Here is a 51,902-nt window from a genome sequence, read left to right as displayed (position 1 = left end):
ATCCGCCTCTTTCCAGCGCAGAAGCAGGGGGAAGAACTTGCGCATCTGCTCCTTGGCCTGTTCCTCGGTCATATCGGGGTTGGATTGGGCCATCATGGGGGCGCAGAAGGCGATCATCTCCTCCATGGTCATCTCTCCGGTAAAGGCGCCGTCCTGGTAGCAGTATTTGCAGTAGTGGGGACTGGGGGTCCCGTCCTTCTCGGCACCTCTCTGGGTGGGATCAGTCAGGGGCATGCCGCAGGATTGGCAGAAGGTTTGGTCGGCGTTCATGAAAACGTCCTCCTTTGTTTGTGATGTCCCCATGGTAGCACCGAAACCCTGACACCCTGTGTCAGGGTTTTTGCAGTGGGCCGAAATTTTGTGCGCCAGAACGCCCAGCCCCAGGCGCACCCGCTCCGGCTCCAGCACCTCCACCCCCAGGCCGAAGGAGAGAAGGTAGCCGTAGACCCAGTTGTCCTCCGGGAAGGAGACGTAGACCTCCAAAGACCCGTCGGGCAGGGCCTTGACGCTGGATTCCCCGAATTCGTCGTAGACCCGGAAGGCCTGGGTGGGGGAGAACCGCAGCCGCAGGTCTACCGAGCAGGGGGCGGCGGCCTCCGGGTCGTCGATGGGGGGCGGCGACAGAGGGGTGGAGAAGGTCTGGCCGGTGACGGACAGCTCCAGCATCCGGGAAACCTTGAAGGTGCGGTAAGCTTGCTTGTCAAGGCAAAAACCTTGCAGGTACCAGGCCTGCCCCTTGAAGACCAGCCTGGCGGGGAGGGCTTGACGGGTGGTGGTCTGGCCGTAGGAGCTGACATAGGTAAAGGAAATGACCTTGCGGGTCAGGATGGCGTCTTTCAGGGCGGCAAACTTGGCTTTCCCGTCGGGGGAATTCCCCCAGCGGGACATGTCCACCTGGAGCCAGTCGGGCTGGTCCCGGCGGAAGAGGGCGGAGAGCTTGGAGAGGGTCTCCGACGAGCCCAGGGCGTCGTCCCCGGCCAGGGAGCGCAGGGCGGTGAGGAGCTGGGACTGCTCGTCGTCGGTGAGGGCGGCTTTGCTTAAAACGTAGTGGTCCATAAGGGCCACGCCGCCGTTCCGGCCGGGGGTGGCGTACACCGGCACCCCGGCGGCGGAGAGGGCGTCCACGTCCCGGTAGATGGTGCGGATGGACACCTCGAACCGCTCCGAGAGCTCCTTGGCGGTCATTTGCCCACGCTCCAGCAGGAGGTAGACCAGCTCGAACAGTCTGCCCTGGGACATAGGTTTTTCCCCCTTCCTTTGACAAGCGGGCGGATGCTATCCGCCCCTACGAATCGGACACTGCGTCCCATGTAGGGGCGGATAATATCCGCCCGCGTTCCTTGATTCACTTACATTTCCCGGCGGCCTTCCAGAGCCCGGCCCAGGGTGGCGTCGTCGGCAAATTCCAGCTGCCCGCCCACGGGGACGCCGTAGGCCAGGCGGGTGACCTTGACCCCGAAGGGCTTCAGCAGCCGGGACAGGTACATGGCCGTGGCCTCCCCCTCGGTGGTGGGGTTGGTGGCCATGATGACCTCCCGGATATCTCCCCCGGCCACCCGGTCCAGCAGTTCCTTGATGTGCAGGTCGTCGGGCCCCACGTGGTTCATGGGGGAGATGACCCCGTGGAGCACGTGGTAGCGGCCGGCGTATTCCCGGGAGCGCTCCAGGGCCACCACGTCCTTGGGGTCGGCCACCACGCAGACGGTGGCCTCGTCCCGTTTGGAGCTGCGGCAGATGGGGCACAATCCTTCCCCCTCGGTGAAGTTGCGGCATACCGGACACAGGGCGATGGAGGATTTGGCGGCCACGATGGCGTCGGCAAAGGCCTGGGTCTCCTCGGTGGGGAGGCCCAGGACGAAGAAGGCCAACCGCTGGGCGGACTTTTTGCCCACGCCGGGGAGGCGGGCGAACTGTTCTACCAGGGCTTCCAGGGCGGGGGGAAAATATTCCATGGGAAGGACCTCCATTGTGAGATAGGGAGTGGTTATCCGCGCAGGGCGGCGATGGCGGCGGGGATATCAGTGGCGCCGTAGATGGCGGAGCCCGCCACCAGCACGTCGGCTCCGGCGGCGATGCAGTCCTTGGCGGTCTTGGCGTTGACCCCGCCGTCCACCTCCAGGCGGCAGCCGGGGCAGTACCGGTCGATGAGGGCCCGGATGGCGGAAATCTTGGGGAGCTGGTCGGCTAGGAAGGACTGGCCCCCGAAGCCGGGTTCCACCGTCATGACCAGAATGAGGTCAAGCCCCCGCTCCAGGTAGGGGACCACCGCCTCGGCGGCGGTGATGGGCCGCAGGACGATGCCCTTCTTGACCCCCAGGGCCTCCATCCGGTCCAGGGCGGCGTGAATGGCGGGGGGCATATCCGCCTCCAGGTGGATGGAGAGAAGGTCGGCCCCCGCCTTGGCGAAGGCATCCACGTACCGCCCCGGCTTTTCCACCATCAGGTGGGTGTCCAGGAACATGTCGGTGTGGGCGCGGATAGACTGGACCACCGGTACGCCGATGGAGATGTTGGGGACGAACATGCCGTCCATCACGTCCACATGGAGCCAGTCGGCGGTGGAAACCCTTTGGATGTCCCGCTCCAGGTTGCAGAAGTCGGCGGAGAGGATGGAGGGCGCGATCTTCACCATAGGGATCGTCCTTTCGAATCAAAATGGGGCCCCACAAAATGGAACCATTTTGTGGGGAGAGGAGGAAGGAGCCTGCGGATATAGAGCTTTCGGCGCACCCGCGCCGGAAGCAAAATGGAGCGGGCCCCTTCCGGCGAGAACCGGGGGCCTGGCCCGGTCATAGGATACACTAAGCGGATGCCCGACCTGCCCCCGCCGGTCTTCCCCAGACAGCCAGACCCACGGCTCCGGCCACGGCGGCCGCGGCTTGTCGGCGCCGCATCATATAGCCCCCGGCCGGCTTCGCCCGGCCGGGGGCAAATGCTGTCCGGGCTCAGTAGACCTCGGTGGTGCTGGTCTCCCGGGCGGTATAGCCCGCCTTCTTGAGGGCGGCCATGATCTGGGCCTTGTGCTCCTGACCGAAGGCCTCCAATGTGACCTTCAGCTCCACCCCCGCCTGGCGGTTCAGATTGACGAACTGGTTGTGCTCCAGCTTGATGATGTTGCCGTTCTCGCCGGCCACCACGCCGGCCACCCGCAGCAGCTCGCCGGGCCGGTCGGGGAGCATCACCGAGAAGGTGAAGATGCGGCCCCGGCCCATCAGCCCGTGCTGGACCAGAGAGGAGACGGTGATGACGTCCATGTTGCCGCCGGAGAGGACGGGGACCACGTTTTTGCCCTCGGCCTTCAGATGCTTGAGGGCGGCCACGGTGAGAAGCCCGGCGTTCTCCACGATCATCTTGTGCTTCTCCATCATGTCCAGGAAGGCGTCCACCAGCTCAGAGTCGTCGATGGTGATGATCTCGTCCACGTTCTCCTGGATGTAGGGGAAGACCAGGTCGCCGGGAGTCTTGACGGCCACGCCGTCGGCGATGGTGTCCACCTTGGGAAGGGTGACCACCTTGCCGGCCTTCCGGCTGGCCTTCATGCAGGCGGCGCCGGTGGGCTCCACGCCGATGACCTTCACCTTAGGGTTGAGGAGCTTGGCCAGGGTGGACACGCCGGCGGCCAGGCCGCCGCCCCCGATGGGGACCAGGATCATGTCCACGTCGGGCAGGTCGGAGAAGATCTCGTAGGAGATGGTACCCTGGCCGGTGGCCACGGTCAGGTCGTTGAAGGGGGGGATGTAGGTGTAGCCCTGCTTTTCCACCAGCTCCTGGGCCTTGGCGGCGGCGTCGTCGAAGGTTTCCCCGTGGAGGACCACTGCGGCGCCGTAGTCCTTGGTGTTGTTCACCTTCACCAGGGGGGTGGTGGTGGGCATGACGATAGTGGCGGCCACCCCCGCGCGCTGGGCGGCGTAGGCCACTCCCTGGGCGTGGTTGCCCGCGGAGGCGGTGATGAGGCCCTTGGCCTTCTGCTCGTCGGTGAGGGTGCTGATCTTGAAATAGGCTCCCCGGATCTTATAAGCGCCCGTGATCTGCATGTTCTCCGGTTTCAGGTATACGTGGTTGCCCGTGGCCTTGGAAAAGGCGGGGCTGGGGATCAGATGGGTGGGCGCGATCACGCCGTCCAGCACTTTCCGGGCGGCCTTGAAATCTTCCAGAGTCATCATGGGGAGACCATCTTCTTTCCGTAGGAATTTCTCATTATCATATAATTTTTCAGGGGGAAAGTCAACGCCTGGAAGGGAAAAAGGGAAGGGCGGCAGACCGGGGGAAGACATGAAGGAAATGTGAATTCCTATCACATTTCTTGACATGGGAGGGGTGAAAAGGTAGAATGACTTTAAATGGGGAAGTGTTTCCCCGCAATAGGAGGAGACGCCATGGCAAAAGTGGTCAAACGTTCTCCGGCGCCGCTCTACCTGGCGGCGGCGGTGTGGCTTATCTGGGGATTGTTTTTCCCCCTTTATAAGCTCACCCATTTTATCATCCTCATCTGCCTGTCCACAGCAGGGGGTCTGGTGGGGAAGAAGCTCTTCCCGGACAAGGTCTTTGAGGTCCCTGACCCGGTGGAGCCGGAGACCACGGGGGACGCCCAGCTGGACGCCCTCATCGCCGAGCGGGACCGGGCGGTGGCCGAGATGCGCCGCCTGAACGACAACATCCCCGGGGAGAAGATCTCCGCCCAGATCGACCACCTGGAGGAGGACACCAAGAAGATCATCTCCCATGTGGTGGCCCACCCGGAGAAGCTGCCCCAGATCCGCAAATTCATGAATTACTACCTGCCCACCACCCTGAAGCTCCTCAACGCCTACGACCGGATGGACGACGCCGGGGTGGCGGGGGCCAACATCGGCGGCGCCATGGGCAGGATCGAGACCATGATGGAGACCATTGTCTCCGCCTTTGATAAACAGCTGGACGCCCTATTCGCCGACGAGGCGCTGGACATCTCCACCGATATCACCGTCATGGAAAATCTGCTCAAGCAGGAGGGGCTGGCCGACGAGAAGCCCTTCGCCGCGGGCGGCTGACCGAAACAGAACAATGGATGCGGCCCCATAAGCGCCGCGGGAAAGGATGAGACAACATGGCCGACAATACTGATTTCACCCCGGAGCTGACTCTTACCCCCGATTTGAATACCGCCGCCGCCACCGCGGAGGCCAGGGCCCCCGAGGCCCCCAACCTGACGCTGGACCCCTCCACGGCCGACGCGGCCGTCAAGCAGGCCGACCAGGCCGCCCGGGACGCCAACGCCGTCCACCTGGACGAGTCCATGCTCTCCGAGCCGGAGCGGAAGATGGTGGCCGACTTCGCCGAGAAGATCGACATCAAAGATTCCAACGTGGTGCTCCAGTACGGCGCCGCGGCCCAGAAAAATATCGCCGGCTTCTCGGAGAGCGCCCTGGGCAAAGTGCGTACCAAGGACCTGGGCGAGGTGGGCGACGCCCTGGCCGGACTGGTGGGGGAGCTGCAGAACTTCGGCCAGCAGGAGGACAAGGGCGGGATTTTCGGCTTCTTCCAGAAGAAGAAAAACGATATCCAGGCTTTGAAAGCCCAGTACGCCAAGGCGGAGACCAACGTCAACAAGATCGTGGAGGTCCTGGAGGGCCATCAGGTCACCCTGATGAAGGACGTGGCCATGCTGGACCAGATGTATGAGCTCAATACCAAATACTATAAGGAGCTCACCATGTATATCCTGGCGGGCAAGAAGAAGCTGGCGGCCACCCGCTCCGGGGAGCTGGAGGAGCTGCGCAAGAAGGCCACTACCTCCGGCAGCCAGGAGGACGCCCAGGCGTACAACGACCTTGCCAACATGTGCAACCGCTTCGAGAAGAAGCTCCACGACCTGGAGCTGACCCGGATGGTGTCCATCCAGATGGGACCCCAGGTCCGGCTCATCCAGAATAACGACGCACTGATGCTGGAGAAGCTCCAGTCCTCCCTCGTCAACACCATTCCCCTCTGGAAGAGCCAGATGGTGTTGGCCCTGGGCCTGGAGAACTCCCGGCAGGCCACCGCCGCCCAGGCGGCGGTCACCAACATGACCAACGAGCTGCTGCAAAAGAACGCCGACATGCTCAAGATGGGCACCATCGAGACCGCCAAGGAGGCGGAGAAGAGCGTGGTGAGCATCGAGACCCTCCAGCACACCAACCAGCAGCTCATTTCCACCCTGGACGAGATGATGCGCATTCAGGACGAGGGCGCCCAGAAGCGCAAGGAGGCCGAGGTGGAGCTGGGCCGCATCGAGGGTGAACTGAAAAAGAAGCTGCTGGAGCTGAGAGGGTAAGCAAGGAGGTCTAAATGGGCTTTTTTCAAACGCGGAAGGCCGGGGCCGTCGTTTTGGCGGCCGCCGTCCTGTTTGGTGTCTTTTTTGGGTCCCATCGGTCCCTGGATGCGGTCCGAAGCGATGTTTGGACCATTTTCGAGGGTGAGGGCAATGGTTCCGGCCATGGCGTGAAGGGGGACCTGGAGACCCGCAGGGCGGTGGGGAGCAATCTCTACAATTTACTCAACGACTGGAATTATTTGAGTCCAGATGATCCGGCTATGGCGACGCTCCAAGACGCGGTAGGGGCCTGCCTGGTTGATTCAACGGACAAAGCCGCGCAAGAGGATTTGGTACAGGCAATCGACCAGGTTCTTTCCCTTACGGAGGGTCTGGATGGAATGAGGGAGGAGCACAGTAAGTATATATCCAATTTTCGGGCGCAGCTCAAGTCGATTGAAAATACGCTCTCCCGGGACCCCTACACCGCGGCGGCAAAGGAGTTCAACGAAACGACCCTGGGGAGCTTTCCCGCCAGTGTGTTGGGGCCCTTGACCGGCATCCGGGAGCTGCCCGTCTACCAGTGAGGAGAAAACCATGAAAAAATTGCTTTCCGGCCTGATGGCCCTGGCTATGACCGCCCTGCTGGCCGTGCCTGCCCTGGCCATTGTGGACGCCCCCGCCAACACCTACGTGGGGGACTACGCCAATGTGCTCTCCGACGAGACCGAGCAGCATATCATCGACCAGAACGATAAGCTCAGCCGGGCCACCGGGGCCGCCATCGTGGTGGTGACGGTGGACTTTATGGACGGCATGAGCTCCGCCGACTACGCCTACGAGTGCTTCAACGCCTGGGGCATCGGTGACGCGGAGCGCAACAATGGCCTCCTGCTGGTCTACGCCGTGGGGGAGAACAAGGTCCGGGCCCTCCAGGGCAGCGGTATCGAAAACTCCCTCACCTCCGGCACGCTGGAAAACATGCTGGAGAGCTATTTCTACGACGGCTACGACAACGGGGAATATGACAGCGCCACCAAGGCATTCTTTGACGCCGCCTACGACTGGTTCGACAGCTATTACGGCGGCATCGACGCCGCGCTGGAGGCGGGCACCCTGGCGGAGCCCGCCCCCGTGCCGGGGGGGAATTACGGGCCCCAGCCGGAGTACGGCGGCGGCTATTATAATCCCGGCATCGGCATGTTTGGGGTGCTCTTCGTCATCATCATGATCGTGGTCGTTCTGGTGGCCCTGGACGGGGCCCGGTACAGCCGCTACCGCCGGCGGTACATGGGGCCGGGGATGCCCCCTCCGCCCATCTATTACCCCATCTTCTTCGGGCGGCCCCATCACCATCATCACTATGACCACTGGGACGACCACCGGGGCGGCCCCCGTCCGCCCCGCGGCGGCGGCTTCGGCGGAGGCGGTTTCTCCGGCGGCGGCTTTGGGGGCGGCAGCTCCCGCGGCGGCGGCGCGGGCCGTGGCGGCGGCTCCTTCGGGGGCGGTTTCGGCGGCGGTGGCTTTGGCGGCGGCGGTTTCGGAGGGGGAGGCTTCTCCGGCGGCGGTTTCGGGGGCGGAGGCTCCCGGGGCGGCGGCGCGGGCCGTTGACGGGCCGGAGCCCGGAACAGAGAGAAAAGAGGAATTCAAATGGGTTTTAATCGTTTTGAGGCCAAGATGGCCGCCAAAAACAGCATGCGTCAGGCCCACCCACACCCCATGCTGGTGGCGCTGGTTTTCGTCCTGCTGACCGGGGTCCTCACCAATATCGTGCTGAATCTGGTGAACAATCCCTGGAGCGAGGCCATGGGTTACATTACGCGAGGCTATGATCCGGAAGAGGTGTTCCGCTACGTGTTCCTCCGGGGGACGGGCCGGATCGGGATCTTTTTTGTCCTGGAGCTGCTGCTGAATCTCTATACGACGGTGATGGGCTTCGGCTACACCTCCTATTCCCTCCGGCTGGCCCGGAACGAGCTGCCCGGCTACCGCAACCTCTTCGACGGGTTTGCCAGGGTGGGCCGGGTGCTGTGGATGAATATCCTGGCAGCCGTCTTTACCGGCCTTTGGATGATGATCGGCCTGGTGCCGGGAGGCATCGTCATGGTTATCGGGGCTGTGAACGAGAGCTCCGGCCTGCTGATACTGGGCTGGCTCCTCTACATGGCCGGTATGATCGTGGGCCTTGTGATGTCCTACCGTTACCGCCTGGCGGCTTACTTCCTTCTGGACGATCCGGCCTGTACGGCCCGGGAGTCCATCCGCCGCAGCAAGGCGGCCATGAGAGGATGGAAGGGTGAGCTCTTCGTGCTGGACATGTCCTTCCTGGGCTGGATCATTCTGGGGATGTTTACCCTGGGGATCCTGTACCTGTGGCTCAACCCTTACATGGGGGCTACGGAGGCCAATTTCTACGACTTCGTCACCAGCGCCAACCGTCCCAGCGGCGGCTATATCGGGCCGGTGTACGACTCCGATCCCGGCAGTGGCCCCCAGCCCTTCTGAGAAAATGAAAAACCCCTCCGGCGGAAACTTCCGCCGGAGGGGTTTTTATTTAGAGACAGTGGACCCACGCCAGGACAGTGTCCAGAGGATCGTCTTGGGGGAGGCCGTAATAGAGGAGCCGGACCTGGACACGGCCCTCCCGGATCAGATAGGTGGCCCAATGCCCGTCGGGGTCCGCCGACCACCAGACTCCCTCCCGGCCCTCCAGGGGCTCCATGCCCTCCGGGATCGGAGAAAAGGCCCGGCTGGCCAGCCAGGGGGAGGCCCAGGCCTCGGCCTGAACGCTGAGGCTGGAGGTAACGCCGGTGGTGTGGAGCTCCGGGCTGGAACCGGGCAGGAGCTCCGTCCACTCCGCCCGGCTGCCCAGAAAGGTGTCGTGGCGGGAGGGGGCATAGCTCAATGAGGTATCCAGAACCGCCTGGGCCTGGATGGGCGGGGTGGGGAACCGGCCGGGAAAGGCGGCCCGTGCGGGGCCGCGGAGGAGGACGCACAGGAGCAGGAGGCCCGTCACGCCGAGGAGCACCGGGGCGCTGGAGCGGGCGTTGGGCTGTTCGGATTCCCGGGCCGAGATCAGGGCGGTGCCGAAAAACAGCGCGACGCAGTAGGCGGCGGAAAACAGCTGATTGAGCAGGCCGTCCGCCAGGGTGCACAGGAGAAGGGGCGCGGAGAGGGCCCACCGGGCCAGGTTGAGGCGGCTCCAGACCCTTGCCCACCGGGGATCGGGACCCGGAAGCGGCTCCCCGGCCTGGGCCGCCCGCCGCCAGCGGAGAAGCCTCCGGGCCAGATAGACGAGGTAAGCCGCTCCCCCGGGCAGGTACAGCGGCGAGAGGAGAAACAGGAGGGCAAATAGATTGCTCTCGGACATCATCTCCCAGAGGAGGGCCCCCGGATCCCTGTGGGGGAGAAATAGGAAGGCCAGGACCAGGATGGCCATGAGCAGGAGGAGGGGAAAGCTCCCCCAGAACATCCGGTGCAGGACTTTTTTCCGGCAGCGCTGGAATTCCAGCGCCGGGTCGGTCTGGATGGGAAGGGGGTGGGTTCCGGGCTTGGAGGCGTAGAGGTTCAGGTAGCCCACCGTCTGCACCAGCTCCCACCCGGCGTCTGCGCAGAGCTGAAGATAGTCCGGGTCCTCATGGAACTTGGGATCGCTCCAGTCCAGAAAATAGGTCAGATCCTTCCGCTCCGTCCGCCGGAACTTGGCGAAGGGCCCCCGGACCTTGACCAGCTCCCAGCCCTGGGCCGCTCTCCGGTCCAAAAACGCCTGAGCTTCCTTGTGGTCGACGGTCAGGAAGGAGAAGGGGGCCCAGCAGGTTTTTTCATCCATCGTCATCCACCTCGCTGAATACCCGTCACTAGGTACAAGAGCTCGTCGGAAAAATCCTCCCGGGTGATGCTGGTCAATTCCATCTGGGAGGTCCCCTGACAGAAGAGGTAGCGGTCGTCCGCGATCCGCCAGAGCCCCGGATGGTCAGCCACCGGCTCCAGGCCGTCGGTGGAGTAGGGGGAAAACCGCTCCATCAGGGCGGGGGAGGCCCAGATATAGAGATTTGCCGTCCAGCGGAAGTGGTCCTCATCGGCGGGGTCGGAGTACCAGCTCCAACGGAGGCGGCTGCCGATAAGGCTGTCCCGCTGGCGGTAGCCCTCTTCCCCATGGGGGAGGGGAAAGGACGGGGCGCGGTGGGGGAGGATGGCCTGGAGGGGGAAGGAGAGGAAGGAGCAGATCAGTATGGGCAGGAGAAAGCTCAGGATGTGGGACTTTGCCTGCCGGTGCCTGGAGGGGTCGTCCTTCCTGCTGCCCAGGAAAACGATGCCCTGGAGGACCAGCAGGGTCAGGGCGAAGGAGATAGAAAAGACCTGATTGATCAGCACGTCCGCCAGGAAAAAGAGCGCGCACAGGAACAGATACCCCCGCCCCGCCACCCGCAGCAGGCCCCTTTTCCGGGCCTGGGCTTGTCCCACCACAGGGAGGGGCTCCCCCTGGCGGAGGGCCCGCCGGCACGCCAGGCTCCACCGGAGGACGAGGAACAGGTACAGGGCCAGGAACAGGGACACGGGAAGAGCGGTAAGCCCCAGAAAAACAAGGGTGCTGTATGAGGTCAGCAGGTCGGCCAGCAACTGGGAGGGGGTGGTCCTGGTCAGCATGATCCAAACGCATACGGCCAGCAGGACGGCCAGATAGGCCGCGCTGAACAGGACATTCCGGGCCGTTTTTTTCTGAAACCGCTGGTATTCCAGCTCCGGGTCGGTCTGGATGGGGAGGGGGCGGGCGCCCGGCTTGGCGGCGTAGAAATTGAGATAGCCCACGCTTTGCACAAAGTCCCACCCGGCGTCGGAACAGAGCTGGAGGTATTCCGCGTCCTCCAGAGCGGAGGTCCAATCCAAAAAGTAGGTCAGATCCCTCCGTTCCGTCCGGCGGAACCGGGCGAAGAGGCCCAGGTAGATATGCTCCAGCTCCCAGCCCTCCGCGGCCATTTCATTGAGCCAGTCCTGGGCGGCCTTGTGGTCGATGACCAGATAGCGGAAAAGTTTCCAGCAGGTGGTTTTCACGGCGTGTCACTCCTTTCAGCGCATGGCGTCCATCCCCAGAAGCCTGGCTTGGATGACCGCCAGCATTTCCGGTTCGGTGAGGTCCAGAGGGGCGGTGATTCGGGCGGCCACGGTCCCGGCCTGGAATACCAGGATTTGGTGTCCCCGCTCCGCCGGGGCGGTCCAGGCGGCGTCGAGGCCGGGGGCCGCGAGGGGGACGAAGCCGACCTGGGCGGTGTAGAGGCCGCTTCGGTGGCTGCGGTTGCGGGTAATGTCTTTCATAAGGTCTCGGGCGATGATTTCCGCCAGCCAGGGCCACCGGGCCTCATAACGCAGTGTGTCGATGTCCGGTCCGTCCTGGGCGAAGGTGAGGGCGGAGACCTTGAAGAGGAAGGGGGAGCGCTCCAGGGAGAGGGACTGGGCAGAGGAGGACACCAGCCCCAGATCCTCCGGCCGGAGGACGGGCTGGGCCGCCATCTGCTGGGCGGCGCCGGGATCCCCGTACTGCCAGGTGCGCTGTCCGCTGCCCAGGGACAGGCTCAAAAACAGAAAGAGCAGAATGAGGAGCCAGACCGCCGACCCGGCCACCCCCCGGAGCCTGACCGCCGCCGGGCTGGAGACCGGGAGCTCCTCTCCCTGCTCCACGCACTGGCGGAATTGCCGCCAGGTGTGGAAGAGGGAGAGGGAACGGAAGAGATTCAGGAGAAGGAAGAAGAGAAGGGTGACCGATAAGAGGATGGCGCCGGGGCTCGACAGGAACATCCACAGGTGCATCTGGTCCAGCCAGCCGATGACCAGGAGGGGGAGGAGCCGGGCGAAGGGGTCCCACAGGGAGGATATGGCCGTGGCCCGGAGCTGGCGGTCCCACTTGGACTCAAAGTAGAGGGCGTCGTCGGTCTGGAGCGGGGCGGGAGAGCGGCCCGGGATGGAGGTGAAGATACGGAAAAGGCGGGTGGTCAGGGCCGCCTCCCAGCCGGCGTCGGCGCAGAGCTGTATGTAGTCCCGGTCGGCCTGATCCCAGGCCGCCTGGTCCTGGTCGGAATAGCATATGGGCCGGGGTTCCACCGCGTAGCGCAGGTCCCGGCGGCCGGAGCGGCGGAAGCAGGCCAGGTCCAGCCGGAGCCACTTCAGCTTCCAGCCCTCCGCGGCCAAGCGGTTGAGCTCGGCCTCCATGGCCTTGGCGTCGGCCAGCTGATAGGGGAACCAGCGGATCTTCACAGCGTTTTCCCTCCTTCCAGGATGGCAGCCCCGTCGGAGACCTGGCGGCGGAGCCGGTCGTATTCTTCGGTCAGCACCCGTTTTCCCTCGGCGGTGAGCAGGTAGTATTTCCGTCCCTCCTCCATGTCGGTGAGGGCGATGAGCCCCTCGGCCTCAAATCGGGAGAGGAGGGCGTACAGGGTGCCCGCCCCGATGGTCACCCGCCCGTCGGTGAGGCCGGCCACATCCTGCATGATGCCGTAGCCGTGCCGGGGCTCCCTGGTGAGGGAGAGGAGGACGTAATACATCTGCTCGGTCAAAGTTTCCAGCTTTTTTCGGGCCAAGGTCTCACCTCCTTTGGACTATATCGATTATCGCTATCATTATAGTATATCAATATTCGATATGTGTCAATAGGAATTGTTTTCTTGACGAAATTTCATATGCGTAGTATATTGGAGCAAGTTACATAAAGAGAAGGAGAGCGACGTATATGAAACGATTTTGTTCCTTTTTCCTGGCGGTGGTTTTGGCGCTGACCGTGGCCTCGCCCGCGCTGGCGGCGGAGGAGGCCATACAGGCGAAGGGGGTCGCCATGTACTTCCGCATCGACGGAAAGATGCACAGCAGAAATCTGCCCTACGAGTACGAAAACAACATGTTCGCCAGCTATCTTATCGGAGACGAGCACTATGTCCAGCTCCGCCATGTGGCCCTGGCCATGAATTACAGCACGACCCCGTTTGACGTGCAGTACAACGCCGAGACCAATTCCGTGGAGGTTATCCCCGGTGTGGAGTATACCGCCGAGAAGGCGATCCCCAATTTCCTTGCCTCCCGGGACCTCTACGACTCCAAGGCCGTGCCTTCGGCAAACCCGATTTTCGTGGACGGCGTGGAGCGCCAAGTCAAGGCCTATGCCATCGAGGGCCACAATTATCTGCGCCTGCGGGACATCGCCGACCTGGCCGGCTTCACCGTCACCTGGGACCAGGAGACCGGTGTAGTGGGCCTTTGGTCCGGCGCGTCGATAGAGGGTGTCCACCGGGTCACCGTCAACGGCGGGGCCGAGGACGACTATCAAAAATACCAGAACGCCCGCCTCGGCAGCACACCCAACTATGAGTATCCCAAGACCTGCTCCCTCTACGACAGCGGCAACGGCACCGTCACGGTGGTGGACGCCAGCGCACGCCCGGGCTATGACAACGATTTTCTAAACTACGGCAGCGTGGAGGTCTCGGTCTACGACACCTCTGACTTCAGCCGCATCAGCACCAAGACCCTGCCGGAGGAGCTGCCCATGTTCGGCGCCTTCCTTCACGGCGAGACCTATAACTACATTTGCTACGGTCAGGAGAACCTGGGCGAGGACGACAGCCTGGAGGTCTTGCGCATCGTCAAGTACGACGCGGACTGGAACCGCCTGGGGGCTGTCTCCGTCCGGGGCGACGGCAGAAACGAGAACCAACTGCAAACGCCCTTCTACGGCGGCGGCGCGGCCATGGTGGAGCTGGGGGACACCGTCATCCTCCACTATTCCAAAACCTACTATGTGGACTACACCGGCGAGAGCCACCAGGGGAGCGCCACACTGGGATTCAATATGAAGAACTACACCCAGGAGAAGGGCACCCGCGGCTGGGGCACCAGCCACTCCCTGGGCACCGACATTGTGGCCGGTAAGGACAGTTTCGTCACCATCGACGTGGCGGACGCCGATATGCACCGGGCCCTCACCTTCTACCGGGCGGACACCGCCCCCTTCTCCTACCCCGACGAGAGCCAGGCCGGCTATATGTTCCCCCAGCCCGGCACCGGCATCCCCGGCCTCACCTACGGTGACGCCGCCGCCACCGCCACCCACTATGTCGCCACTGCGGGGGAGCGGGACCCGAAATACTGGATCGACGAGCCCGCCGAGTCCATGTTCCGTATCGTGGTCGCCGCAGTGCCCATGAACAATGTCTCCACCACCGGGGCCAAGGAGTACGTGGTGGGCGACTACTGGCACGACAGCGAGAAGTTCGGCTTCATGCCCACTGTCTGTTCCCTCCCCGACGGCCGCGCCATCGTCCTGTGGCAGGAGTACCAGAGATACGACCGCAACGGCTATGTCTACAGCGACAAGCCCCTGGACGTGAAGTACGTGGTGCTGAACAAGGATGGTTCCCCCTCTGATAAGACCGGGACCCTGGAGGGGTACAACATCTCCACCTGCCAGCCCCAGGTGGTGGGCGACCAGGTCATGTGGTACGCCAACCTGAATAACACCCGTTATTTCTACACAGTGCCGCTGGAGGACCTCTAATAATTAAAAAAACAGGCCGCGGGTCGAAAGGACCCGCCGTCCGTTTTCTTTGCGTTATATCAGTCACCTCCGCCAGCCGGGCCAATGTACCGGAGCTCCAGAGTGTTCCGGGCGATTGGACGCCGGATTTTCTGCCCCTCTGGGCCGAAGAGTAAAAAAGCGGCTCCTTCCATACGGAGGGAGCCGCTTTTTTGTTATTCCAGCACCGCCCCGCGGGCGGCGGAGGTGACCTGCTTGGCATATCTGGCCAGGTAGCCGGTGGTGATCTTGGGGGTGGGGCAGGCCCACTTGGCCTTCCGGGCGGCCAGGGTAGCCTCGTCCACTTTCAGCTCGATGGAGTGGTTGGGGATGTCAATAGAGATTGTGTCCCCCTCCTCCACGAAGGCGATGGGTCCGCCCAGGGCCGCCTCGGGGGAGACGTGGCCGATGGAGGCCCCCCGGGTGGCGCCGGAGAAGCGTCCGTCGGTGATGAGGGCCACCTCCTTGTCCAGGCCCATGCCCGCGATGGCGGAGGTGGGGTTGAGCATCTCCCGCATGCCGGGGCCGCCCTTAGGGCCCTCATAGCGGATGACCACCACGTCGCCGGAGACGATCTTCCCGGCGTAGATGGCCTCGATGGCCTCCTCCTCAGAGTCGAAGACCCGGGCGGGGCCGGTATGGGTCATCATCTCCTGGGCTACGGCGGACTGCTTCACCACGCAGCCGTCGGGGGCCAGGGAGCCCTTTAAAACGGCGATGCCGCCGTAGGGGGAGTAGGGGTTGTCGATGGGCCGGATGATGTCGGGGTTCAGGTTTTCCACCCCCTCCAGGTTTTCCGCCACGGTTTTTCCGGTAACGGTCATCCCGGAGGTGTCCAGCAGGTTTTTCTTGGTGAGCTCCTTCATGACGGCGTAGACGCCGCCGGCCCGGTCCAGGTCCTCGATATAGGTGTCCCCGGCGGGGGCCAGGTGGCAGAGGTTGGGGGTGCGCTGGGAGATTTGGTTGGCGTAGTCGAAGGAGAGCTCAATGCCGCACTCGTGGGCGATGGCGGGCAGGTGGAGCATGGAGTTGGTGGAGCAGCCCAGGGCCATGTCCAGGGTCTCGGCGTTGTGGAAGGCGGCCTCGGTCATGATATCCCGGGGTCGGATGTCCTTCTTGACCAGCTCCATGATCTGCATGCCGGTGTGCTTGGCCAGCCGCAGCCGGGCGGAGAGGACGGCGGGGATGGTGCCGTTGCCCCGCAGGGCCATGCCGATGCCCTCGGTGAGGCAGTTCATGGAGTTGGCGGTGTACATCCCCGAGCAGGAGCCGCAGGAGGGGCAGGCGTTGTTCTCGTACTCCTCCAGCCCGGCCTCATCCAGCTTGCCCGCCTTGTAGGCGCCCACCGCCTCGAACATGTGGGACAGGCAGGTGCGGCGGCCGTCGGTCATGGTGCCCGCCAGCATGGGCCCGCCGGAACAGAAGATGGCGGGGATGTTCAGCCGGGCGGCGGCCATCAGGAGGCCCGGGACGTTCTTGTCGCAGTTGGGGATCATGACGAGGCCGTCGAACTGGTGGGCCAGGGCCATGGCCTCGGTGGAGTCGGCAATGAGCTCCCGGGAGACCAGGGAGTATTTCATGCCCACGTGGCCCATGGCGATGCCGTCGCACACGGCGATGGCGGGGAACTCGATGGGGGTGCCTCCCGCCAGACGGATGCCGGCCTTCACCGCCTCGGCGATCTTATCCAGGTTCATGTGACCGGGGACGATTTCGTTCTGGGAGCAGACCACGCCGATGAGGGGGCGCTCCAGCTCCTCCTTGGTATAGCCCAGGGCATAGAAGAGGGAGCGGTTGGGGGCGCGCTCGGCGCCCTTGGTCACGTTGTCACTGCGCATGGGAGGTTCCTCCTTATGTAAAAAAGTTGTCTGACTACACTTGCGTTGTATGACAATATATTATATGATAGGGAAAAGGATGTCAAGGAAAACGAGGTGGCGGAGATGGAGAAAAAGAATCTGTCCCAGCAGACGGCGGAGCGGCTCTACGCCATGGTGGCGGTGGAGAGGCGGCTGGCGCCGGGGGAAAAGCTGCCCGGAGAGGTGGAGCTGTCCGCCGAGCTGGGGGTGAGCCGGGCCACTCTGCGGGAGGCCATCCGCACCCTGGCGGCCCAGGGGGTGCTGGAGGTCCGCCGGGGAAAGGGGACCTTCGTGGCCGAGGGGGCGGGGGAGCTGGACGACTTCGGCTTCGCCGCCCTGGACAGGGGGCGGGCGCAGCTCAAGGACCTGTTTGAGCTGCGCCTCCTCTTTGAGCCCCAGGTGGCCCGCCTGGCCTGCCGCCGGGCCACGGAGGGGGAAATGGAGGAGATCCTAGCTAGGGGCGGGGAAGTGGAGCGGTGCATCTGCTCCGGCCGGGACCGCACCCAGGCCGACCGAGATTTCCACGCCGCCATTGTCCGGGCCGCCCACAATGAGTTTATGGCCCGGCTCATGCCCATCATCGGCGAGGCGGTGACCGCCGCCATCGTCTCCGGCGGCCACGCCCAGGAGCTGGCGGAGGACACCAGCCGGGACCATGCCCTGCTGATGGACTTTTTTCAAAAGCGGGACGAGAGCGGCGCGGAACACGCTATGGCCATCCACATGCACCACGCCATGGACGTGATGGGGCTGGAGGAGCCCTCCCCGCGCTGAGGCGAAAGGTCCGGTTTTTACAATCCCGCGGGAAGAATGGATGGTAACATGGGGAAAATCGAAAAGGGAGATGTTTTTCATGAAGCGATCCATGTTCCAGGTCTATGTGCGGGGGAGCAACGGGGCCGTTCCCTTCTACCAGAAGGCTTTTGACGCCCCGCTTCTGGACAGCTATCTCAATTCTGACGGGACGTACTACCACTCCGAGCTGGACGTCTACGGCCAAATCCTGGCGGTATCCGAGGCTATGCCGGGGACGGCAGCCGAGACGGGGAGCGTGATGCAGTTCTGCCTCCACTTTGAGGAGAGGGACGAGGCCCTGGTGCGGAAGATCTACGATGCGCTGAAAGAGGGAGCCCAGGTCCACTTTCCGCTGGGGCCCTGCGATTACAGCCCCCTGATGGCGGACCTTACCGACCGCTTCGGCGTGCGCTGGTGCCTCTTCGCCTGCTGAAAGGACGAAAAAAGTGCCTGTCCCGTCCGGGACAGGCACTTTTATTACGGCTTAGGAGTCGAGGACGGTGACCGCCTGATAGAGGCGCAGAAAAGAGCACTGGGCCTCCTGATTGCTGTATGTGGCCAAGGGGGAAAAGCCGGAGCCGGTGCTTCCCATGACCGCCCGCCCCTCCGGGGTGGTAAGTCCGGAGACCAGATCGACGCTCTCCAGCGCCCAGGAGGCAACGTCCCCGCGGTCGGCAAAGTCTTGTTGGGCGCCTGCGCCGGCCGCGCCCAGGTATTGGGCCGTCCGGGCCAGCATCACCGCCGCCTCCTGGCGGATGATGGCCCCCTCCGGGTCGAAGCATCCGTCGCCCCGGCCGCTCACCAGGCCCAGCTTCGCGGCGGCGAAGGTGTAGATGTTGCTGACGTCGGAGAAGGGGGGCACGTCCCCCTTGTCGCTGTTCCAGATCTCCCGGACGGTCTGCATGGTGACCTTTTCCACCACCCGCATCATCAGCTGGGAGAAGTTTACTCTGGTGATGGGCTGGCTGTAGCTCTGCCGGTCGGCCGGCGCGGTCAGCTCGTAGGAGGCGGCCAGGGCCACCTCGTCCGCCGCCCAATCGGCCAGGGTGCCGTCGTCAAGCTCGCTCCGGGCAGGGAGGGGGGTGATCTGCCCCGGCAGCCCGCCCCAGTTCAGAGAGGGATGCTCCGCCAGCAGGGTCTCTACGCTCCCCCAGGTGGGGTCGTCCGCCGGATAGATGGCCGCGCCCCTGGAGCGGGCGAGGCTGTCGTCCTCTCCCGTGGCCATTTGGGGCTTGTGGCCGAGAAAACGCAGGGTTTGAAGCTTGAAATTCTGACCCAGCGCGTTCTTGCCCAGCGTGGTGACGCTGGCCGGGATGACCAGCTCGGGCAGGGCCGTATTGTTGATGGCCCAGTCTCCGATGCTCACCAGGCCGTGGGGGAGGATCAGCTCCTTCAGAGCGTAGTTGTTGCTCAGGCATCGGGGCGGCAGTTCCGTGATCCCGGAGGCGCCCATGTTCACCCGCCGCAGGGTTTGGTTGGCCGAGAAGACGCCGGCCCCCAGTTTGGTGACGGTGCTGGGCAGGGTGATCTCCTCCAGATTGCCGCAGCCTCGAAACACCCGGTCCTCCAGCTCGGTCACGCCCTCGGGCACCACCAGGCTGCGCACGGTATCGCAGCCCTCAAAGGCGGAGGGATCGATGGAAAGGACCCCGTCGGGGATCACCACGTCGCCCCCAACCCCCAGATACCGCAGCAGCCGGTTTTCCTGGTTGAGCACAAAGTCCCCGCTGGTTTGAGCCGTCCTGTTGAGGACCGCCTCGAAGGCCTCCATGGAGCGGACGCTGCTGACGGCCTCCCGGCCGTCGCCGTGATAGAGCAGGGCGACGGGGTATCCCCCGGAGATGGTGGTCCCGAATTCAATGCTGTTGTGTTCGGAAGTCTCCCCGGAGTACAGGGTGTCGTCCAGGCCGAACAGGGGAATTTGGTGGGCTTCGGCGTATTCCCTGAACTGGGGGATCCAGGTCTGGGAGTATGTGCAGTTGTGGGAGTAGAGAAAAAGGATGGCCGACGCGTTCGAGTCGGTTTTCAGCTGCTCCACGAGCGCGGCCCCCTCGTCCCAGGTCAGCTCCTTCCAATAGGCTCCGTCCGGAACCATTCCCTTGGCGAGGGCCGGGGACAACGCCCCCAGCGCCAGGATGAGGGCCAGCAGCGCCGGCAGGATACGCTTTTTCATGAGAATTCCTCCTGAACACAGAAAATAAAAAGGCGCGAAAGGTACCCTGATTGTACCGTTCGCGCCTTTTTCTGTCAAGGAAAACAGCCTTATTTGGAGGCGGTGTCCATATCCTGATCGTCGCCCCAGATCATGTTCTTCCGCAGCTCGCCGCCCACGACCTCCATCTGGTGCTTGGCCAGATTGGCCCGCATGGAGTTGAAGAAGGTGCGGCCGTTCTTGTTCTCGGCGATCCACTTGCCGGCAAAGGTGCCGTCCTGGATGTCGGAGAGGACGGCCCGCATGTTCTTCTTGATCTCCTCGTGGGGGAGGACCCGGGGGCCGGAGACATACTCGCCGTACTCGGCGGTGTCGGAGATGGAGAAGTTCATCATGCCCACGCCGCCCTTGTTGATGAGGTCGATGATGAGCTTCATCTCGTGGATGCACTCGAAGTAGGCGTTCTCAGGCTCGTAGCCGGCCTCCACCAGGGTCTCGAAGCCGCACTGCATCAGATCCACCACGCCGCCGCACAGGACGGTCTGCTCGCCGAAGAGGTCGGTCTCGGTCTCGTCGTGGAAGGTGGTCTCCATCACGCCGGCCCGGGCGCCGCCGATGCCGGCGATGTAGGCCAGGGCGATCTTATAGGCGTTGCCGGTGGCGTTCTGCTCCACGGCCACCAGGCAGGGCACGCCCTTGCCGGCGACGTAGGTGGAGCGGACGGTGTGGCCGGGGCCCTTGGGGGCGGCCATGAAGACGTCCACACCCGCGGGAGGGACGATCTGCTGGTAGCGGATGTTGAAACCATGGGCAAAGGCCAGGGCGTTGCCCTCCACCAGATTGGGGGCAATGTCCTTCTTGTAGACGTCGGCCTGGACCTCGTCGTTGATGAGCATCATCACGATGTCGCCCCATTTGGCGGCGTCGGCCACGGTCATGACCTTGAGCCCGTGGCTCTCAGCCTCGGCCCAGTTTTTGGAGCCCTGGCGCAGACCCACGCAAACGTCGCAGCCGGAGTCCTTCAGGTTGAGGGCGTGGGCGTGGCCCTGGGAGCCGTAGCCGATGATGGCGATTTTCTTGCCGTTCAGGTAACTCAGGTCGCAGTCCTTCTCGTAGTACATCTTTGCCATGATAAAACACTCCTTTTAATATAGGTGGTTACTTCCAGTATCGCACAGGTGGTGAGAAAAGAATGTAACATGTGATACAAATAGGGGGGCGGGGTCACAGCAGGTTTTTGCCCAGGCTGAACTCCGCCTTCTCCTTATTCTCGTCGCTGATGGTGTAGGCGCCCCGCTCCAGGGCCACCATGCCGGTGCGCACCAGCTCCAGGATGCCGAAGGTCTCCAGCAGCTTCTGCATGGCCTCGGCTTTGGACTCGTCGCCGATGAGGGCCAGGGTAAGGGACTTGATGGAGACGTCGATGATGGAAGCCCGGAAGATGTTGGCGATCTGGATGACCTCGTTGCGGGTGTCGGCGGTCTCGGCCGTCACCTTGAACATCACCAGCTCCCGGCGGATGGACCGCTCGGGCAGCAACTCCTGGACCGAGTAGACGGGGAAGAGCTTCCGAAGCTGGTTCATGATCTGTTCCGTCATGGAATCGTCGCTGATGACCTCAATGGTGATGCGGGAGACCTCCGGGTCATCCGTAGTGCCCACGGCCAGGGATTCGATGTTGTAGCCCTTCCGGGAAAAAAGGCGGGACACCTGGGAGAGGACGCCGGGAGCGTTCTCCACCAGGACGGACAAGGTCCGGCGCGAATTGAATTCTTTCATATCTGCCCCTCCGTCCTTTAATCCAGCAAGAAGTCGGTGGCGGGAGCGCCGCCGGATACCATGGGATGGACCATGGCGTCCTTGTCAATGGCACAGTCCACGACCCAGGGTTCATTGGAGGAGACGGCCTCTTGCAGGATAGCCGCCAGCTCCTGTTGGGTCTGGCACCGCGCGCCTTTGATGCCGTATGCCTGGGCCAGCTTCACGAAGTCGGGACCGCGGTCCAGGTCGGTCTGAGAATAGCGTTCGCCATAGATGAGGTGCTGCCACTGTCGGACCATGCCCAGGGTGCGGTTATCGAAAATCAGGATGATGACGGGGATGTGGTAATGCTCCAGCGTACAGAGCTCATGGCAGTTCATGCGGAAGCAGCCGTCGCCGGTGCAGAGGAAGACTCTCTGGTCGGGATTGCCGACCTGAGCGCCCATAGCGGCCCCCAGACCAAAGCCCATCGTGCCGAAGCCGCCGGAGGTGATAAGCTGGCCGGGGCGGTCAAAATGGTAATACTGGGCCGACCACATCTGGTGCTGCCCCACATCCGTCGCCACAATGGCGCCGGGGGAGACTGCCTGGATGGTTTCCAAGATTTCGTGGGGATGGAGGATGCCGTCCTTTTTGAGAGGGACCTCCTTGTGGGAGAAGACCCACTCCTTCCACTGGGGATAGTCGTGGGCGGGGAGCTCGGAGTTGAGAAGCTCCAGGACCCTGCGCGCGTCGCCGATGATGTGGTGGTCCGTCTTTACGTTTTTGTCGATCTCCGCCCGGTCGATGTCGATCTGTACGATTTTAGCCTGCGCCCCGAAGCTCTTGGGGTCGGTGGCGACCCGGTCGGAAAAGCGGCAGCCGATGACGAGGAGCAGGTCGCACGCTGACACCGCATGATTGGAGGCGTGGGAGCCGTGCATGCCGATCATGCCGGTAAAAAGGGGGTGGTTTCCGGGGCAGGCGCCGCCGCCCATGATGGTGGAGGCCACGGGGGCGTTCAACCGTTCGATGAATTTTCGGAATTCGGGCACGGCCCCCTTGGAGCGGATGACACCGCCGCCCACCAGGACCAAAGGCCGTTCCGCCTCCTCAATCATGGCCAGCAGCTTGGATATATCGCCGTGGTCTGGCTCCGGGGTCTTGAGATCGTGGGAGGCCCGACGGAGCATCGCCGCCAGACGGCCGTGCTTGCTGTGCTCCGAAACCGGTAAATACTCGTAGTCGGCGCTGTCGTAGGTCACATTCTTTAAAATATCGATGAGGACCGGCCCGGGGCGGCCCGAACGGGCAATGGCGAAGGCCTCCCGCATCACATCCGCCACGTCCTCTGCCCGGCGCACCAGATAGTTGCACTTGGTAATGGGCATGGTGATGCCGGTGATGTCCACCTCCTGGAAGGTATCCTTGCCCACCAGAGGCTCTGCCACGTTGACGGTGATGAATACCACGGGGGAGGAGTCGTAATAGGCGGTGGCGATGCCGGTGGTCAGGTTGGTGGCCCCCGGCCCCGACGTGGAGAAACACACCCCCACCTTGCCGGTGGAGCGGGCGTAGCCGTCGGCGGCGTGGGACGCCCCCTGCTCGTGGGCGGTGAGGATATGGCGGATCTTGTCCTTATAGCCGTGGAGCTCAAACTCGTCATAGACGTTGAGAATGGTGCCGCCGGGATAGCCGAACACCGTGTCGACACCCTGTTCCAGCAGGCACTCCATGATGATCTGCGCGCATGTCATCCGCATGTCAATGGCCTCCTTGTGGTCTGTTGGTCTGGATCGAAAAACAAACAGGCTTCGTCCCATCATAGGACGAAGCCTGTCAACTCCGTGGTACCACCTAAATTTGCAGGGTTGCCCCCGCACACTCTGGACCCGTAACGGGGGTATCCGTCTTCGCCTACTGGGCCGCGCCGTTCAACGAAGCCGCTCTCGGGTGATGTTCAGCTTACGCCCCTCACGGAAGCTTGCACCTGCCGCTTCCTCTCTGCGCTTGCGGGGCGGGCTTACTGGCCCGGTCAATGCGTTTTTACAATAATGGTTGCTGGGATGCCCCCATGTTGGGGGGACCGCAACTAAACTGACCGTCAGTTTTAGTTGTTAGGCATTATCATAATGCCGCCGGGCCGATTTGTCAATCGGAGAAATATACATTTGGTGAATTTTACTGATTTAAATAAGTAAAGCGGCAGGGCCAATGGACGGAAGGTCCAGGGAGGGAAGGGAAAACCTACCGCTGCTGGGTAAAAGAAAGTAAACTGAGGGTCTGAATTGCACTGATTTCACTGTTTTTTCCCGAGAGAGACTGGACTTTTGTGAAATTATGAACTATGATATAAGAGTTTGAAGCGCAAGACTTTTGGGGAACGAGAAAGCGAAAATTGAGGTGAGGCTATGTTGCATCAGTTTTTCGGCGGGGTCCATCCCGCTGAGCACAAGGACCTGACCGAGCACAAGGCCACAGCGCCCCTGGCGGAAGCACCGGCCCAGGTGGTGATCCCCATGTCCATGCATGTGGGAGCCCCCTGTAAGCCCGTGGTTGCCGTCGGGGACGAGGTGAAGGTGGGCCAGCTCATCGGCGAGACCGCCGGTTTGGGTGCGCCCATCCACGCCAGTGTCTCCGGTAAGGTCGTTGCCGTGGAGCCCCGGATCCACGGCGGCGGCGGGATGATGATGTCCGTGGTGATCGAGAACGATTTCCAGGACACCCCCGATCCCTCCATCCAGCGCCGGGCCAACGTGGAAGCGTTGACCGGAGCGGAGATCATCGAGATCGTCAAGAACGCCGGCATCACCGGTATGGGCGGCGCGGGCTTCCCCACCCACGTCAAGCTCTCCGGCGCGGTCGGCAAAGTTGACACCCTGATCCTCAACGGCGCGGAGTGTGAGCCCTACATCACTTCCGACCACCGGCTGATGCTGGAGCGGGGAGACGCCGTCATCGGCGGCGCCCGGCTCATGGCCAAGGCCGTCGGCCTCAAGGAGGCCACCATCGGCATCGAGCTCAACAAGCCCGACGCCATCGAGCACCTGAAGACCCTGGTGGGGTCCGCCGGCGACGTACATATCGAGGGGCTGAAGACCCGCTACCCCCAGGGCGCTGAGAAGCAGCTCATCCAGATGTGCACCGGCCGTCAGGTGCCTCCCGGCAAGCTGCCCGCCGACGTGAAGTGCTGCGTGTGCAACGTGGCCACCGCTGCCGCCGTCTACGACGCGGTGATGGAGGGCAAGCCCCTGACCCAGCGTGGCGTCACCCTCACCGGCGGCGCCCTGGCCGAGCCCATGAACGTCATGGCTCCCGTGGGCACCCCCGTCAGCCACCTGATCAAGCTGGCCGGCGGCTTCAAGACCGACCCCGACCGGGTGCTCTACGGTGGCCCCATGATGGGCAACCCCATCTTCAATCTGGACGTGCCCATGATGAAGTCCACCAACTGCATCCTGTGCATGACCACCGAGGAGGCCGCCGACCAGGACCCGGCCCAGACCTGCATCCGCTGCGGCAAGTGCGTGGAGGCCTGCCCCATGCACCTGACGCCCCTGTTCATGCGAATGAACACCAACAAGCGCCGCTGGTCTGAGGTGGAGGCCCTGCGGGTGATGGACTGCATCGAGTGCGGCTCCTGCAACTACATCTGCCCGGCCCGTCTGCCCCTGGTGCAGTCCTTCCGCACCGCGAAATTCGAGATCCGCGAGCTGGCCGCCAAGGAAAAGGCGGCCAGAGAGGCAAAGGAGGCGGCGAAAGCATGAATGAGAATAAGGAATTGAAGCTGACAGTCTCCTCCTCCCCCCACGTCAACTCCCCGGTGTCCACCCGCTCTCTGATGCTGGACGTGCTCATCGCCCTGATCCCCGCTTTGTGCATGGGCGTCTACTTCTTCGGGCCCCGGGCCCTGGTCCTCACCCTGGTCTCCGTGGCCGGGTGCGAGGCCTTTGAGATGCTCTACCGCAAGCTCCTGAAGAAACCCGGCACCGCGGGGGACCTGTCCGCCGCCGTCACCGGCGTGCTGCTGGCCTTTGTCTGCCCCGTGGCGCTGCCCTACTGGACCATCCTCATCGGTGACTTCTTCGCCATGATGGTGGTCAAGCAGCTCTTCGGCGGCCTGGGCAAGAACTTCCTGAACCCCGCCCTGGCGGGCCGCGCCTTCCTGATGCTCTCTTACCCGGTGTTCATGACCACCTGGGTGAAGCCGGGCATCAATAACTGGTTCGGCATCACCGCCGCTGTGGGTGACGCCGTCACCGCCGCCACCCCCATGGGCACCATGCACGGTTCCACCGTGGCCGCCGCCACCCTGCCCTGGCTGGGTGAGGCCGGTTCCACCCTCCAGGATTTGTTCATCGGCAACGTGGGCGGCTGTATCGGCGAGGTGTCCGCCCTGGCCCTTATCATCGGCGGCGCCTACCTGATCTTCCGGGGCGTCATCAACATCCGCATCCCCGGCGCCTACATCGGCACCGTGGCTGTCCTGACCCTGATCTTCGCCAAGGGCGACAACAACTTCATGTGGATGCTCTCCCAGCTCTTCGGCGGCGGCCTCATGCTGGGCGCCTTCTTCATGGCCACCGACTATGTCACCAGCCCGTGCACCCCCAAGGGCGAGATCATTTTCGGCGTGGGCTGCGGCCTGCTTACCGTCTTCATCCGCTACTTCGGCGGCTATCCCGAGGGCGTGAGTTATGCCATCCTGCTGATGAACGTCTGTACGCCCATCATCGAGAAGTACACTCATCCCAGCCGTTTCGGCGTTTCCAAGGAGGACCTGAAGGCCGCCAAGGAAGCTGCCAAGGCCGCTAAGAAAGGGGGCGCTGAGGCATGAGCGAGACCACCGCTGTGAAAAAGAACGATTCCGGCATGGCGAAGCTGACCATCACCTTGTTCGCCATCTGCGCCGCGTGCGCCCTGGTGCTGGGCCTGGCCAATATGCTGACCGGCCCCGCCATCGCCGCCAACCAGAAAGCCAAGACCGACGCCGCCATGGCCGCCGTGCTTCCCGCCGACAGCTATGACCCGGTGGAGTACACCGGGGACGACGCCACCATCAAGAGCATCAACAAGGCCGGCGACGCCGGCTACGTGGTGGAAGTGGCGCCTCCCGGCTCCTTCAGCGGCACCCTCACCATCATGGTGGGCGTGGCCAATGACGGCACCGTCACCGGCGTGGAAATCACCAAGACCGCCGAGACCTCCGGTCTGGGCGCCAACGCCGGCAAGCCCCAGTTCAAGGACCAGTTTGCCGGCTTGACCGGCACCGCAGCCGTGACCAAGGACGGCGGCACCATCAACGCCATCACCGGCGCTACCATCACCTCCCGCGCGGTCTGTGCCGGCGTCAACTCCGCCGTGGCCGCCGCCGCGAGCGTGGGTTAAGGAGGGGACGGAACATGAACGTAAAGAAGCAATTCATGGACGGCCTGATCCATCAGAATCCCGTCACGGTCCAGCTCCTGGGCATGTGCTCGGTGCTGGCCATCACCACCACGCTGTTCAACGGCATCGGCATGGGCCTGTCCGTGCTGGTGATCCTGACCCTGTCCAACATCTTCATCTCCGCGCTGCGCAAGGTCATTCCCAACAAGATCCGCATCGCCTGCTTCATCGTGGTCATCGCCACCTTCGTCACGGTGGTGGACCTGGCCCTTCAGGCCTATCTGCCGGACCTGGCTGAGAGCCTGGGCCTGTTCATCCCGCTGATCGTGGTCAACTGCATCATCCTGGGCCGGGCTGAGGGCTTCTGCTATAAGAACGGCGTGGCCGCCTCCGCGGTGGACGGCGTTTTCCAGGGCCTTGGCTACACGGTGGTGCTCATCGTCATGTGCGTCATCCGCGAGTTCCTGGGCGGCGGCACCTTCGGTACCGGCGTCCTGGGCCCCGACGGGGTGCGGATCCTGCCCAGCCACTTCGCGGCTCTGGGCATGGCGCTGCCCGTTGGCGGCTTTTTGACCCTGGCGGTGATCATCGCCGTCATGCAGTATTTCCTGAATAAGCCTAAGAAGGCGGAGAAGAAAGAGGAGGTGGCGAAATAATGGATTGGCAGACTTTAATCACGGTTGCCATGGGCGCTATCCTGATCAATAACTTTATCTTCGCCCAGTTCCTTGGCATCTGCCCCTTCATGGGCGTGTCCAAATCCACCGACACTGCCTCCGGCATGGGCATGGCCGTTATCTTCGTCATGGGCCTGGCCTCCGCCGTGTGCTGGCCCATCAACCACTTCATCCTGGAGCCCAACGGCCTGGTGTTCATGCAGACCATCGTCTACATCCTGGTCATCGCCTCCCTGGTGCAGTTCATCGAGATGTTCCTCCAGAAGGCCATGCCCTCCCTGTACAGCGCCCTGGGCGTGTACCTGCCCCTCATTACCACCAACTGCGCGGTGCTGGGCGTGGTGCTCCAGAACACCCAGAACAGCTACGGCTTCGTTCTGAGCGTGGTCTACGGCGTCACCGGCGGCGTGGGCTTCCTGCTGGCCATCTACCTCTTCGCCGCCGTGCGGGAGAAGCTGGAGTTCGCCGAGGTGCCCAAGTCCTTCGAGGGCTTCCCTGTGGCACTGGTCACCGCCGGTCTGCTGGCCCTGTGCTTCATGGGCTTCTCCGGCCTGAAGCTTTTCGGGTAAGGGGGAGAAGAAAATAATGGATAAAGTAATTTTCTGTGTGGCCATCCTGGCCATCATGGGCGCCATCTTCGGCGCCATCCTGGCCTTCGCGGCCAAGGTTTTCGCCGTGGAGAAAGACCCCCGTGAGGAGGCCATCTCCGAGTGCCTGCCCGGCGCCAACTGCGGCGGCTGCGGCTTCCCCGGCTGTGCCGGTTACGCCGCTGCCGTGGTGGCCGGCACCGCGCCCGTCAACGCCTGCGCCGCCGGCGGCGAGGCCGTGGCGGCCCAGATCGGCGAGATCATGGGCGTGGCCGCCGGTGAGACGGTGAAGCAGATCGCCGCCGTGCGCTGCACCGGCTGCGGCGCGGACCATACCAAGTACAACTACCAGGGCGTCAACGACTGCCTGGCCGCCTCCCGGCTGCCCGGCGGCGGCCCCCTGGGCTGTGACTTCGGCTGCCTGGGCATGGGCACCTGTGAGAAGGTCTGCCCCTTCGACGCCATCCATGTCAGTAACGGCGTGGCCGTGGTGGACGAGGAGAAGTGCAAGGCCTGCTCCAAGTGCGTGGACGCCTGTCCCCGCCACCTCATTGCCCTGGAGCCCTACAAGACCAAGAAGCATGTGGCCATCCCTTGCTCCTCCAAGGCCAAGGGCCCCGTGGTCACCAAGGTGTGCTCCAACGGCTGTATCGGCTGTTCTCTGTGCGCCAAGGCCTGCCCCAAGGAGGCCATCGTCATCGAGAACTTCCTGGCCAAGATCGACTACGACAAGTGCATCGGCTGCGGGATCTGCGCCCAGAAGTGCCCCCGCCATCTGATCACTGTGGACGGCGTGGTGCCCGAGATCAAGCCCGCCGCCCCCAAGGCGGCCCCCGCGGCTGCCGCTCCTAAGGCGGCGCCCGCCGCCGAGGCTCCCAAAGCCGAGCCCGCCCCCGTGGCGGCGGAGGCCCCCAAGGCCGAGCCTGCCGCCGCTTCGGCGGAGGAGGCTCCCAAGGCGGAGTAACATCTCCAAAGGAAAAGTCCCGGCATCCATTTGGATGCCGGGACTTTTTTGTATCAATCGGTTTTTCAGAAGGCCACCACCACGCCGCCGTCGTTGGCGTATACCGTGGTGACGCCCCGGGCGTCGGAGATGAGGATGTCCTTGAACTGGCAGGATTTCAGCACCAGCTCCTTGACGTAGAAGGCCCGGTCCGGGTTGTTGCAGTGGACGATGGAGAGGGTCTTGCCCACGTGGCTGATGTCGGCGGCCATGAGGGAGACCATCTTGGACAAGGCCTGCTTGATGGATAGGGCCTGGCTCACCTTTTTGATCTCCCCCTCGTGGGTGGCCCCCATCAGAAGCTTGATGCGCAGGGCCTCGGTGACCAGGGAGAGGGCGCCGGTGAGCCGCCCGTTCTTCCGCAGGTGATCCAGGTCCTCCAGCACGAAGTAGGTGGTCATGGAGGTGAGAAAGCGGGAGGTCTCGCTCACCACCGTGTTGAAGTCCCGGCCCGCCCCCGCCAGCTCCAAAATCTTCAGTGCCACGCACACCTCGCCCGCGGCGGCGGAGCAGGAGTTGAAGATATGGACGTGGGCGGCGGGGTGCTCTTCCAGCCACAGGGCCCTGGCCTGGGCGGCCGAGTTGTGGGAGCCGGACAGCAGGGCGGAGAGGGTGACCACGTAGAGATCGTCGGCCCCGGCCTCCGCAAAGGCGTCCAGATATTGGGCGGGGGAGGGGCAGGCCGTCTTGGGCGGCTCACTGTTCTCCCGCATGAGCCACAGCAGGTGGGTCTGATCGAAGGTCTCGTCGTCCACGATATCCTCGCCGCCCAGCGAGATGGTCAGGGGCGCACGCAGGAAAGGACCCTGATGGAATTGGGCGGCCGTCAGGTCGCAGCAGCTGTCTACAATGATTTTAAAACTCATAGGGCATATCTCCAAATGTCATTTTAAAGATTACTTTGCTCATCCATTGTAGCATGGGCGGTGGAAAAAGTAAAGAGAAAGCGGAAAAGGGATCTCAAGGGAAAAAATATAACCAATGGTTTATATCATAAATGAAAAGTTAACGGCTGTTCCATTGCGGGGGAAAGATCCCCTTGATACAATATGTGTTGAGAAACGCGTTTCATCCAATTTGAAGTCTGGAGATGACAAACATGCCGATGAACGAGATCATCCGTCAGCGGCGGAAGGAGCTGGGCTTGACCCAGGAGAAGGTGGCCGCCGCCCTGGGTGTGACGGCCCCCGCCGTCAATAAGTGGGAGAAGGGGACCACCTGGCCGGACCTGTCTCTGATCGCCCCGCTGGCCCGGTTGCTGGGGGTGGACCCCAACACGCTGTTTTGCTTTCAAAAGGAGCTGACGCCCCAGGAGGTGGGCCTCTTTGTGAAAGAGGTGCTGGCCGCTGTCAAGGGATCCGGCTTTCCGGCGGGCTTTGAAATGGCGATGGAAAAGACCAGGGAATACCCCGGATGCCCGGTGCTTTTCCACACGCTGGCCCTGACGCTGGACGGCTCCCTGCGCATGTCGGGGCTGAGCGCCGAGGAACGAAAGCCATACGAAGAGCAGATCGTCACCCTTTTGGAGCGGGTGGCGGAAGGGGAGGAGGAACAGCCCAGGGACCACGCCGTTTTTCTGTTGGCCTCCAAATACATCGTCCGGGAGGAGTATGAGAAGGCCAGAGGATATTTGGCCCGGCTTCCGGACCGCCCCGCCCTGGACAAAAAGCAGCTCCAGGCCAACTTGCTCATTCAGGAGGGGAAGCTGGAGGAGGCGGGGGAACTGTTGGAGCGCAAGTTCCTTCTGGCGGCCAACGAGGTCCAAACCATTCTGTACAGCCTGGTCAGCCTGGCCTGTAAAGAGGGGGATACGTCCCGGGCGGACCAGTTGGCGGAGGTGACCCGGGAGGCGGTAGCGCTCTTTGGAATGTGGGATTACGGCAGCTTTGTGGCGCCCTTTCAGGCGGCGGTGGCCCGGAAGGACGGCCCCGGGACTCTGGCGGTGCTCCGGCCCATGCTGGCGGCCCTTCTGACACCCTGGGAGCAGGAAAAGAGCCCTCTGTACCACCATATATCCAGGAAAAAGGGAGAGGGGCTGCCGCCGAACTTCGGCCTTCAGGTGTTGCCCGGTCTCCTGAGGGAGCTGGACGACGGGCAGTATGATTTCCTCCAGGGTGAGCCGGGCTTTCGGGAACTGCTGAGAGACTACTGGGCCAAGTGTGAGAAGGAAAAGGCCTAAAAGTCCTGGGGGTACTCCTCTTTCAGCTCCGCCATCAGCTTGCTGTCTGCCTTGGTGGAGAATAGGTCCAGCTTTTCGTACATATCCGGTCTTCTCCGCTTGGTGCGCAGGATGGCCTGCTTGCGCCGCCACCGGGCGATCAGGGCGTGATTGCCCGACAAGAGGATGGGGGGGACCTTTTTCCCGTGCCACTCCTCGGGGCGGGAGTACTGGGGGTATTCCAGCAGGCCGTTCCAGTGGCTCTCGTTTTCGAAGCACTCCGGGTCGGGCAGGACGCCGGGGACCAGACGGCTCACCGCGTCGGCCACAGCCATGGCGGGGATCTCGCCGCCGGTGAGGACAAAGTCCCCCAGGGAGATCTCCTCGTCCACGCACTCCTCGATGAACCGTTCGTCGATGCCCTCGTAGTGGCCGCAGACCAAAATAAGGTGGTCGTAGTCAGCGGCCAGCCGCTTGGCGTCGGCCTGCCGGAAGGTGGCGCCGGCAGGGGAGAAGTAGATGGTGCGGCCGGGACCGTAGGTGTCCACCACGTGCTTCCAGCACTGGTAGAGGGGGTCGGCCTGCATCACCGCCCCCCGGCCGCCGCCGTAGGGGTAGTCGTCCACCTGCTTTTGCTTGTTGAGGGTGTAGTCCCGGATCTGATGGGTCTCGATCCGGAGGAAGTCCCGCTCCTGGGCCCGGCCCAGGATGGATTCGGAGAGGACGTCGCCCACCGTCTCGTCAAACAGCGTGAGAATGTCGATGCGGTACATCAGCTTTCCATCCCTTCGATAAGGTTGACCCTGACATAGCCCTCCTCCACGTTGGTCTCGGCCAGGAAGGCGTCCACAGCGGGGATCATGTACTCCTTCCCCTTGCCGCCCACCACGTAGACCTCATGGGCGGGAGGGGTGAGGATGTCCTGGATGACGCCCAGCGCCTCGCCGGTGGAGGCGTCCAGCACGGTGAGGCCCATCAGGTCGGCCAGGAAGTGCCGTCCCTCAGGCAGAACCACCCCGGTGCGGTCAATGGAGAGGACCTTACCCTTGAGCCGCATGGCGGCCTCTACGGTGTCCACCCCCTCCAGGGAGGCCAGCACTAAGGTCTTGTTGGTCCGGACGGAGCGGAGCCTGACGGGCTTGCCGTCCAGATAGAGGGTGTCGAACTGGCAGAGGAACTCGGGAGAGTCCGCCCAGGGCATGATCTTTACCTCGCCCTTTACCCCGTGGGTGTTGACGATCTCGCCAACTTCCAAAAATCGGTCTTTCATCAGTGCTTCTCCTTATAACGAAGAAAAAACGGCGGGCCAAGACCCGCCGCTTTTCAGTCGGTGATTTCCACAGAGACCCGGTTGCCCTTCCGCTGTCCCACGGAGCGCATGAGGACACGGATCCACTTGGCGATGCGGCCCTGACGGCCGATCACCTTGCCCATGTCCTCGGATGCCACCCGCAGTTCCAGCGTGGTCTCTCCATCCCCCGCGTGCTCGGTGACCTCCACCTGTTCGGGGTGGTCGACGAGATTTTGGGCGATGTAAGTGAGGAGCTCTTTCATTCGGCTGTCCTCCCTTAGATGGCGCCGGCTTTTTTCAGCAGGGCCTTCACCGTCTCGGTGGGCTGGGCGCCGGTCTTGATCCAGGCCTGGGCGCGCTCGGCGTCCACCTTCAGGGCCACGGGCTCGGCGGTGGGATCGTAAGTGCCGATCTCCTCGATGAAACGGCCATCCCGGGGATAGCGGGAATCAGCCACCACGATGCGGTAGAAGGGGGCCTTCTTAGCGCCCATACGGCGCAGACGGATTTTAACCATGTTATTTTCACCTCCACAAGAAATGTCATTGGTATATCTGGAAACGTCGAAAGACGCTTGCCAACAAAATCAGAAGGGGAAGCCTCTCCCCATGCCCATGCCGCCGCCCATACCGCCGAAGCGGCCCTTCTTGGCCAGCTTTTTCATTCGGGGGCTGGTCATCTGTTTGGTCATCTGGCGCATGGCGTCGAACTGTTTCAAAAGGCGGTTCACATCCACGACCTGGACCCCGGCGCCGGCGGCGATGCGCTTTTTCCGGCTGTTGTTGAGGATGGAGGGCTCCTCCCGCTCCGCGGGGGTCATGGAGAGGATGATGGCCTCGGTGCGGCCCAGGGCCGACTCGTCCACGCTTGCCCCCTCCAGGGCCTTGGCGTCCACCCCCGGGAGCATCCCGGCGATGTCGCTGAGGGATCCCATATTTTTCACCTGGGTCAACTGATCGTAAAAGTCGGTCAGGGTGAACTTGTTTTTGCGGAGCCTCTGCTCCAATTCCTGGGCCTTTTTAAGGTCGAAGCTCTCCTGGGCCTTCTCGATGAGGGAGAGCACGTCGCCCATGCCCAGGATGCGGGAGGCCATGCGGTCGGGGTGAAAGACCTCCACCTGGTCCAGCTTTTCTCCCATGCCCACAAATTTGATGGGCTTGCCGGTGACCGCCCGGATGGAGAGGGCCGCGCCGCCCCGGGCGTCGCCGTCCAGCTTGGTGAGCATCACGCCGGTGAGGTCCAGCGCGTCGTCGAAGGCCTTGGCGGCGTTTACGGCGTCCTGGCCAATCATGGCGTCCACCACCAGGAGGATCTCGTCGGGCTCCACGGCGTTCTTGATGTCCTGGAGCTCCATCATCAGTTCCTCGTCCACGTGGAGCCGTCCGGCGGTGTCCAGGAACACCATGTCGCTGCCGTGCTTCTGGGCGTGCTCCACGGCGGCCCTGGCGATGTCCACGGGGCTGATCTGGCCCATCTGGAACACGGGGATGTCAAGCTGGGAACCCACCACCTCCAGCTGCTCGATGGCGGCGGGGCGGTAGATGTCGCAGGCGGCCAGCAAGGGCCGCTTGCCCTGCTTTTTCATCAGCCCCGCCAGCTTGGCGCCGTTGGTGGTCTTGCCGGCGCCCTGGAGGCCCACCAGCATGACCACCGTGGGGGGCTTGGAGGAGATGGTCAGCTTGGCGTCCTCGCCGCCCATGAGGGCGGTGAGTTCCTCGTTGACGATCTTGACGATCATCTGGGCGGGGGTGAGGCTCTCCAGCACGTCGCTGCCCACGGCCCGCTCCGAGACCTTGGACACGAAGTCCTTGACCACCTTGTAGCTGACGTCGGCCTCCAAAAGGGCCATGCGGATCTCCCGCATCGCCTCCTTGACGTCGGCCTCGGTCAGGCGGCCCTTGCCCCGGAGCTTTTTGAAGGCGTTGGATAGTTTTTCGGTCAGTCCCTCAAAAGCCATGGGTTCACTCCTGCTTCAGCTTGTCCAGGATGGCGGTGATCCGGCCTGTCAGGGCCTCCACCTCATCGTCCTGATGGTACTCCGCGTTTCGCTTGGCAATGGCGTCCACCGCCGCCTGGACCTCCTTGAGCTGGTCCTGCATGACGTGGAACCGGCGGATGATGCCGGTCTTGTCCTCCAGTTCATTGAGGGTGCCCTCGGCCCGGACGATCACGTCCCGGACCCCCTGGCGGGAGATGCCGTAGTTTTCCGCGATCTCAGAGAGGGACAGGTCCTCATTATAATAGAGGTCGTAAAATTCCTTTTGGCGGTCCGTGAGGATGTCGCCGTAGAAGTCGTACAGCAGGGCCATACGATAGGCTTGATTTTTCACGCTGTGCCTCCTCTCAAGATAAAATGTAAAGTCAGATAGCTTTACAACATAAAATATCATACAATATTTCCAGTGGCTTGTCAAGGGAAAGTGTTGGGGTGGGGAGAAAAAATCCAAAAGACATCTTGCCAAGGGGAACAAAAACCTGTATAATACAAATTCGTCAGGAAAATATGCCGGTGTGATGGAATTGGTAGACGTGACGGACTCAAAATCCGTTCCTGGCGACAGGGTGTGGGTTCGAGTCCCACCACCGGCACCAAAAAAGGAAGCGCTGGCTTTTGCCGGCGCTTCCTTTTTTGTGCCGTCTCACGGCTTTGGCACAAGAAGAGAAACGCGGGATAACAGCCTTTCGCGGTAGGAAGGAGGACACAGGATGAAGCGGATCGCCATTTTGTCGGATACCCACGGCCTGCTGCGGGATGAGGTCAGGGAACGGCTGGCCGGGGCAGATGTGATCCTGCACGGAGGAGATGTGGATACCCCCGGCATCATTGAAGCCATGCGGGAACTGGGGGAGACCTACGTGGTGCGGGGCAACAACGATAAGGAGTGGGCCGGGGACCTGCCCCAGGACCTTTCCGTCACCATAGAGGGGGTGCGGTTCTTCCTGGTCCACAAGAAAAAGGATGTGCCCCAGGATTTAAAGGACGTTGACGTGGTGGTCTACGGCCACTCCCACCGGTACCGGGAGGAGACCGTGAACGGTGTGCTGTGGCTCAACCCGGGAAGCTGCGGCAGGCGGCGCTTTGATCTGGAGCTCACCATGTGCGTCATGGAGGCGGATCAGGGGAAGTACCGCGTCGAAAAGGTCCTGATTCCCCGGGACAGCGCGGACGGAGGGCGGTAAGGGGATGGAGCTGGGGCTGACCATCCCCCTCCAGCGCCGCCTGGGGCTGGGGATGCTTCCGTACGGCGTTTCTCCGGACCGGCGGTACTGCTGGGACCTGCACGTCATCCCGCTGGGTGGGCGGCCCAGCCTGCTGGCGGTCCACTGCGAGAGCCGGTACACCTTTGTCCTCTATGACCTGGCCCCCTCCGTCTGGGCGGACCTGCCCGCCCTGTTTCAGGAGGGGCTGCGGGGAAGCCTTGTGGCCGCCGGTATCTCTTCGGAGAAGGTGGAAGGCTATCTGCGCCGGGCGGGGCAGGCGGGGTATACCAGGACCCACGGCCGGAGGGAGGTGGCCTTCCTCAACCGGGCGTGGGAGGATGTGACGGCGCTGGACTACACCCTGGACACCGCCGCCCGGAGCCAGCCGATGCTGGACCGGGCGGTGAACCGGCGGTTGGTTCGCTGCGCGGGCTTTGACGGCCTTGGAAGGGCGGAGGAGCGGTTTCTGTGTTGCCTAGAGAGGAGGGAAGGGCAGTGAGGATCATCATTTCTCCCGCCAAAAAAATGCGGGTGGATGTGGACAGCCTCCCCTGTACCGGCCTGCCGGAATTCCTGGAGGAGGCCCGGACCCTCCGGACGGCGCTGCGGGGGATGCCGGAGCATGCCCTGCAAGCTCTCTGGAAATGCAACAGCTCTATCGCCAAGCTCAACGTGGACCGGCTGCGGGAAATGGATTTGGAGCGGAACCTGACCCCAGCCATCCTGGCCTATGTGGGCATCCAGTACCAGTACATGGCCCCCGGGGTCTTTGAGCGGGAGCAGTTTTCCTTCCTCCAGGAGCATCTGCGCATCCTCTCCGGCTTCTATGGCCTGCTGCGGCCCTTTGACGGCGTGACACCCTACCGCCTGGAGATGCAGGCCAGGCTGGCAGTGGGGGGCCACAGGGACCTGTACGGGTTCTGGGGAGACAAGCTGGCCCGGCGGCTGGCGGAGGAGACGGACTTTGTCCTGAACCTGGCCTCCAAGGAGTACAGCCGGGCCGTGGTTCCATACCTGCCGCCGTCGGTGCGCCTGCTCACCTGTACCTTCGGGGAGGAGAAGGCGGGCCGGGTGGTGGAAAAGGGGACCGTGTGCAAGATGGCCCGGGGGCAGATGGTGCGCTGGCTGGCGGAGCGGCAGGTGACGCGGGCCGGGGAGATCAGGGCTTTTTCCGACTTGGGCTACCGGTATGACCAGGGCCGCTCCGGTCCCAATCATTTTGTATTCATCCTTGCAAAATAATGCCGCTCAAAAGAGACCGCCCCTGTGGCCGTTTGGCCACAGGGGCGGCTGCTGTTTATGGCTCTGTGATGGGCTTTGCCTTCTGTTTGGTGGTTTTGGCCTTGCCCTGGAGTTCGGGCACCGGGGGTACCTCGTTGCGGGGCTTGGTGTGGGTGCGCTCTGGCCGCTTCATTCCCTGTTTTGCCATGTCGTCTCCCTTACACGTCGTTATTTTGAACGGAGTGCTTTTTCGCGTTTCGGCTCTGGTTCTGGTTTTCCCGGGTGATGGGCGTTTGGCCTTTGCATTTCTTTTGCCGGGCACGCTTGTTGTCCGGCTGGCTGTCCTTTGGCATATCACTCACCTCGGGGATAGTTTTCCCGAGCCGCGGGGAATTACACGGGGCGGATCAGGGCTTGATGTATGCGCAACCCTCCTGCTGGCGGGCGGCGATCTCCACGACGCCGGCGGGCACCACCTGGACAAAAGGGAAGAGGGTGCCGGCCGGGATGCCGTTGGCCTGGAGGGCGTTGCGGCAGGCGCAGACGCGGACCTGGGGTCCAAGGGCGCCGAAGAGGGCGGAGAGGCTGGCTCGCTCCGCTGCCTCCGGCTGAAGCTCTTGGACTGCCGGCCCGTTCGCCACCAGCTCGACGGTAAAGGCCTCGGTGTTTTCCCTCCCATACTGGAGCATGTTCAGAATATTTCCCAGGGCCATTTTCCAGCGGGCGCTCTCGTCGATGTGAAACAGGACCTTCATTTCAAATCTCTCCTTTTCCTGCGAATTTTTCTGATTGATTATATCACCCTTTCCGCCGTTTGGGAACAAGAGCGCCGCCCCGGAGGGCGGCGCTCTTGTTCAGGAGACCTTCAGATTATTGAGGACGTCCCGCATTTCGGAAATTTCCTTCTCCTGGGCTTCCACGATCGTCTGGGCCAGTACCTTGACCTCTTCCTCGCCGGTGTGGCTCAGGATGGCGTTGGCCATGTCCACAGCCATCTGGTGGTGCATGATCATCCCGTCGGCAAAGGCCTCGTCCAGGCTCTTGGCGGCGGCGTGGGACATGGAATGGTCCATCAGCCCGTCATAGGCCTCCAGATAGGCCTTGGCCTGTGCCTCATCGTAGGCGCCTGTTTCCCGCAGCGTTTCGATCATGTCCTGCATCTGTTCGATCTCCGCGGTCTGGGCCGTAATGATATCCTGGGCGAGAGGGGCCAGGACCTCGTGGGCGCCGCCGTATTTCAGATAGCTCTGGGCCATATTGATGGCGGCGTCATGGTGGGGGATCATCCCGGTCAGAAAGTCGATGGAGGCGCTGCCCGAGTGCTCGATGTTTTCCATGTCCGTCATCATGGCCGCCATGATGGCGTCCTGGTCCTCCAGGTAACCGCGCAGATTGAAGTCCTCCGGCTGGCCGGAGGGCTCTTGTCCTTCGGAGCTATGGTCCATGCCGGCGTGATCCATCCGGCCGCCGTCTGTGGCGGTGGGTTTCGGGCTGGTGCCGGGGGCTTTTTTATAGGTGCTGGCGCCCCAGATCAATGCGGCGATCACAATGGCGGCGGCGGTGCCGATGATCCAGTACCACTTTTTCCTGTCCATAAGTTCCTCCTGTCCTGGCTTTTTCAGCCAAGTGGTTTTCCCTATGTTCTGCGGACCGGAGGATTTTATACCCGCGGCGGAGGATGCGGCCATAAAAAAGCACCGGAGGACGTTTTGTCCTCCGGTGCGCTGATTCAGCCAGTAAACAGCTGGGTCCAATAGTTCCCGCTGGCCACATAGCCTACGCCGAGCTGGGTGTATGAGGCGTTGAGGATGTTGGCGCGGTGGCCGGGAGAGTTCATCCAGGCGGCCACCACCTCCCGGGGCGTCCGCTGGCCGTAGGCGATGTTTTCCCCCGCGGTGCGGTAAGACACGCCGAAGGAGGTCAACATCTGGAAGGGGGTGCCGTAGGTGGGGCTGGTGTGGGAGAAGTAATTCTGATCCACCATGTCCTGAGATTTGATCCGGGCCACGCGGGAGAGCTCCCCACTGGCCGCCAAGGGCTGGAGACCATTTTCCTGGCGGGCGTCGTTGACCAGCCGGACCACTTCGGACTCGTAGCTGGAGAGGGAGCCTTCGTCAGCGGGGGGCGTATTCTCTCCGCCGGGGGCGTCCGGCGTCTGCTCCGGCCAGAGCGTCTCTCCGCCGGGGAAATCAGGCAGCTGACCCGGCGGAGTGAGATCCGGGCAGTTGGACAGAAGCCCGTTCAGGCCGTTGTTGAAAAGATCCGACAGGTCGAGCTGGCAGGAGCCCGCCTGGATCTGATATCCGGACGGCATCTGTGCGGCATTCCCCTGGTACACGGTCATAGTGATGGGGGCGGCGGCGGCGGAAACGGTAAGCACAGTGCCGGTCAAAGCAGCGGCGACAAGGTAGGTACAAATTTTCTTCATTGGAAACACCTCTCTGTCGTTGATTTATTTCCCTTGCAAGGCTGTTTGGATTGTAACTGTTTTGTAACTATTTTGCAAATGCAATATTTTCCGGACAATGAAAAAGCCGCCCCTGGAAGGGGCGGCTCTGGATCATCTGGGTCTGCCGGGGCGGTTATGGGGCGGGCGGGCCGGAGGACGCATGGGAGGCCGGAACACCGGCGGGAGCAGGATCGGAGGCAGGACCACCGGTGGACGCATCACGGGCAGACAGCCTGCGGGGGGACAGCCCACGGGGGGTTGGAACGGCGGAAAAGAGTCTTGGGGGACGGCGATGATGTTCAGCGCGGAGATCTGCGGCGGAATGCTGTTCGTCATCACGCCGTTATACCAGATGCGGATGAGGGTGCCGGGGCGGAACCAACCCGCGTTTGGGGTATTTACAATGACATTTTGCCGAGTATCGAGATCCAGCACGAGCAGGCGCTCCCACTGCACCTCGATCACGACGGCTTGCATAATCATGCGGGACACCTCCTATCGGTGTACCCCAGGATATGCCGGACGAGGGCGCGTGGTCACGGGTCCGGCCGGGAGGGAGGGGTATAAAAAAGTCCGAAGCATTGAAACTCAATGCTTCGGACTTTGGCGGAGAAGGAGGGATTTGAACTTTGGCGAAAAACCGTTATATCCATTGTGGCTCTAAGCGATCTGTTATTGCGTGTGTAAATTCGTGTGCAGTTTTTCAAGATAATCGTTGATTTTGGCATCGCCCTCTTGGGCGGCTTGGTCAAAAACGTACGAGTACGTTTTCTTGTAGGTTGTCTCGTTTGTCCATCCACCGCGCTCCATGGCGTGCCCGTCATCGATCCCCAAAGACTTCATCACAGCGGCGTTGGTATGCCTTAGTCCATGAACTGTGGTATCAGTTATACCTGCTCGCTGACAGACTTTATGGATGTGCCTGCGGAGCGTGTCGGGGTGGATCTTAAAGATCTGCCCGCTTGCTTCCGGGGTGTAAAGCTCTTTTAGTTTCTTCATAATGTAATCTGGGCATGAAATGGTCCTTTGGCTGCTTTCATTTTTAGCCCCATCCTTGAGAATCCACTTGTTCTCTTTGTTTGGTACGACTGTGCGGCGCACTGTAATGGCGCCTCGATCGAAGTCAACACAATCCCACCAGAGACCGATAATCTCAGATCGGCGCATCCCTAACCAGGCGGCAATGAGGATAGGAACCTCACAGCTATCACCTTCAGAGGCCTGGATCAATTTCCCCAAATCATCTGGCTGGAGGTAACGTTTTATTGGCTTTATCCGTTGGGGCAGCTTAACACCAAATGCATCGACTCCATATTCTTTTAGAACAGGTCGAATCAGACCATAAGCGTTGGATACGGTTTTTGCGGAGACTTTCTTCGCCTCAAGGTTCACGGCTCTTTGAATATCACTTTTTTCCAGGGTATAGATATTCTGGTTCATGATTGTTTGAAAGCGATGTTTTTTAATGGTGGAGTAACCTCGGACAGTAGAAGGGGAGAGAACAGGCTCTTTCAGCTCAATATACTGATCGATAGCATCCTGCAAGGATAATGACTTGCGGCGCTCCTCCTGCTTGTCGATCATACCAGTCTTTAATGCGATAGCCTTTGCCTGGCACATATCCGGATCTGGCTCTACCACACTTACCCGCTTGCCGGCCACCATGACCTGGCATCGGTACTGGCCAGACGGGAGCAGTTGCGGCGTTGGCAGTTTTGTTTTCATTGCTTTTTCCTCCTATTCTTGGTAGAATAAAAGGGCAGATAGGCCCACAAAGCTTTCTGCCCCTTTCCGCTCTCGGTGTGACAGCACCGGGGGCGGTTTTTTAGTTGTCGTTTATTTTAGGTTTGATATAGTCCTGTAAATCGGAAAATTCTTGGTCCGCATCAACAGCCTCCGCAGATACATATTCAGTCAAGGCGCCTAACTCCTTGATGCGCTTTTCAGCTTCGGCTTTGCCAATGCTGTTGAGACGCCAGTATTGGGCTAAGAGTTGAAGTTCCCTTGCGGTGCAATCGGAGATACACCATAATTGGGAGCCATCTTGTTTGTGCCCACTGCGTTTAACCCGAGTAAATTCATCATTAGAGAAAGAGCTTTTCTGCGCAGCCTCCATGGCATCTGCAATTCCAATTAACTCGTCTTCGTTGGTTTCCCATCCCATTAAGTAACTTGGGGTAGAATGAAGTGCATTGGCTAAAATGTTTAGTTTGCTTATCGGTACATTCTTGATTCCACCAGTTTCATATCGCTGCAAGGTAGATTTGCTCATACCGGTCGCATCGGCTAATTGTTGATAACTATATCCGAGTTTCTCTCGGAGGCCCCTGATTCGATTGGCAATATCAATCATGTTTTCCTCTGGTATTATTGGCATATAACCGCCTCCATGTGGTAAGTATAACCCGTTTGGCCCATTTATGCAACTATATTTTAAAAAAGTTGCGCAAATGGGTTGACAGCCATAACCATTTGGGGTTAATATATGGTCGTCCCAAATACGCAACGATGTGGGGTGAAATATATGAATGCTAGACTTTTGAGGGCAGCACTCGCTGAACACGGGATGACACAAGGGAAATTAGCTTATAGCATCGGAATATCTGAAAATTCAATGAGTAGAAAAATTCAGGGCAGACGTGAGTTTACAATCAGTGAAGCGGATAGAATATGTGAAATTTTAAAAATCGCAGATCCCGCAAAAATTTTTTTAACCAGGTCGTCCCAAAAATGCAACAACGAAAAAGAATGATAGGAAGGAGACTTTATGAGCGAACTTCGAATTTTTAACAGCGCCGAGTTTGGACAGATCCGCACGGTGGAGGAGAAAGAAAAAATTCTTTTTTGCGCCAAAGACGTGGCAATATCACTCGGCTACAAAGACCCAACCAACGCTATTAAGCTCCATTGCAAGGGGGTGGTAAAACGCCACCTCCTTACCGGCGGAGGCAAGCAGCTCACCAACTTTATCCCCGAGGGCGACATCTACCGTCTCGCCGCCAGCTCGGAGCTTCCTGGTGCTGGCCGCTTTGAGAGCTGGATCTTCGACGAAGTTCTCCCCACCATTCGCCGTCATGGCGCTTACATGACCCCTGAAATCATCGAGAAGGCCCTGACAGACCCAGACACCATCATCCAGCTCGCTACTACTCTGAAGGAGGAACGAGCCAAGAGAAAGGCTCTGGAGGCCCAGGCGGAGGCGGACAAGCCTAAGGTGCTCTTTGCCGACGCCGTGGCTACCGCCAAAACCTCGATCCTGGTGGGAGAGCTGGCAAAGCTCATCAAGCAAAATGGTGTCGACATTGGTCAGAACCGACTTTTTGCTTGGCTGCGAGAAAACGGCTATCTGATCCGTCGCAACGGCACCGACTATAACATGCCCACCCAGCGTTCTATGGAACAAGGCCTGTTTGAGATCAAAGAGACCTCCATTACCAATCCTGATGGCAGTATCCGGGTAAACAAGACACCCAAGGTGACAGGGAAGGGCCAGGGGTACTTTGTAAATCTGTTTTTGGGAGAGCGGGTCGGGTAAATCAAAAAACTTATCCCCGCAAACCGTTGCAAATCAATCAACAATTATCGACATAACGATAACGGGCGAAAACTGTCGAAAATCTAGTTGCGCTGTCGATGCTACGGTGTCTACTAAGCAAATGGAAGGGGGACATGTTAATGTCTGGAAACTGCTCTGAGACCTGTTTATGGGACACCTTATTTGGTACGATAGTTGTACCCCAAAGATGGAAACATTTTATCTTGACTGGATGGAACAAATGTACTACAATGTGTCCATCGAGGGGAGAAATCTGGTCAGGGAAAGGGGGCACTCAAGATGAAGCAGTCTGAACGGCCAAGTAACGAGAAGGGAGGGGCGCCCCAAGGAGAAGTACATAGTGATGAATGGAAAAGAAAGTGGGTAATTGAGAACTTGCAACAACTCAGTCCCGAGGAGCTTGAGGAGTTCTTTTCTCAAGTATTGCGGCTAGAACTGAGGAAACCTTTGCAAGATCATCTCCATCAAGTTCGGCTATCCATGTCGCAAGAATAAGCTTTGCGGGGTCAGAGCATATTTTCTTCCAAATCCTCTCGTTCACTTGGGCGGGAGGATTTTTTTCATCAATTCCCATAAGCTGTGCAGGGGAGACGCCCAGAGCGTTTGCAAAGGCGGCAATTTTGCTTTGGCTCAGATCAACTAGTCCGGCTTCTACTTTTGCAATGGAAGAGCGGTCCTTGTATCCAACCTTTTCAGCCAAAGATTCTTGAGATAGGCCAAGGTTTTCTCTTAGTACTTTAATCATTTCGTGCGTTTCCATTTTAATACCTCCAGCTTTATAAAGACAATATCACGTGCGTGAATTTGTGTCAACAAAAATTTAAAAGATTCCAAAATAGTGTTGACATAGATTCACAACGGTGGTACTATCTTGGTGTGAATTAAATTCACTAAGGGGGTGGTAAATATGAACTATCCGGAGCTTCGAGCCTCAATAGCACGAGCAGGTATTACCAACCGTAAGGTTGCAGAAATTCTTGGCCTTTCAGAGCAGGCGCTTTACAATAAGATTCAAGGTGAAACTGAATTTAAAAACAGTGAAATTAAGAATTTGGCCAGCCTTCTCAATCTTTCTATGGCAGATGTAAATTATATTTTTTTTGATCAAAGCGTGATTTAAATTCACGTAACCGTCCCACATAAAAAGGAGGCGTAAAAATGTGGTCCTGGTTAAAAAAGAATCACCCCAATTTGTATGAGGTGATTCAATGGGGTGTTTTAGCCCTGGCTCTGGCGGCACTTATTGTGTCGTTCCACTAAAAACAGAAAGGAGGAAAAAACAGGTGAGCGCAGAGGAATTTATCAAAGGAAGGGAATAGATCAGTGAGAAAAATTTTCAATGAATATGGGACAACCATTCTATTATCTGTGGCAGTAACCATTTTGTCCCGTCTATTACTAAGTTTGTAGCCAGCGAAACGAGAATCGGTATCCATGCATTTTTAATCCAGAGTTCTCTGCGTTTATTTTTTGCAGTGTGTCTGTAATCCTGTAATACCTTGTGTCCCATATCGGTCAAACGGTAGGAGTCCAGATATTCCTCTTTTGTCAATGCACCATCAAGGTATGTTCGGACATCTTGCCGGATCAGAGCGCGGTCGTTTGTATGCTGAGTATGCTGAGTGCGTGGAGCCAAATAACACCTGCCGGGACACATTTCCTTTACTCGAAACTCCACTTCGGAGATTCCTGGTAGGCCTAAACGATAGCACTCAGGCTAACCGGTTCATGCTCCTTAATAAATTCAAGAATATCCATATCAAGATCATTGTGTTCTGACATGAAATTACCCCCATTCGACTGTCATTCTACCATAAGCCAGAGTGGAGGTAAACGGAAGCGAAAAATTCTATTCAGGCCGGGACAGTGCGTGAAAGTAGGGGAGGGAACCTTATGCGTTATTACTTGGAGGGGGCGGGGTTTGCCTTTGCACTGATCGTTCTGGCGAAACTTATAATGCACGTTTTATAAGTTCTTGCAGAAGCCAGACAAGGACAGTAACCCCAGCACCTATGAGCCGCTCTTTCCACCGTTCTTTTGCGGTCAGCGATGTTTTGGCCCTCCACCGCTTAACTTCTATTCGACCTGTATCTGTCGCTGTGAGGTTTCCCAAAGGTGGGTCTGTGTAGTCTGATCCGGGTGGAAGGAACGGAGCAAGGTTGTGAGAGTGCTCTTTAATTAACTGGTTTTCAAGCAGGAAGTCCACGGTTTTCAATATTTCGGACCCATGCTTGGCAACAAATTCTTCCCGAGACCACCCACTCTTACAATCGACTATATCAGCTAAAACCATCATATCAAATTCAGGAATATTTATAGTATCCACCTCCCTTTGCCCACATTCTACTACTTTCGGCAAAGGGGGACAAGCCTACCAACAACTCCAGCAAATAAGAAAGGAGACAAACCATGCCTAGAGTGAGACCCTATACCCCCGAGCTCCGTCAGCAGGAGCGGGACAAAAAAAGCAACGAAGTTCTCGCCAGGGCGCTGAGGCGTCACCGTGTGGATACGAATGTGCCCGATAATGAGCTGGCGAAAAAGCTTGGCGTTGGGAGGACAAGTATCTGGCGATGGAAAGAGGACCCCGGCAAAATGACCTTGGCAACGGCGCGGAGACTGGCCCATGAATGCAAGCTGTCCGCTGATGAATGGCTTGCCATCGGAGGCTTTCAGGAAAGGGGGAAAACTCAATGAACTACAAAGGCAAGCGGGTGAAACACCGCTCGACGACGGAGATCAAACGCTTCCGTCAGAGACTTTGGGGCATCGCCACCGGCCTGACGCTCGTTGCGGTCTGTGTCTGCGCCGGCATTGGCCTGGGGAGGTGGGTGCTGTGAGCATCCCGGAGGAGACCCGGCGGGAGGCGTACTACGAGAGCCGGAAAGAGGCCAAATCCAGACGGGAGAAAATCTACCAAAGGCTCTTGAACGACGGCCCCATGATGGCGGAGACGCTCATGGCCGCCATGGGCTTTATGGATAACGGCAAAGTCATGCCCAGGCTTACGGAGTTGAAGAAAAAGGGGAAGGTCAGACCCATCGGAAAGGTCAGGAACCGACAGGGGAAACGGGTGACGCTGTGGGAAGCCATTCCGCCTGAAGAGATAAAAAGAGCCGCCCCCGGTGGTAACGACACCGAGGACGGCAGCAAAGAAAAAGATTCCACCCACAAGATAACAGAACGGAGGCAAAAAGTCAATGCCCATCCGTGAGACCATTATCCCCGGCACGATCCGATATCAGCGCTGTGCCCGCTGCGGCAAGGAGCTGGGAGAAATCTGTTCCCTGGATGACTACGATCCCGGCGCCCTGTGCCATAGCTGCAAGGCGGAAAAGGCCAGGGAAGATGATCTGGCCGAGGCCCAGATGGAAGTCCTTGATTGGGTGGACGGCGAGCTTGCCAAACGAAGGGATGTGCCCAGGACATTTCGGGAGTCCCTTCGGTGGGCCGGGCTGAAACAATTTCATTTGGAGGAACAAGCATGAATCTCTATGAAAAAATGGCCGCCATCATGGCGGATGTGCAATACCTCGCCAAGGATGACAAGGTGGAGTTCGGTTCCACAAAGTACAAGGCCCTGTCGGAAGAGAAGGTCACATCCATCATGCGGGCGGAGCTGCTTAAGCACAGGCTGGTGGTGTTCCCAATCTCTCAGACCGCCTCTCGTACGGGGCAAATCACCCACGTGGACGTGGTGTACCGGCTGGTGAACGTGGAGAACCCGGAGGAGTACATCGAGATCGTCTCCTGCGGTGACGGCGCGGACAGCCAGGATAAGGGGAGCGGGAAGGCCATGACCTACGCCTTCAAGTACATGTGGTTGCGCACGTTTGCCCTTCCCACTGGAGATGACCCGGACAAGATCTCCAGCGCGGAGCTGGACGAGGAGGAGAAAAAGCCCGGGAACAGGATTCCCCCGGAAGAGGACGAGCCTGTGTACTGCGAGGAGTGCGGGGCCAGATTTGCTGACTACTTCGACGGGAAACAGCTTATCAAGGCGGCTATCTTGGCCAAGAGAAGCAAGGAGAGAACCGGCAGGGTTCTGTGCGCCAAGTGTGCTAAGGCAGCCAGGAAAGCGGCGGAAGGTGAGGGGGCATGAAAACGCCCATCGACACGGTGAAGGGCGTTATCACAGACATCGACGAGCGTACAGGCACGGTGACCATCCAGGCCCACTATGACGATTGGTTCACCCTCACCAAGCGGCAATACCGGGAGTGCCTTGTCCAGCTCGTGGACGCCCGAACGCTGTCCGGCAAGCAGAGGAACATGTGCTACGCCCTGCTCCGGGAGATCAGCGACTACACCGGCATGGGGGCGGACTCCACCAAAGAGTACATGAAACTCAAATTCCTGGCGGAGGACCTGGGGGAGACGGCAGACAAGATCTTCTCTCTGTCCAATGCCCCCGTGTCCCTGGTATGCGCCTTTCAACGGTTCCTGATCCATTTCATTCTGGATTGGGACATCCCCTGCCGGTTCTCTCTGCTGGACTACGTGGACGACGTGGGGGACTACATCTACTATTGCCTGATGACTAAAAAATGCTGTGTTTGCGGCGGCCCGGCCGACCTGCACCATGTGGACCGGGTAGGGATGGGCCGGGACCGGCACGACATCTGCCACGAGGGTTTGGAGGCGCTTCCGGTCTGCCGGGGCCACCACCAGGAGGCCCACACGATGGCGGACGCCGACTTTTTCAAGCGGTACCACCTGCCAGGTGGGATCGTGCTGGACAAGACCCTCTGCCGCATCTGGAAGCTGAAAGCGAGGAAAAAGGATGCGTGAAAACCTTAAAAACGCTCGTAAAGCGAAAGGTATGACACAGCAAGCCATGGCGGACAAGCTTGGTATTAGCTTGCGTTACTACCAACAAATCGAAGCTGGTGACCGGACAGGCGATTTTGAGATATGGGATTCGCTAGAAGATTTTACTGAAATCCATCAAAGGATTTTAAGAGAGACAAATCCCGACAGAGAAGATAGTCAGTAGGCACTTCTAATACATCAGCAAGCTTTACTAGCATATCAAGCGACGGTTCTCGGACGCCCTGTTCGTAACACTGATAACTCCTTAATGCCAACCCCACCATATCAGCCAATCCTTGTTGTGTAATTTTCCTTGCCATTCTGACTGAGCGCAATCTTTTTCCAAACATAATGATCCTCCTAAAAATGCTCTTGACTACGTGCACATTGTACGTTATTATATGAGCAAGGACAACGTGCAAAACGCACGTAATATAAGGAGGGTTAAACATGAACGTACATGAACGCCTAGTAATTTATTGCCACAACCTGACCCAAGAAACACCATTTTGTATCAACTGCAAGCATTTTTATCAGCATTACCGTAAAGACGGGTGGCCGTTTAATTCAGGGCATTGTTGCTTCCCGAGGTTGAAACTGCGGAGGGACTATGACACCTGTGAGCACTTTGAGAACAAACATGACCCCGGAAGGGAGGGGGGCATAGCGTGAGCAGAAAGAAAATGTTCAAAGACATTCCTGGCTTTGATAGCTACTTGAAAAAAGCATACTGTGACGATGGGAAAACCATGTATCAAATAGCCGATGAACTGGGCTGTTCCGCATCCGCTGTACTTGGACAACTTCGCCGTTGTGGAATCGAGAGCAGGAGTACCCATGACTACGAGACGAGCGAAAAGGTACATGAAGCATGGCGAAAAATTGGTCAAGCCGCAAAGGGACGAAAATTGACCGATGAACAAAAGTCGCTTCTTTCACAAAAGGCTACCGGGAGGAGGAAGCGAGATGATTACGAGTTCGGTGGCCACGAAAAAAAGCGGGACGATGGTTATATCGCAGTCTACTGTCCCCAGCATCCTAACGCAAGTCGAGAAGGCTACGTGATGAAACACCGCCTGGTAATGGAGCGTGCGCTTGGCATGTATATTCCAGCAGGCTATGTAGTTCATCACATCAACCATATACGGGATGACAATCGGCTGGAAAATCTGGCCCTGATGACATTCCAAGCCCATGCGGCGCTTCATATGACAGAGCGCCAGAACAGGAGGAAGGTAAGTTGAGTCTCAATAGGATCATTTTGCAGGGCCGCCTCGTGGCGGACCCAGAAATGCGCACCACCCCCAGCGGCGTCCCCGTCACCACCCTTCGTCTGGCCTGTGACCGTGACTTCAAGAACAAGCAGACCGGCGAGAAGGAGACCGACTTCATCAGTGTGGTCGCCTGGCGCCAGACCGCGGAGTTTGTGAGCCGCTACTTCACCAAGGGCCGGATGGCCGTGGTGGAGGGCCGCCTCCAGATCCGCCCCTATACGGACCGGGACGGCAACAAGCGCACCGCCGCCGAGGTGGTGGCTGACAACGTATACTTTGGGGACGGCAAACCCGGCGGCGACAGCGCCAACACCTCTCCGGCGTACCAGAGACCGGCTGGCGGCGTGGACGTCTCTGGTGACAATTTCGCCGATCTGGAAGGCGACGACGGCGACCTCTCGTTTTGATGGGCGGTGAGGTCCAATGGCGAGGGAGTATTTCTGCGCATACCACAGCTATTTACAGGCCATGGCCCGCCTCACCGATGAGGAGGCCGGGCGGCTGTTCCGGGCCCTTCTGAGATACAGTGAAACCGGCTTGACGCCTGACCAGCCCGGGAATGAGGCGTATGCCTTTGATTTTATTGCCGCTCAGATTGACAGGGACGCCAAGAAGTACGAGGGATATGCCGCGGCACAGGCGGAGAAGGCAAAAAAACGATGGAATGCCCCGGGATGCCGTGGCATATCCGGCAATGCCGACGATGCCAAAGAGAAGAAAAAGAAGAAGGAGAAGAAGAATACCCCCCATACCCCCCAGCGGGGGGCGGAGTTCGAGGAGTTTTGGTCCAAGTACCCGAAGAAAGTTGGCAAAGAGCCTGCTAGGAAAGCATTCGAGCTCGCTTTGGAGAAGACGACGCTTGGATCACTCCTGACCGCCGTGGAGCGGCAGAAGTGCAGCAGCCAATGGAGTAGGGACGGGGGTCAGTACATACCAAACCCCGCCACCTGGCTGAACCAGGAGCGATGGGAGGATAAGCTGCCGGAGGTTCCCGGACCATCTGCCGGAGAGGAGGATGACGGCTATGGGCCCACTCTGCTTTGAGGGCGTCCTTCTCTGCGAGCCCCGGATGATCGACCCGAGCATGAGCACCGGCCTTTGGTGGTGTCAGTCTCCGGAGGATGTGCAGGCCGTCGGTGTCAACGCCGTCTGTCTCTCAGTGACGGGGCGGTGGGAGGACGTGAAGGACTGCGGGGATTGGCTGTCTCAGTTCCCCTTCGTGTTCGTGGCTTCCCCGGACCGGGAGCTGGTGGAGCAGGTGCGGCGCCATGTTCGAGGCCTGCCGGTGCTCTCCCCACGGGAGGGGGCCTTTGGGGGGTATCCCTCCATCACGGCTTTCCTGGAAGCCCATCTGCCAAGTGAGATCAATGGCCTCTTGTACGGGGCGGTGATGGAGCCCTCTTATGGGCTTCTAGAGCTGGCCCGGGTCTCGGTCCTGGATGAGCGGGAGGTCCCCCGCACGCTCTCCGGCCTGCCGGTGCTGGACAAGCTCACCGGTGGTTTCCGTTCCGGGGAACTGTCCGTCTGGACAGGCAAGCGGGGGGAGGGAAAGTCCACCCTCCTGAGTCAGATCCTTCTGGAGGCCATTGACCAAGGGCACAAGGTCTGCGCCTACTCCGGGGAGCTGCCCGCCGGACAGTTCAAGGCCTGGGCCCTGGTCCAAGCGGTTGGGCCCGGACACCTGGATCTGTTCCAGGACCCGGAGGTGGGGGAGCAGATAAGCTGCGCCCAGCCCATGGCCGCCCGGCGGGTGGATGAGTGGTGGGCCGGGCGGTATTACCTCAACGACATCCGGGACGGCTCCGCCCACGATGAGGACCGTATCCTGGATGAGTTTACTTACGCAAATCGTGTCCTTGGCTGCGACGTGTTCCTGGTGGACAACATCATGACCACCCGCCTCTCGGGGGACCGGGATTTCTACCGGGCTCAGTCCATGTTTACCCAGCGGTTGACCCGATTTGCCAAAGCCCAGGGGGTACATGTCCACTTGGTGGCCCATCCCCGGAAGACCCAACAGGGCAAACCGGTGACGGACGGGGACGACATATCCGGCTCCGGGGATATCGCCAATCTTGCGGATAACGTGTTTTCTGTGCGGCGGCTCTCCGACGAGGAGGCCGAGAACGAGGGATGTTCCTCTCTGGTCTACGTGATGAAGGTCCGCAACCGGGGGAAGCGGGGTAAGGTCGGGTTGGAGTTTGATTCAGATTCATGCCGGTTTTACCCACCCGGGAAAGGGCCGTCCAAGGCCTACGGCTGGGAGCGAATGGCGGAACAAACGACTTTAGTGGACCTGGGCGGCGCCCCGGTTCCGTTTGAGGAGTGATATACATGACAAACCAAGAAGCGGCTGAGATCCTTCAATCTGAGCATTACCGATGGTCGATGTTGGCGAGGCTTGATGAGCGCCAGGGACACACGGAACTGGCATCGGCCTGCCGGGAGATCATGGAAGCCTTGGACCGGGGGACGCGGGCGCTGGAGGAGGCTCATGGTTGAGTTTACCGTCCCCGGCATTCACGGGAAGGACCGGCCGCGGATGACCAGGGGAGGTCATGTCTACACCCCGAAAGCCACCGAGGATTTTGAGGCCAAGGTCCAGTGGCACTTCCGCCGTGCCGTCCACGGCCCCATTGTTCCCCTGGAGGGGCCGGTGTCCGTCACCATCAAGGCCTACCACCCCATCCCCAGGAGCGCCCCCAAGTATAAACAGCAGGCCATGCTCTCCGGGGACCTGGTGCCCCTTACCAAGCCTGACGCGGACAATGTCCTGAAGCTCGTCCTGGACGCCCTCAACGGCCTGGCCTACCTGGACGACAAGCAGGTGACCCGCCTGCGCTACCAAAAGCGCTACGCCTTGGAACCCGCCGTCTATGTCCGGGTGGAGGAAGCAGTCCGAGAAGCG

The 51,902-nt window shown here is 60.5% G+C and carries 64 protein-coding genes, 1 tRNA gene and 1 other annotated feature (1 of these 66 running past the window's edge); of the genes, 35 read left to right on the top strand and 30 right to left on the bottom strand.

Translation table 11 applies throughout. The features are described from left to right. The 4 genes from AAEU42_RS04885 to ilvA form a co-directional block, all read right to left on the bottom strand. Window positions 1-1,239 carry the 5' portion of a zinc ribbon domain-containing protein gene (locus tag AAEU42_RS04885; protein ID WP_342232419.1) on the bottom strand. The gene continues 6 nt to the left of window position 1, outside the view, so the window shows 1,239 of its 1,245 coding nt (coding positions 1-1,239); its start codon is at window positions 1,237-1,239; its stop codon lies off the left edge, out of view. A 110-nt stretch (window positions 1,240-1,349) separates the two neighbouring features. Further along, a complete protein-coding gene (gene recR, locus AAEU42_RS04880; RefSeq protein WP_342232418.1) occupies window positions 1,350-1,952 on the bottom strand; it encodes a recombination mediator RecR in 603 nt (200 codons plus the stop codon). A 32-nt stretch (window positions 1,953-1,984) separates the two neighbouring features. After that, window positions 1,985-2,632, bottom strand: coding sequence for a ribulose-phosphate 3-epimerase (rpe, locus tag AAEU42_RS04875; RefSeq protein ID WP_342232417.1), 648 nt, complete (start codon window positions 2,630-2,632; stop codon window positions 1,985-1,987). Between the two features lie 313 nt (window positions 2,633-2,945). Then, window positions 2,946-4,163 carry a threonine ammonia-lyase gene (gene ilvA, locus AAEU42_RS04870; RefSeq protein ID WP_342232416.1) on the bottom strand — a complete coding sequence of 406 codons (1,218 nt, stop codon included), beginning with the start codon at window positions 4,161-4,163 and terminating at the stop codon, window positions 2,946-2,948. Between the two features lie 213 nt (window positions 4,164-4,376). Between ilvA and AAEU42_RS04865 the strand changes: the two genes are divergently transcribed. From AAEU42_RS04865 to AAEU42_RS04845, 5 genes are read left to right on the top strand one after another with little or no spacing between them, the layout of a single operon-like run. Next, window positions 4,377-5,030, top strand: coding sequence for a 5-bromo-4-chloroindolyl phosphate hydrolysis family protein (locus AAEU42_RS04865; protein WP_342232415.1), 654 nt, complete (start codon window positions 4,377-4,379; stop codon window positions 5,028-5,030). Between the two features lie 56 nt (window positions 5,031-5,086). Further along, window positions 5,087-6,295: a toxic anion resistance protein gene (locus AAEU42_RS04860; protein WP_342232414.1), complete on the top strand. Its 1,209-nt coding sequence runs from the start codon at window positions 5,087-5,089 to the stop codon at window positions 6,293-6,295. Window positions 6,296-6,309: 14 nt separating this feature from the next. Then, complete coding sequence (locus AAEU42_RS04855; RefSeq protein WP_342232413.1) at window positions 6,310-6,861, top strand: hypothetical protein; 552 nt, start codon at window positions 6,310-6,312, stop codon at window positions 6,859-6,861. 10 nt (window positions 6,862-6,871) lie between these two features. After that, the gene (locus AAEU42_RS04850) at window positions 6,872-7,885 is read left to right on the top strand and encodes a TPM domain-containing protein (RefSeq protein ID WP_342232412.1); all 1,014 of its coding nucleotides are present in this window, start codon (window positions 6,872-6,874) and stop codon (window positions 7,883-7,885) included. A gap of 39 nt (window positions 7,886-7,924) precedes the next feature. Then, entirely contained in the window at window positions 7,925-8,779 is an 855-nt protein-coding gene (locus tag AAEU42_RS04845; RefSeq protein WP_342232411.1) for a DUF975 family protein, read from the top strand. A gap of 49 nt (window positions 8,780-8,828) precedes the next feature. On the opposite strand, the gene AAEU42_RS04840 is transcribed toward AAEU42_RS04845, so the two are convergent. Genes AAEU42_RS04840 through AAEU42_RS04825 form a run of 4 tightly spaced genes read right to left on the bottom strand, consistent with a single transcriptional unit; the run spans window position 8,829 to window position 12,846 of the window. After that, complete coding sequence (locus tag AAEU42_RS04840) at window positions 8,829-10,103, bottom strand: DUF2812 domain-containing protein (RefSeq protein ID WP_342232410.1); 1,275 nt, start codon at window positions 10,101-10,103, stop codon at window positions 8,829-8,831. A gap of 2 nt (window positions 10,104-10,105) precedes the next feature. Continuing rightward, the gene (locus AAEU42_RS04835; protein WP_342232409.1) at window positions 10,106-11,326 is read right to left on the bottom strand and encodes a DUF2812 domain-containing protein; all 1,221 of its coding nucleotides are present in this window, start codon (window positions 11,324-11,326) and stop codon (window positions 10,106-10,108) included. 15 nt (window positions 11,327-11,341) lie between these two features. Continuing rightward, window positions 11,342-12,523: a DUF2812 domain-containing protein gene (locus AAEU42_RS04830; protein ID WP_342232408.1), complete on the bottom strand. Its 1,182-nt coding sequence runs from the start codon at window positions 12,521-12,523 to the stop codon at window positions 11,342-11,344. Continuing rightward, entirely contained in the window at window positions 12,520-12,846 is a 327-nt protein-coding gene (locus tag AAEU42_RS04825) for a PadR family transcriptional regulator (RefSeq protein ID WP_342232407.1), read from the bottom strand. Before AAEU42_RS04825 ends, AAEU42_RS04830 begins: the two co-directional genes overlap by 4 nt. A gap of 149 nt (window positions 12,847-12,995) precedes the next feature. Here AAEU42_RS04825 and AAEU42_RS04820 point away from each other — a divergent pair, with 149 nt between their 5' ends. Further along, a complete protein-coding gene (locus AAEU42_RS04820) occupies window positions 12,996-14,813 on the top strand; it encodes a stalk domain-containing protein (protein WP_342232406.1) in 1,818 nt (605 codons plus the stop codon). Window positions 14,814-15,007: 194 nt separating this feature from the next. Here the strand turns inward: AAEU42_RS04820 and ilvD are convergent, their stop codons facing one another. Then, a complete protein-coding gene (gene ilvD, locus AAEU42_RS04815; protein WP_342232405.1) occupies window positions 15,008-16,669 on the bottom strand; it encodes a dihydroxy-acid dehydratase in 1,662 nt (553 codons plus the stop codon). Window positions 16,670-16,774: 105 nt separating this feature from the next. Between ilvD and AAEU42_RS04810 the strand changes: the two genes are divergently transcribed. Together AAEU42_RS04810 and AAEU42_RS04805 are read left to right on the top strand one after the other, a co-directional pair. Further along, window positions 16,775-17,464: a FadR/GntR family transcriptional regulator gene (locus tag AAEU42_RS04810; RefSeq protein WP_342232404.1), complete on the top strand. Its 690-nt coding sequence runs from the start codon at window positions 16,775-16,777 to the stop codon at window positions 17,462-17,464. A gap of 79 nt (window positions 17,465-17,543) precedes the next feature. After that, complete coding sequence (locus tag AAEU42_RS04805) at window positions 17,544-17,918, top strand: VOC family protein (RefSeq protein ID WP_342232403.1); 375 nt, start codon at window positions 17,544-17,546, stop codon at window positions 17,916-17,918. A gap of 51 nt (window positions 17,919-17,969) precedes the next feature. On the opposite strand, the gene AAEU42_RS04800 is transcribed toward AAEU42_RS04805, so the two are convergent. From AAEU42_RS04800 to ilvB, 4 genes are all read right to left on the bottom strand, one after another. Next, window positions 17,970-19,658 (bottom strand): leucine-rich repeat protein, encoded by a 1,689-nt coding sequence (locus AAEU42_RS04800; protein ID WP_342232402.1) that lies wholly within the window; start codon window positions 19,656-19,658, stop codon window positions 17,970-17,972. 89 nt (window positions 19,659-19,747) lie between these two features. Continuing rightward, window positions 19,748-20,767 (bottom strand): ketol-acid reductoisomerase, encoded by a 1,020-nt coding sequence (gene ilvC, locus AAEU42_RS04795; RefSeq protein WP_342232401.1) that lies wholly within the window; start codon window positions 20,765-20,767, stop codon window positions 19,748-19,750. Window positions 20,768-20,861: 94 nt separating this feature from the next. Next, the gene (gene ilvN, locus AAEU42_RS04790) at window positions 20,862-21,416 is read right to left on the bottom strand and encodes an acetolactate synthase small subunit (RefSeq protein ID WP_342232400.1); all 555 of its coding nucleotides are present in this window, start codon (window positions 21,414-21,416) and stop codon (window positions 20,862-20,864) included. A 17-nt stretch (window positions 21,417-21,433) separates the two neighbouring features. Then, on the bottom strand, window positions 21,434-23,140 hold the full coding sequence (gene ilvB, locus AAEU42_RS04785; protein ID WP_342232399.1) for a biosynthetic-type acetolactate synthase large subunit: 1,707 nt from the start codon (window positions 23,138-23,140) through the stop codon (window positions 21,434-21,436). 59 nt (window positions 23,141-23,199) lie between these two features. Beyond that, window positions 23,200-23,425: a binding site (T-box leader), on the bottom strand. A 363-nt stretch (window positions 23,426-23,788) separates the two neighbouring features. On the opposite strand from ilvB, the gene rsxC reads away from it, so the two are divergent. Genes rsxC through AAEU42_RS04755 form a run of 6 tightly spaced genes read left to right on the top strand, consistent with a single transcriptional unit; the run spans window position 23,789 to window position 28,993 of the window. Beyond that, entirely contained in the window at window positions 23,789-25,144 is a 1,356-nt protein-coding gene (rsxC, locus tag AAEU42_RS04780; protein ID WP_342232398.1) for an electron transport complex subunit RsxC, read from the top strand. Then, a complete protein-coding gene (locus tag AAEU42_RS04775; RefSeq protein WP_342232397.1) occupies window positions 25,141-26,214 on the top strand; it encodes an RnfABCDGE type electron transport complex subunit D in 1,074 nt (357 codons plus the stop codon). Before rsxC ends, AAEU42_RS04775 begins: the two co-directional genes overlap by 4 nt. Further along, window positions 26,211-26,765 carry an RnfABCDGE type electron transport complex subunit G gene (locus AAEU42_RS04770; RefSeq protein WP_342232396.1) on the top strand — a complete coding sequence of 185 codons (555 nt, stop codon included), beginning with the start codon at window positions 26,211-26,213 and terminating at the stop codon, window positions 26,763-26,765. The genes AAEU42_RS04775 and AAEU42_RS04770 overlap by 4 nt, the downstream gene beginning before the upstream one ends. 14 nt (window positions 26,766-26,779) lie before the next feature. After that, on the top strand, window positions 26,780-27,421 hold the full coding sequence (gene rsxE, locus AAEU42_RS04765; RefSeq protein ID WP_342232395.1) for an electron transport complex subunit RsxE: 642 nt from the start codon (window positions 26,780-26,782) through the stop codon (window positions 27,419-27,421). Then, complete coding sequence (locus AAEU42_RS04760; protein WP_342232394.1) at window positions 27,421-28,011, top strand: electron transport complex protein RnfA; 591 nt, start codon at window positions 27,421-27,423, stop codon at window positions 28,009-28,011. The genes rsxE and AAEU42_RS04760 overlap by 1 nt, the downstream gene beginning before the upstream one ends. Window positions 28,012-28,027: 16 nt before the next feature. Continuing rightward, the gene (locus AAEU42_RS04755) at window positions 28,028-28,993 is read left to right on the top strand and encodes an RnfABCDGE type electron transport complex subunit B (RefSeq protein WP_342232393.1); all 966 of its coding nucleotides are present in this window, start codon (window positions 28,028-28,030) and stop codon (window positions 28,991-28,993) included. Window positions 28,994-29,058: 65 nt separating this feature from the next. Here the strand turns inward: AAEU42_RS04755 and AAEU42_RS04750 are convergent, their stop codons facing one another. Next, a complete protein-coding gene (locus AAEU42_RS04750) occupies window positions 29,059-29,898 on the bottom strand; it encodes a DegV family protein (protein ID WP_342232392.1) in 840 nt (279 codons plus the stop codon). 233 nt (window positions 29,899-30,131) lie between these two features. On the opposite strand from AAEU42_RS04750, the gene AAEU42_RS04745 reads away from it, so the two are divergent. Beyond that, window positions 30,132-31,211, top strand: coding sequence for a helix-turn-helix transcriptional regulator (locus AAEU42_RS04745; protein WP_342232391.1), 1,080 nt, complete (start codon window positions 30,132-30,134; stop codon window positions 31,209-31,211). On the opposite strand, the gene trmD is transcribed toward AAEU42_RS04745, so the two are convergent. The 6 genes from trmD to ylxM all read right to left on the bottom strand — a co-directional run bounded on the left by trmD (window position 31,208) and on the right by ylxM (window position 34,811). Beyond that, window positions 31,208-31,963, bottom strand: coding sequence for a tRNA (guanosine(37)-N1)-methyltransferase TrmD (gene trmD, locus AAEU42_RS04740; RefSeq protein WP_342232390.1), 756 nt, complete (start codon window positions 31,961-31,963; stop codon window positions 31,208-31,210). The two genes, AAEU42_RS04745 and trmD, sit on opposite strands and share 4 nt — an antisense overlap. Further along, window positions 31,963-32,460, bottom strand: a complete 498-nt coding sequence (rimM, locus tag AAEU42_RS04735) for a ribosome maturation factor RimM (RefSeq protein ID WP_342232389.1) — start codon at window positions 32,458-32,460, stop codon at window positions 31,963-31,965. Before rimM ends, trmD begins: the two co-directional genes overlap by 1 nt. A gap of 53 nt (window positions 32,461-32,513) precedes the next feature. Then, entirely contained in the window at window positions 32,514-32,744 is a 231-nt protein-coding gene (locus AAEU42_RS04730) for a KH domain-containing protein (protein ID WP_342232388.1), read from the bottom strand. A gap of 14 nt (window positions 32,745-32,758) precedes the next feature. After that, window positions 32,759-32,998, bottom strand: coding sequence for a 30S ribosomal protein S16 (gene rpsP / locus AAEU42_RS04725; RefSeq protein WP_342232387.1), 240 nt, complete (start codon window positions 32,996-32,998; stop codon window positions 32,759-32,761). Window positions 32,999-33,067: 69 nt separating this feature from the next. Then, window positions 33,068-34,438, bottom strand: a complete 1,371-nt coding sequence (ffh, locus tag AAEU42_RS04720; protein WP_342232386.1) for a signal recognition particle protein — start codon at window positions 34,436-34,438, stop codon at window positions 33,068-33,070. 4 nt (window positions 34,439-34,442) lie between these two features. After that, the gene (ylxM, locus tag AAEU42_RS04715; protein WP_342232385.1) at window positions 34,443-34,811 is read right to left on the bottom strand and encodes a YlxM family DNA-binding protein; all 369 of its coding nucleotides are present in this window, start codon (window positions 34,809-34,811) and stop codon (window positions 34,443-34,445) included. 175 nt (window positions 34,812-34,986) lie between these two features. Here ylxM and AAEU42_RS04710 point away from each other — a divergent pair. From AAEU42_RS04710 to yaaA, 4 genes are all read left to right on the top strand, one after another. Then, a tRNA-Leu gene (locus AAEU42_RS04710) sits at window positions 34,987-35,073 on the top strand. Window positions 35,074-35,187: 114 nt separating this feature from the next. Next, a complete protein-coding gene (locus tag AAEU42_RS04705) occupies window positions 35,188-35,661 on the top strand; it encodes a metallophosphoesterase family protein (RefSeq protein WP_342232384.1) in 474 nt (157 codons plus the stop codon). A 4-nt stretch (window positions 35,662-35,665) separates the two neighbouring features. Beyond that, window positions 35,666-36,181 carry a DUF6933 domain-containing protein gene (locus AAEU42_RS04700; RefSeq protein WP_342232383.1) on the top strand — a complete coding sequence of 172 codons (516 nt, stop codon included), beginning with the start codon at window positions 35,666-35,668 and terminating at the stop codon, window positions 36,179-36,181. Further along, window positions 36,178-36,924, top strand: a complete 747-nt coding sequence (gene yaaA / locus AAEU42_RS04695) for a peroxide stress protein YaaA (RefSeq protein ID WP_342232382.1) — start codon at window positions 36,178-36,180, stop codon at window positions 36,922-36,924. The genes AAEU42_RS04700 and yaaA overlap by 4 nt, the downstream gene beginning before the upstream one ends. 55 nt (window positions 36,925-36,979) lie before the next feature. On the opposite strand, the gene AAEU42_RS04690 is transcribed toward yaaA, so the two are convergent. The 7 genes from AAEU42_RS04690 to AAEU42_RS04660 all read right to left on the bottom strand — a co-directional run bounded on the left by AAEU42_RS04690 (window position 36,980) and on the right by AAEU42_RS04660 (window position 41,705). Next, the gene (locus tag AAEU42_RS04690) at window positions 36,980-37,111 is read right to left on the bottom strand and encodes a hypothetical protein (protein ID WP_342232381.1); all 132 of its coding nucleotides are present in this window, start codon (window positions 37,109-37,111) and stop codon (window positions 36,980-36,982) included. A 199-nt stretch (window positions 37,112-37,310) separates the two neighbouring features. After that, the gene (locus tag AAEU42_RS04685) at window positions 37,311-37,658 is read right to left on the bottom strand and encodes a DsrE family protein (RefSeq protein ID WP_342232380.1); all 348 of its coding nucleotides are present in this window, start codon (window positions 37,656-37,658) and stop codon (window positions 37,311-37,313) included. Window positions 37,659-37,757: 99 nt separating this feature from the next. Continuing rightward, window positions 37,758-38,498 carry a DUF305 domain-containing protein gene (locus AAEU42_RS04680; RefSeq protein ID WP_342232379.1) on the bottom strand — a complete coding sequence of 247 codons (741 nt, stop codon included), beginning with the start codon at window positions 38,496-38,498 and terminating at the stop codon, window positions 37,758-37,760. A gap of 134 nt (window positions 38,499-38,632) precedes the next feature. Continuing rightward, entirely contained in the window at window positions 38,633-39,331 is a 699-nt protein-coding gene (locus AAEU42_RS04675; RefSeq protein ID WP_342232378.1) for a CAP domain-containing protein, read from the bottom strand. Between the two features lie 132 nt (window positions 39,332-39,463). Next, window positions 39,464-39,835 (bottom strand): hypothetical protein, encoded by a 372-nt coding sequence (locus AAEU42_RS04670; RefSeq protein ID WP_342232377.1) that lies wholly within the window; start codon window positions 39,833-39,835, stop codon window positions 39,464-39,466. Between the two features lie 189 nt (window positions 39,836-40,024). After that, a complete protein-coding gene (locus tag AAEU42_RS04665) occupies window positions 40,025-41,077 on the bottom strand; it encodes a site-specific integrase (RefSeq protein WP_342232376.1) in 1,053 nt (350 codons plus the stop codon). A gap of 100 nt (window positions 41,078-41,177) precedes the next feature. Next, window positions 41,178-41,705 (bottom strand): helix-turn-helix domain-containing protein, encoded by a 528-nt coding sequence (locus AAEU42_RS04660; RefSeq protein ID WP_342232375.1) that lies wholly within the window; start codon window positions 41,703-41,705, stop codon window positions 41,178-41,180. Window positions 41,706-41,876: 171 nt separating this feature from the next. Here AAEU42_RS04660 and AAEU42_RS04655 point away from each other — a divergent pair, with 171 nt between their 5' ends. Beyond that, window positions 41,877-42,104 (top strand): helix-turn-helix transcriptional regulator, encoded by a 228-nt coding sequence (locus AAEU42_RS04655; protein ID WP_342232374.1) that lies wholly within the window; start codon window positions 41,877-41,879, stop codon window positions 42,102-42,104. 15 nt (window positions 42,105-42,119) lie between these two features. Next, a complete protein-coding gene (locus AAEU42_RS04650) occupies window positions 42,120-42,887 on the top strand; it encodes a phage antirepressor (protein ID WP_342232373.1) in 768 nt (255 codons plus the stop codon). A gap of 406 nt (window positions 42,888-43,293) precedes the next feature. Here the strand turns inward: AAEU42_RS04650 and AAEU42_RS04645 are convergent, their stop codons facing one another. Next, on the bottom strand, window positions 43,294-43,668 hold the full coding sequence (locus AAEU42_RS04645; protein WP_342232372.1) for a helix-turn-helix domain-containing protein: 375 nt from the start codon (window positions 43,666-43,668) through the stop codon (window positions 43,294-43,296). A gap of 147 nt (window positions 43,669-43,815) precedes the next feature. On the opposite strand from AAEU42_RS04645, the gene AAEU42_RS04640 reads away from it, so the two are divergent. After that, window positions 43,816-44,028, top strand: a complete 213-nt coding sequence (locus AAEU42_RS04640) for a DUF739 family protein (RefSeq protein ID WP_342232371.1) — start codon at window positions 43,816-43,818, stop codon at window positions 44,026-44,028. Between the two features lie 831 nt (window positions 44,029-44,859). On the opposite strand, the gene AAEU42_RS04635 is transcribed toward AAEU42_RS04640, so the two are convergent. After that, window positions 44,860-45,267: a hypothetical protein gene (locus tag AAEU42_RS04635; protein WP_342232370.1), complete on the bottom strand. Its 408-nt coding sequence runs from the start codon at window positions 45,265-45,267 to the stop codon at window positions 44,860-44,862. Between the two features lie 146 nt (window positions 45,268-45,413). Here AAEU42_RS04635 and AAEU42_RS04630 point away from each other — a divergent pair, with 146 nt between their 5' ends. Genes AAEU42_RS04630 through AAEU42_RS04600 form a run of 7 tightly spaced genes read left to right on the top strand, consistent with a single transcriptional unit; the run spans window position 45,414 to window position 47,904 of the window. After that, the gene (locus AAEU42_RS04630) at window positions 45,414-45,605 is read left to right on the top strand and encodes a helix-turn-helix domain-containing protein (RefSeq protein ID WP_342232369.1); all 192 of its coding nucleotides are present in this window, start codon (window positions 45,414-45,416) and stop codon (window positions 45,603-45,605) included. Further along, window positions 45,602-45,748, top strand: a complete 147-nt coding sequence (locus AAEU42_RS04625; RefSeq protein ID WP_342232368.1) for a hypothetical protein — start codon at window positions 45,602-45,604, stop codon at window positions 45,746-45,748. Before AAEU42_RS04630 ends, AAEU42_RS04625 begins: the two co-directional genes overlap by 4 nt. After that, the gene (locus tag AAEU42_RS04620) at window positions 45,745-46,122 is read left to right on the top strand and encodes a hypothetical protein (protein WP_342232367.1); all 378 of its coding nucleotides are present in this window, start codon (window positions 45,745-45,747) and stop codon (window positions 46,120-46,122) included. The genes AAEU42_RS04625 and AAEU42_RS04620 overlap by 4 nt, the downstream gene beginning before the upstream one ends. After that, window positions 46,109-46,396, top strand: coding sequence for a hypothetical protein (locus tag AAEU42_RS04615; RefSeq protein WP_342232366.1), 288 nt, complete (start codon window positions 46,109-46,111; stop codon window positions 46,394-46,396). Before AAEU42_RS04620 ends, AAEU42_RS04615 begins: the two co-directional genes overlap by 14 nt. Further along, window positions 46,393-47,010: an ERF family protein gene (locus AAEU42_RS04610; protein WP_342232365.1), complete on the top strand. Its 618-nt coding sequence runs from the start codon at window positions 46,393-46,395 to the stop codon at window positions 47,008-47,010. The genes AAEU42_RS04615 and AAEU42_RS04610 overlap by 4 nt, the downstream gene beginning before the upstream one ends. Continuing rightward, the gene (locus tag AAEU42_RS04605) at window positions 47,007-47,699 is read left to right on the top strand and encodes a putative HNHc nuclease (RefSeq protein ID WP_342232364.1); all 693 of its coding nucleotides are present in this window, start codon (window positions 47,007-47,009) and stop codon (window positions 47,697-47,699) included. The genes AAEU42_RS04610 and AAEU42_RS04605 overlap by 4 nt, the downstream gene beginning before the upstream one ends. Further along, complete coding sequence (locus tag AAEU42_RS04600) at window positions 47,692-47,904, top strand: helix-turn-helix transcriptional regulator (protein WP_342232363.1); 213 nt, start codon at window positions 47,692-47,694, stop codon at window positions 47,902-47,904. Before AAEU42_RS04605 ends, AAEU42_RS04600 begins: the two co-directional genes overlap by 8 nt. Here the strand turns inward: AAEU42_RS04600 and AAEU42_RS14560 are convergent. Beyond that, a complete protein-coding gene (locus AAEU42_RS14560; protein ID WP_425288202.1) occupies window positions 47,843-48,040 on the bottom strand; it encodes a helix-turn-helix domain-containing protein in 198 nt (65 codons plus the stop codon). The two genes, AAEU42_RS04600 and AAEU42_RS14560, sit on opposite strands and share 62 nt — an antisense overlap. A 348-nt stretch (window positions 48,041-48,388) precedes the next feature. Between AAEU42_RS14560 and AAEU42_RS04595 the strand changes: the two genes are divergently transcribed. The 6 genes from AAEU42_RS04595 to AAEU42_RS04570 all read left to right on the top strand — a co-directional run. Next, on the top strand, window positions 48,389-48,964 hold the full coding sequence (locus AAEU42_RS04595; RefSeq protein ID WP_342232362.1) for an HNH endonuclease signature motif containing protein: 576 nt from the start codon (window positions 48,389-48,391) through the stop codon (window positions 48,962-48,964). Between the two features lie 47 nt (window positions 48,965-49,011). Further along, entirely contained in the window at window positions 49,012-49,401 is a 390-nt protein-coding gene (locus AAEU42_RS04590; RefSeq protein ID WP_425288201.1) for a single-stranded DNA-binding protein, read from the top strand. Between the two features lie 16 nt (window positions 49,402-49,417). Then, the gene (locus AAEU42_RS04585) at window positions 49,418-50,038 is read left to right on the top strand and encodes a DUF6291 domain-containing protein (RefSeq protein WP_342232360.1); all 621 of its coding nucleotides are present in this window, start codon (window positions 49,418-49,420) and stop codon (window positions 50,036-50,038) included. After that, window positions 50,019-51,323 carry a DnaB-like helicase C-terminal domain-containing protein gene (locus AAEU42_RS04580; RefSeq protein ID WP_342232359.1) on the top strand — a complete coding sequence of 435 codons (1,305 nt, stop codon included), beginning with the start codon at window positions 50,019-50,021 and terminating at the stop codon, window positions 51,321-51,323. The genes AAEU42_RS04585 and AAEU42_RS04580 overlap by 20 nt, the downstream gene beginning before the upstream one ends. A 5-nt stretch (window positions 51,324-51,328) precedes the next feature. After that, the gene (locus tag AAEU42_RS04575; RefSeq protein WP_342232358.1) at window positions 51,329-51,496 is read left to right on the top strand and encodes a hypothetical protein; all 168 of its coding nucleotides are present in this window, start codon (window positions 51,329-51,331) and stop codon (window positions 51,494-51,496) included. Beyond that, a partial coding sequence (locus tag AAEU42_RS04570; RefSeq protein WP_342232357.1) for a RusA family crossover junction endodeoxyribonuclease occupies window positions 51,489-51,902 on the top strand: 414 nt, incomplete at its 3' end. The genes AAEU42_RS04575 and AAEU42_RS04570, both read left to right, overlap by 8 nt.

Source organism: Pseudoflavonifractor phocaeensis, from assembly GCF_038439875.1.
Lineage (GTDB): Bacteria > Bacillota > Clostridia > Oscillospirales > Oscillospiraceae > Vermiculatibacterium.
Note: the sequence above shows the minus strand (reverse complement) of the source record. Positions and strands in the feature narration are given on the sequence as shown.

What these genes read in the sequence shown, in the direction of transcription:
- AAEU42_RS04625 (WP_342232368.1), top strand. Translation starts at nt 45,602, where the DNA reads ATGAACTACAAAGGCAAGCGGGTGAAACACCGCTCGACGACGGAGATC.
- AAEU42_RS04690 (WP_342232381.1), bottom strand. Translation starts at nt 37,111, where the DNA reads ATGGCAAAACAGGGAATGAAGCGGCCAGAGCGCACCCACACCAAGCCC.
- AAEU42_RS04670 (WP_342232377.1), bottom strand. Translation starts at nt 39,835, where the DNA reads ATGATTATGCAAGCCGTCGTGATCGAGGTGCAGTGGGAGCGCCTGCTC.
- AAEU42_RS04730 (WP_342232388.1), bottom strand. Translation starts at nt 32,744, where the DNA reads ATGAAAGAGCTCCTCACTTACATCGCCCAAAATCTCGTCGACCACCCC.
- AAEU42_RS04855 (WP_342232413.1), top strand. Translation starts at nt 6,310, where the DNA reads ATGGGCTTTTTTCAAACGCGGAAGGCCGGGGCCGTCGTTTTGGCGGCC.
- AAEU42_RS04580 (WP_342232359.1), top strand. Translation starts at nt 50,019, where the DNA reads ATGGGCCCACTCTGCTTTGAGGGCGTCCTTCTCTGCGAGCCCCGGATG.
- AAEU42_RS04745 (WP_342232391.1), top strand. Translation starts at nt 30,132, where the DNA reads ATGCCGATGAACGAGATCATCCGTCAGCGGCGGAAGGAGCTGGGCTTG.
- AAEU42_RS04840 (WP_342232410.1), bottom strand. Translation starts at nt 10,103, where the DNA reads ATGGATGAAAAAACCTGCTGGGCCCCCTTCTCCTTCCTGACCGTCGAC.
- AAEU42_RS04640 (WP_342232371.1), top strand. Translation starts at nt 43,816, where the DNA reads ATGAACTATCCGGAGCTTCGAGCCTCAATAGCACGAGCAGGTATTACC.
- AAEU42_RS04610 (WP_342232365.1), top strand. Translation starts at nt 46,393, where the DNA reads ATGAATCTCTATGAAAAAATGGCCGCCATCATGGCGGATGTGCAATAC.
- AAEU42_RS04685 (WP_342232380.1), bottom strand. Translation starts at nt 37,658, where the DNA reads ATGAAGGTCCTGTTTCACATCGACGAGAGCGCCCGCTGGAAAATGGCC.
- ilvA (WP_342232416.1), bottom strand. Translation starts at nt 4,163, where the DNA reads ATGATGACTCTGGAAGATTTCAAGGCCGCCCGGAAAGTGCTGGACGGC.
- AAEU42_RS04810 (WP_342232404.1), top strand. Translation starts at nt 16,775, where the DNA reads ATGGAGAAAAAGAATCTGTCCCAGCAGACGGCGGAGCGGCTCTACGCC.
- AAEU42_RS04755 (WP_342232393.1), top strand. Translation starts at nt 28,028, where the DNA reads ATGGATAAAGTAATTTTCTGTGTGGCCATCCTGGCCATCATGGGCGCC.
- AAEU42_RS04655 (WP_342232374.1), top strand. Translation starts at nt 41,877, where the DNA reads ATGAATGCTAGACTTTTGAGGGCAGCACTCGCTGAACACGGGATGACA.
- AAEU42_RS04700 (WP_342232383.1), top strand. Translation starts at nt 35,666, where the DNA reads ATGGAGCTGGGGCTGACCATCCCCCTCCAGCGCCGCCTGGGGCTGGGG.
- AAEU42_RS04775 (WP_342232397.1), top strand. Translation starts at nt 25,141, where the DNA reads ATGAATGAGAATAAGGAATTGAAGCTGACAGTCTCCTCCTCCCCCCAC.
- AAEU42_RS04760 (WP_342232394.1), top strand. Translation starts at nt 27,421, where the DNA reads ATGGATTGGCAGACTTTAATCACGGTTGCCATGGGCGCTATCCTGATC.
- AAEU42_RS04575 (WP_342232358.1), top strand. Translation starts at nt 51,329, where the DNA reads ATGACAAACCAAGAAGCGGCTGAGATCCTTCAATCTGAGCATTACCGA.
- ilvC (WP_342232401.1), bottom strand. Translation starts at nt 20,767, where the DNA reads ATGGCAAAGATGTACTACGAGAAGGACTGCGACCTGAGTTACCTGAAC.
- AAEU42_RS04680 (WP_342232379.1), bottom strand. Translation starts at nt 38,498, where the DNA reads ATGGACAGGAAAAAGTGGTACTGGATCATCGGCACCGCCGCCGCCATT.
- AAEU42_RS04665 (WP_342232376.1), bottom strand. Translation starts at nt 41,077, where the DNA reads ATGAAAACAAAACTGCCAACGCCGCAACTGCTCCCGTCTGGCCAGTAC.
- AAEU42_RS04600 (WP_342232363.1), top strand. Translation starts at nt 47,692, where the DNA reads ATGCGTGAAAACCTTAAAAACGCTCGTAAAGCGAAAGGTATGACACAG.
- AAEU42_RS04705 (WP_342232384.1), top strand. Translation starts at nt 35,188, where the DNA reads ATGAAGCGGATCGCCATTTTGTCGGATACCCACGGCCTGCTGCGGGAT.
- AAEU42_RS04820 (WP_342232406.1), top strand. Translation starts at nt 12,996, where the DNA reads ATGAAACGATTTTGTTCCTTTTTCCTGGCGGTGGTTTTGGCGCTGACC.
- AAEU42_RS04845 (WP_342232411.1), top strand. Translation starts at nt 7,925, where the DNA reads ATGGGTTTTAATCGTTTTGAGGCCAAGATGGCCGCCAAAAACAGCATG.
- AAEU42_RS04865 (WP_342232415.1), top strand. Translation starts at nt 4,377, where the DNA reads ATGGCAAAAGTGGTCAAACGTTCTCCGGCGCCGCTCTACCTGGCGGCG.
- recR (WP_342232418.1), bottom strand. Translation starts at nt 1,952, where the DNA reads ATGGAATATTTTCCCCCCGCCCTGGAAGCCCTGGTAGAACAGTTCGCC.
- ilvN (WP_342232400.1), bottom strand. Translation starts at nt 21,416, where the DNA reads ATGAAAGAATTCAATTCGCGCCGGACCTTGTCCGTCCTGGTGGAGAAC.
- ilvB (WP_342232399.1), bottom strand. Translation starts at nt 23,140, where the DNA reads ATGCGGATGACATGCGCGCAGATCATCATGGAGTGCCTGCTGGAACAG.
- AAEU42_RS04770 (WP_342232396.1), top strand. Translation starts at nt 26,211, where the DNA reads ATGAGCGAGACCACCGCTGTGAAAAAGAACGATTCCGGCATGGCGAAG.
- AAEU42_RS04800 (WP_342232402.1), bottom strand. Translation starts at nt 19,658, where the DNA reads ATGAAAAAGCGTATCCTGCCGGCGCTGCTGGCCCTCATCCTGGCGCTG.
- AAEU42_RS04615 (WP_342232366.1), top strand. Translation starts at nt 46,109, where the DNA reads ATGCCCATCCGTGAGACCATTATCCCCGGCACGATCCGATATCAGCGC.
- AAEU42_RS04805 (WP_342232403.1), top strand. Translation starts at nt 17,544, where the DNA reads ATGAAGCGATCCATGTTCCAGGTCTATGTGCGGGGGAGCAACGGGGCC.
- AAEU42_RS04860 (WP_342232414.1), top strand. Translation starts at nt 5,087, where the DNA reads ATGGCCGACAATACTGATTTCACCCCGGAGCTGACTCTTACCCCCGAT.
- AAEU42_RS14560 (WP_425288202.1), bottom strand. Translation starts at nt 48,040, where the DNA reads ATGGCAAGGAAAATTACACAACAAGGATTGGCTGATATGGTGGGGTTG.
- AAEU42_RS04650 (WP_342232373.1), top strand. Translation starts at nt 42,120, where the DNA reads ATGAGCGAACTTCGAATTTTTAACAGCGCCGAGTTTGGACAGATCCGC.
- rsxE (WP_342232395.1), top strand. Translation starts at nt 26,780, where the DNA reads ATGAACGTAAAGAAGCAATTCATGGACGGCCTGATCCATCAGAATCCC.
- AAEU42_RS04590 (WP_425288201.1), top strand. Translation starts at nt 49,012, where the DNA reads ATGCGCACCACCCCCAGCGGCGTCCCCGTCACCACCCTTCGTCTGGCC.
- rimM (WP_342232389.1), bottom strand. Translation starts at nt 32,460, where the DNA reads ATGAAAGACCGATTTTTGGAAGTTGGCGAGATCGTCAACACCCACGGG.
- rsxC (WP_342232398.1), top strand. Translation starts at nt 23,789, where the DNA reads ATGTTGCATCAGTTTTTCGGCGGGGTCCATCCCGCTGAGCACAAGGAC.
- AAEU42_RS04850 (WP_342232412.1), top strand. Translation starts at nt 6,872, where the DNA reads ATGAAAAAATTGCTTTCCGGCCTGATGGCCCTGGCTATGACCGCCCTG.
- AAEU42_RS04750 (WP_342232392.1), bottom strand. Translation starts at nt 29,898, where the DNA reads ATGAGTTTTAAAATCATTGTAGACAGCTGCTGCGACCTGACGGCCGCC.
- ilvD (WP_342232405.1), bottom strand. Translation starts at nt 16,669, where the DNA reads ATGCGCAGTGACAACGTGACCAAGGGCGCCGAGCGCGCCCCCAACCGC.
- ffh (WP_342232386.1), bottom strand. Translation starts at nt 34,438, where the DNA reads ATGGCTTTTGAGGGACTGACCGAAAAACTATCCAACGCCTTCAAAAAG.
- AAEU42_RS04660 (WP_342232375.1), bottom strand. Translation starts at nt 41,705, where the DNA reads ATGATTGATATTGCCAATCGAATCAGGGGCCTCCGAGAGAAACTCGGA.
- trmD (WP_342232390.1), bottom strand. Translation starts at nt 31,963, where the DNA reads ATGTACCGCATCGACATTCTCACGCTGTTTGACGAGACGGTGGGCGAC.
- AAEU42_RS04585 (WP_342232360.1), top strand. Translation starts at nt 49,418, where the DNA reads ATGGCGAGGGAGTATTTCTGCGCATACCACAGCTATTTACAGGCCATG.
- AAEU42_RS04605 (WP_342232364.1), top strand. Translation starts at nt 47,007, where the DNA reads ATGAAAACGCCCATCGACACGGTGAAGGGCGTTATCACAGACATCGAC.
- AAEU42_RS04645 (WP_342232372.1), bottom strand. Translation starts at nt 43,668, where the DNA reads ATGGAAACGCACGAAATGATTAAAGTACTAAGAGAAAACCTTGGCCTA.
- rpe (WP_342232417.1), bottom strand. Translation starts at nt 2,632, where the DNA reads ATGGTGAAGATCGCGCCCTCCATCCTCTCCGCCGACTTCTGCAACCTG.
- AAEU42_RS04675 (WP_342232378.1), bottom strand. Translation starts at nt 39,331, where the DNA reads ATGAAGAAAATTTGTACCTACCTTGTCGCCGCTGCTTTGACCGGCACT.
- rpsP (WP_342232387.1), bottom strand. Translation starts at nt 32,998, where the DNA reads ATGGTTAAAATCCGTCTGCGCCGTATGGGCGCTAAGAAGGCCCCCTTC.